The organism is Pseudonocardia hydrocarbonoxydans, assembly GCF_006539565.1.
GTDB classification, from domain to species: domain Bacteria; phylum Actinomycetota; class Actinomycetes; order Mycobacteriales; family Pseudonocardiaceae; genus Pseudonocardia; species Pseudonocardia hydrocarbonoxydans.
Genome location: NZ_BJNG01000025.1, coordinates 1 through 56225 on the forward strand (window position 1 = coordinate 1; position 56225 = coordinate 56225).

The window sequence follows — 56225 nt, forward strand, 5'->3', positions numbered from 1 at the left end:
CCCTAGCCCAGGTCCCTCAGCAGCGCCTCGGCCGGGCCGTACATCGCGCGGACCGTCTTGCCGTCGTGGAACTCGCCGATCGCGGTCATCGTCCAGGCGGCGCCCGCGCGGCGCAGCACGCACATGATCACGCCGGTGTGCGGCTCGGAGTCGGTCAGCTCGAAGCGGACGAGCTCGGCGCGGGTGTCGAGGTCGACGAGGCGGCAGTAGGCCCGGCTGACCTCGGTGAACTTCTGCCCCTGGAAGGAGTTGACGACGAACACGATCGCCTGCGCGTCGTCGGGGAGCTTCGCGAGGTCGACCTGGATGGTCTCGTCGTCGCCGTCCCCGTCGCCGGTGAGGTTGTCGCCGGAGTGCTCCAGCGCCCCCTTGAACGCGCTCTTGGACATGAACCACACCGAGTCGGTCTTCTTGCCGCGGCTGCCGATCACGACGGCGGACGCGTCGAGGTCGATGCTGCGCCCGCCCCGCGCCGGGTCCCAGCCCAGGCCCATCGCGACGCGGCGCAGCGGCGGCGCGCCGGTCTTGACCAGCGACACCGTCTGCCGCTTGGCCAGCGACACCTTCCCCTTGTCCAGGTTGACGACCGAGGGAGCCTGCGGCGTGGGCGGCGCCTGCTCCACCGGGGCGGGCTCGTCGTCGACGGTGATGCCGTAGTCGGTGGCGATCCCGCCCAGTCCGTTCGCATAGCCCTGCCCGACCGCCCGCACCTTCCACTGCGCCCCGCGGCGGTAGATCTCGACGCACAGCAGCGCCGTCTCCGGGCCCAGACCGTCGGGGGTGAAGTCCGCGACCGGCGTCCCGCCGACGGCCACGTCCATCCGCAGCCCGCCCAGCGCCCCGAACGTGGTGGGCCCGCGGCCGTCGAGGCTCGCCGTGACCACGACCTTGTCGATCGCGTCCTCGACCGCGGCCGGGTCGACGTCGACACCGGCGGGGTCGTAGCGCACACCGGGCGCGGTGGGCTGGTTGTAGAACACGAAGTCGGCGTCGCTGCGGACCTTCCCGGTGGCGGCCACCAGCAGCGCGGAGATGTCGACGGGCGCGGCGGCCGTGACGCGCACCGAGACCGGACCGGGCGGGAGGGGCGCGTTCGCGCCCTTCGGCAGGGAGTGCACGATGGCGATCCTGCCAGCACGCGCGACCCCCCGTTCCCGACCCGACCCCGCGAGTCCCCCGTTCCCCGCCCGCGAGTCCCCAGTTCCGCGCCCGCGAGTCCCCCGTTCCGCGGCCCCGCGAGACGGGCGGTGTCGCCGGGCCCCGCCGCCACTGCGCGACCTACGACGAGGACGGGACCGGCGCGGTGCCGCCGGGCTGCGGAGCGGGACGCGTCCCCGCCGCCCAGGCGAGTGCCGCGCACCCCCCGGCCACCGCCACCATCGCGAGCCCACCGGAGGGCCAGTAGATGTGGCCGTGCAGGAAGCTCGCCGCGCCACCGAAGAGGATCGCGGCTCCGGGCAGCGCGGCCCACCCGTCCCGGCGCACCAGCACGAACCCGGTGAGCACCACGGCGACGAGGAACGACCAGGACCCGATCATGCCGAGGTCGTTGCCGAGCGAGCGCAGGTCGTTCGCCTCCTGGCTGCCGCTCTGCGCCCGGTCGACGAGGTACCCGGCGCCGATGCCGGCCAGCACGTCGAGCGCGGTGTAGAACGCGGCGTAGGAGTAGGCGGCGATCCGGGCGAGCCACGCCACCACACCGGTCTCGCCGCGCAGCAGCACCCACAGCGCGACCGCCAGCAGCGGGAACAACGGCAGGGCGACGACGTGCAGCTGCCACCACGCCCCCGCCGTCGACTGGGCCAGCACGCGGGGATGGAACAGCCCGAGCACCGCGAGCACCAGCCCCGGGGCGGCCACGGCGACGGCCCGTCCGACCCGGTGGAGGGAGGTCGTCCGGGCACCCGCGGTCACCGTGTCCGTCACCGCCCCAGCGTCGCAGACCGGTGGCCGTCCCGCCGTCCGGTCGCCCGTCCCGCCCGCGGTGCACACCAGGCCGTCGCCGTGCACACGTCACGGGGTGTGCAGCGCGACCGCCGGGTGTGCACGGTGCGGCAGGCGGCGCTCCCCGCGGTCCGGTGGTCCCGCCGCCCGCCGCGTACCGGATCCGTAGTGTGCGTGCCGTGTCCGAACCGGTCTCCGAGATCTTCGATCCCTCCGCGTGGCGCCCGGTGGAGGGCTTCGACTTCGTCGACGTCACCTACCACCGCGCCGTCGACACCGGTGCCGTGCGCATCGCGTTCGACCGCCCCGAGGTGCGCAACGCGTTCCGCCCCGGCACCGTCGACGAGCTCTACCGCGCGCTCGACCACGCCCGCCAGACCCCCGACGTCGGCTGCGTCCTGCTCACCGGCAACGGTCCCGCCCCGAAGGACGGCGTGTGGGCGTTCTGCTCGGGCGGCGACCAGCGCATCCGCGGCCGTTCCGGGTACCAGTACGCCGACGGCGACACCGCCGACACGGTGCAGGCCGGGCGGGCGGGGCGGCTGCACATCCTGGAGTGCCAGCGGCTGATCCGGTTCATGCCCAAGGTCGTGATCGCCGTCGTCAACGGGTGGGCGGCCGGGGGCGGGCACTCGCTGCACGCCGTGGCCGACCTGACGCTGGCCAGCGCCGAGCACGCCCGCTTCAAGCAGACCGACGCCGACGTGGGCAGCTTCGACGGCGGCTACGGCTCGGCCTACCTGGCCAAGCAGGTGGGGCAGAAGTTCGCCCGGGAGATCTTCTTCCTGGGCCGGGAGTACTCCGCGGCCGACGCGCACCGGATGGGCGCGGTCAACGCCGTCGTCCCGCACGCGGAGCTAGAGGCCACCGCGCTGCAGTGGGCCAGGGAGATCAACGGCAAGTCGCCCACCGCGCAGCGGATGCTCAAGTACGCCTTCAACCTCACCGACGACGGACTGGTCGGGCAACAGCTGTTCGCCGGTGAGGCAACCCGGCTGGCGTACATGACCGACGAGGCCGTGGAGGGCCGGGACGCGTTCCTGCAGAAGCGCGAGCCGGACTGGGCGGCGTACCCCTGGCACTACTGAGCCCCCGCACGCAGGCCGATCGCGGCACCGCGCCGCCCACCCGGATGGCGGCGCCCGCGACGAGCCCCACCAGCACCGACGCCGCCAGCCACACCACCGCCCCGACCGCGACCCAGCCCACCGTCCCCATACCCGGCATATCGGGTCGGGGTGCGGAGCCGTTGCGTCACGACCGAGTGACCGGCCGTGACCCACGGTCGCCGGTCGTGCCCCGGATGGCCCCCGGTCGCGCCGACGGTGTGGACTCACGCCCATGCGGACGATCGCCCTCGACGGCTCCCCCGGCGGCGTCGACGCGCTGGTCGACGCCCTCGCCGCCGCGCTCGACGGCGGGCCCGCCGTCCTGCCGCACACCGGTCCGGCACCGGCGACGCCCGGGCCCCCGCCCGCGACCGCCGTCGTCATCGCGACGTCCGGCTCCACCGGCCGGCCGCGGCACGTCGCGCTGACGGCGGCCGCGCTGCGGGCGTCGGCAGGCGCCACCGCCGCCCGGCTCGGCGGTCCCGCCCGCTGGCTGCTGGCGCTGCCGGCCGAGCACGTCGCCGGGGTGCAGGTGATCGTGCGGGCACTGCTGGCCGGGGCCCCGCCCGCGGTGCAGGACCTGCGCCCGGGCTTCCGCGCCGACGCCTTCGCCGCCGTCACCGACGGTCTGGGCCCCGGCCCGCGGCACACCAGCCTGGTCCCCACCCAGCTGCTGCGCCTGCTCGACGCCGGCGGTCCCGCCCTCGACGCGCTGCGCTCCTACCGCGCGGTGCTCGTCGGCGGCGCGGCCCTGGACGCCGACCTGCGCCGCCGCGCGCTCGACGCGGGCGTCGCCGTCGTCACCACCTACGGCATGAGCGAGACGGCGGGGGGGTGCGTCTACGACGGGGTGCCGCTCGACGGCGTCACGGTCGATCTCGAGGCCGACGGCCGCATCGTGCTCGGCGGGCCGACGCTGGCCACCGGCTACCTCGGCGGGCCCCCGTTCGGCGGGCGGTTCCGCACCGGCGACCTCGGCCGTCTCGTCGGCGGGCGGCTGGAGGTGCTGGGCCGGGCCGACGACGTGATCGTCACCGGCGGGGAGAACGTGGCCCCCGCGGCCGTCGAGCGGGTGCTGGTCGCGCAGCCCGGGGTGCGCGCGGCGTGCGTCGTCGGGATCCCCGACGTGCGGTGGGGGCAGGTCGTCGCGGCCGCCGTCGTGCCGGGGCCGGGCCGCCCCGGCGACGACGGGCTGCGCGACGCCGTGCGCGCGGCGCTCGGCCGGGCCGCGGTGCCGCGCCGGATCGTCGACGTGGCGGAGATCCCGGTGCGGGGGATCGGCAAGCCCGATCGTGCGGCGGTGACCCGACTCGTCACGGTGACGGGCGGCCTGGAGCCCCCGAGCGGGTGACGGATTGCGCCATCACATCAGGTCGCTCACTCTGCGTTGATTGACCACTACTCCCTCATCCGGTCTGCTGCGCCAGCAGGAGCAACACAGGCACCAGCAGTCACAGAAACCACACGGGGAGTTCTCAGTATGCGGATGAGGTTGCGCACCGCGACCCTGCTGGCCGTCGTCGGCGCGGTCGCGCTCGGCACGGCCGCACCGGCCGCCGCCACCGAGACCGGCACGGCGTCCTGGAACCCCGACCTCGTCGCCGGGGAGAGCGCGGGCGTGGTGGTCGCCGACGGCACCGCGCGGCTCGACCGCTCGGGCACCCACCTGCTCCCCGCCGACGACGACGGCGCGCCCGTCCCGACCGGCCTGCTCACGTTGCCCGCACAGACCCTCGACACGCCGACCGACCGCGTCGGCACCGCCGTCGACGGCGACCTGCCCGAGGGCAGCACCGCCACGGTTGACGTCCGGGGGCTCCGCGCCTCGGGCGGATGGACGGAATGGATACCCGCGACGTCCGGCACGGCGACGTTGCCCGAGACGACCTCGCAGGTGCAGACCCGCCTCGTGCTGACCGGCGAGCCGGCCACGGAGCCGGCCGTCCGGGGGGTGACGGTCACCGCCCTTCCAGCGGCGGCGCGCACCGAGGCAGTGGTGGAGTCGGCGGCGCTGAACTACCGCGTGTTCGCCACCCGCGAGGGGCTCGTCGGCGGCACCACCGCGAACGGCCACGTGATCGCCGAGCGCGACCAGTTCGTCGCCCTCCCCTCCCGTCGCGCACTGTCGCCCCGCGGCACCAGCGACTACTCCGTCAAGGTGTGTGCGCCCAACGGACGCTGCGCGTTCGCCCCCGTCTGGGACGTGGGCCCGTGGAACACCCGCGACGACTACTGGAACCCCGCGGATCAGCGCCAGGAGTGGAAGGACCTCCCGCAGGGCCTCCCGCAGGCCCAGGCCGCGTACGCCGACGGCTACAACGGCGGCCGTGACCAGTACGGCCGCACCCCCTCCAACCCCGCAGGCATCGACCTCGGCGACGGCCTGTTCTGGGACGCGCTCGGCCTGACCGACAACTCCTGGGTCACCGTCGACTACCTGTGGACCGGCTCCGTCCGTCTGTCGCTGGTGAGCGCCGAGGAGCCGATCGACGTCCTGTCCGCACCCGACGCCGCCGCCGACGTCGTGGGCGTGGCAGCGGAGAGCGCCGCCGTGCCGGTGGAGTGCGCCCTCACCACGGACGCGGCCACCTGGCTGCGGATCGGGACCGACCAGTACATCGACGCCGACGTCGTGTCCGACGCCGAGGGGGTCGCCGCGTGCGACACCGCCCCCGCCGACGCTGCCGGCCCCACCGACACGGCCGGCCCCACCGACACGGCCGGCCCCACCGACGCCGCCGGCCCCACCAGCGCGACCGATCCCGGCGACGAAGCGACCGGCGACGCAGCGACGGGCGACGCCCCCGCGGCCGGGACCCCCTCGTCCGGTACATCCACGTCCGACGCCCCCACCGGCTCGGAGAGCCGCGCGAGCAACAGCCCCGCAACCACCGACCCGACCGGCTCCCCCGCACCGACCGCGGAACCCACCTCCCCGCAGTGATCGTTCCGAGGTGGGCATCGCGGCGGTTCGAACGACCACCACCCCCACCTCGGAACGATCACCGGAGGTGCCGACCACCCACTCCGAGGACCGGGCCGGATAGCGTTCCGGTGTGGCCACGCTGAACCAGTGGGTGCAGGGCGCCCGCCCGCGCACCCTGCCGACCGCCGTCTCCCCGGTCGTGGTCGGGACGGGCGCCGCGATCGGGGCCGGGACCGTCGCGCCGGGGCGGGCGCTGCTCGCCCTGCTCGTGGCGGTGGCGCTGGTGGTCGGGGTGAACTATGCCAACGACTACTCCGACGGCATCCGCGGCACCGACGACGACCGGGTCGGCCCGCTGCGGCTGGTCGGGTCGAAGCTGGCCGAGGCCTCGGCCGTCCGCTCCGTGGCCTTCGGATGCTTCGTCGTGGCCGGGCTGGCCGGGCTCACGCTGGTCTCGCTCGCGCAGCAGTGGTGGCTGATCGCGGTCGGGGCGCTGTGCATCGCGGGCGCCTGGTTCTACACCGGCGGCTCGCGGCCCTACGGCTACGCCGGCCTCGGCGAGGTGGCCGTCTTCGTGTTCTTCGGGCCCGTCGCGGTGCTCGGCACGGTCGTCACGCAGAGCGGCCCGCCGAGCCCGCTCGCCGTCATCGGGGCCGTGGGGGTCGGGCTGCTGGCCTGCGCGCTGCTCGTCGCCAACAACCTGCGCGACATCCCCACTGACACCGCCTCGGGCAAGCGGACCCTCGCGGTCCTGCTCGGCGACGCCGACACCCGCCGCCTCTACGTCGCGCTGGTCGCGGTCCCGTTCGTGCTCTCCGCGCTGGCCGGGCTGCGCAGCTGGCCGATGCTGCTGGCTCTGCTGGCGCTGCCGCTCGCGGTGCCGCCCGCCCGTCAGGTACTGGGCGGGGCGGACGGCCGCGCGCTCGTCCGCGTGCTGGGGGCGACGGGGCTGCTGCTGCTGGCGTGGTCGGTGCTGACCGGCGTCGGTACCGCGCTCGGCGGCCTGCGCTGACGCCGCTACCGGTCCTCCCCGCGCAGCCGCGAGCGCAGCGCCTCGCGTTCCACCGACCGCCGCCGCGACGACTCGGCGAGCGCCGCGTCGAGGCGGGAGCGCAGGCCGCGGAACAGCACCATCGACAGCGGCAGTGCCACGATCAACGCCACCAGCAGCGCCACGACGACCGGCACCCCCGCCAGCATCAACAGGGCGGCGACGACGGCGAGCAGACCCGAACGCGCGAGCGTGTAGAGCCCCACTGCGGACAACAGGCCCGGGGCGGTCGGAGAGGTCATACCCCAAGCCTACGACCCCTCGGGCCGGCCGGACCGTGAAGCTGACACGACAGTAAGGCCATGACCGCTACCGACCTCGTCATGCGCGACGGCGGCCGGTCCTGGCGACGTGATCGGGTCATCGCGCTCGGTGCGATCGTCGCCCCCACCATACGTCGTGGCCCATTTCGGCAACGCCACCGACTTCACACCGGACTTCAGGACCTGGGCCACCGGGTATCTCTCGGGCGGCCTGATTCGTGCTCGGCCTGATCGTCCTGGCACGTCGATGGAGCGGGAACCGGCCCGCCCCTGGTAGTCGGGGCGTGACGGTCGGTGGCGCGTGCCGTGCCGCCCAGCAGGGTCGCACGGGCCGGGCGGGTTCGCCGGCCGGGCGACTGCCGAGCGGCGGTCAGGCGCCGGTGGCGGTCTGCCAGATCAGGAACACGTTGAGCCCGATGATCAGCGCGGCGGCCAGCCCGGCGACGGTGGTGGTGAGGCGGTGGTTGACCAGCTCCGCCATGACGTCGCGGCGGCGGGTGAGCAGCACCAGCGGGACCAGCGCGAACGGGATGCCGAAGGACAGCACGACCTGGGACAGCACCAGCGCGCGGGTGGGGTCGATCCCGATGCCCAGCACGACCAGCGCGGGGGCGAGGGTGAGTGCCCGGCGCAGCAGCAGCGGGATCTGGCGCCGGATGAAGCCCTGCATGACCACCTGGCCCGCGTAGGTCCCCACCCCGGATGAGGCGAAACCGGACGCGAGCAGGGCGATCGCGAACGCGAACGCGGCCGGCTGGTCGAGGACCCGGGCGAGGCCGGCGTAGGCGCCGTCGAGGGTGTCGGTGTCGGGGATGTCGGTGCCGAAGAACAGGGTGGCCGCGATGACCAGCATGGCAGCGTTGACCAGCCCGGCCAGCCCCATCCCGACGACGACGTCGGTCTGCTGGCGGCGCAGCAGGAACTTGCGGTCTTGCGCGGTGTCGGCGCGGATCCGGGTCTGGGTGAGCGCGGAGTGCAGGTAGACCACGTGCGGCATCACCGTGGCGCCGATGATGCCGGTGGCCAGCAGCAGGCTGTCGGTGCCGTCGAACCGGGGGACGAGCCCGGCGACGGCGTCGGCCGGGACGATCTCGATGCGGACCACGGTGCTCAGGAAGCCGAGCAGGATGACGAAGAAGAGCCCGGCGATGGCCCGCTCGAACGGCCGGAAGCCCCGGCTCTGCAGCGCCAGCAGCGCGAACGCGACGATCCCGGTGATCACTCCGCCGGTGAACAGCGGGATCCCGAACAGCAGATTCAGCGCGATCGCGCCGCCGATCACCTCGGCCAGGTCGGTGGCGATGGCAACGATCTCGGCCTGCACCCACATCCCGCGCGACACCGGGCGGGGGAACCGGTCACGGCACATCTCCGGCAGGTTGCGGCCGGTGGCCAGACCCAGCTTGGCCGAGAGCGACTGGATGAGCATCGCCAGCAGGTTGGCGCCGACGATCACCCACAGCAGCAGATAGCCGAACTGGGCGCCGGCGGAGAAGTTGGTGGCGAAGTTGCCCGGGTCGACGTAGGCGATCGCAGCGACGATCGCCGGTCCGAAGAACAACAACCGGCCCCGCCACGGACCGCGGGCCCGGATCTCGGCGATCGTGAGAGTGGTATCACCGGTTGTCGGGCGCTGGGTGGAGTCGGTAGTTGTCATCGCCTACATGTTAGCCTACGTTCACCTACAAAGGTAGACGAATCTAACTCCTGAGAATGACAGGGCTGCTGGCTGGCCACAGGGACGCACACCGAGATTCACGGTCGACATGGCCGGCCGGCTCGTCCTCGGAGTTCCTCGCAGCGGACACGGCCGCCGGTGACGGCGTGGCTTGAGCCTGGCCGGTCGGCGACGGCTGGGCGAGTGAGACCCCGAGCAACTGGGTGGTCCGCCCGTCGACGGCGGTGCAGTAGACGGTGGCGGCCAGCGCGGTGATCCAGGTGGCGGCCGCGACAGTTCCGGTCGGCCAGCACGATCATCCCGGGCCGGGTCGACCCGAGCAGGTGGTGGGCGTAGCCGAGTTCATGAGTGCGGTCGGTGCCGAACACCGCGTCGATGATCGGGCGGGTGCCACAGGCCACCAGCGCCCGGACCATCGGATAGCCGGTGGTGGCGCAGCGGCTGCTGCCGCCCTTGCTGAACTCGATCGGGTTGGCCGGGGTGTCGGGGCAGCACAGGATCGGGCCGTCCACCGCAGTGACCAGTCGACCCCGCTAGAACACCCCTCGGCGGCCCGCGCGGGCGACACCCACCTGCACGCAACCGGTTCCGCGCCGCCCAGCAGGCGAACAACGCTCGCAGCGGCGCCACTCCCACCCGGGCCCGGGCGGCGGCCAACGCGCTCGCGCTCGGGGTGGCCGGGGCGAGCCCGTCCAGGCCCGTGCACAGCCGGGCCCAGAACTGTGGCCAGCCGATCTTGGTGAACAGACCGCCGGCGAGCAGCAGGTAGACCACTACCTGCGAGGGCGACAACCGTAGCCGCCGCTGCACGCTGCGGGTCTCGGCCAGCGCGGCGTCGCCCATCTCGAAAGGCACGATCCGGGTCGACTCGCCCAGATGCCCAGGAGCGAAGTACCCGCCGGCCACGGTGACGACCCGGGTGATGACAGAATCGGCGCTCAGCGAAGCTCCCGGTAGGTGTCGAGGCAGTCTTGGAGGACCACCTCTCCTACCGGAGCTCCGCTCCCATCTCCGGCAACGACACGCCGCAACAAGATCCTTGACCAGCAGCAGTGACCGCAACTGAACGGCTTTGAGCCTAGAGGCGCAGGCCCGGACGATCGCAGCGACACCCCACCGAGCGCGAGCAACTCCATGGCCATGGCCACGGGTCCGCTCAGATCACCGTTACGTCCACCTTGTGCAGGCCGGTGGCGCCCTGCGGGACCACACCCCGCTCGTCGATGATTTGCCGGCCGCCGTCCTGATCGGTGGCGCGGACGACGAGCTGGGTGACCCCGGCGGTGTTCGGCCGCCAGTCGTGGCTCCACAACGCCCAGGACAGGCGGGTGCCGGGGTAGGTGATGCGGGCGTCGGTCCAGGTGCGGGCGCCGTCGACGCTGATCTCCACCCGGGCCACGCCGCGGTTGCCGCCGTGCGCGGTGCCGGTGAGCACCGTGGTGGAGGTGCGTGGGACCTGCGCGCCGGAGGTGAGCGAGGCGATCCGGGACCGGGTGGGGATCTCGAAGTTCGGGCCCCAGCCCTGGGTCTCGTAGAAGCCCTTGCGCTCCTCGGTCACCAGTTCCACCCGGGTGATCCACTTGAGGCACTTCTCACCGTACATGCCGGGCACGACCAGCCGCGCCGGGAAGCCGTGCCGGCGCGGGAGGTCGACGCCGTTCATCCCGAAAGCGAGCAGGGTGGTGGGGTCGAGCGCTTTGTCGATCGGGAACGTGTCGGTGTAGCCGTCGACGGCGGTGAGCAGCACCTCGACGGTGGCGTCGGACGGGCCCGCGGCCGCGATCAGGTCGGCGAGCGGGATGCCGGTCCACATCGCGTTGCTCTCCAGCCCGTCTCCGACGCCGTTGCTGATGCAGCTCAGCGTCGTCTCCTGGGTGAGCTGGGGCATCGCACGCAGGTCGCCGAGGTTCCAGGTGGTGGGGGTGGCGACGGCGCCGTCGATGCCGAAGTTCCAGCGGGACGGGGTGATCCGCGGGTCGATCACGTTCTTGGTGACGGTGTAGAACGCCTCGTTGGCCGTGATCGGGGTGATGCCCGGGCCGCCGACGCGCAGGCCGTCGTAGGAGAAGGTCGACTCGCGCACCAGCGCCGCGCCGATCCCGCCGGTGGCCGCGGCGAGACCCACCCCGACGACCCCGGCCCCGACTCCGCCGAGCACCGCGCGGCGCCCCGGTGACACGGGCCCCGGTGAGGTGGGTGCGGCCGGCCGCGCGGTGAGTACCCGCAGCACCACCGCCACTGCTGCACCGAACAGCGCGAACCCGACGACCATGGTGGCGATGGTGATCGCCCGGGCCGGGCCGGGCGTCCATCCACCGTAGTTGGTGGACAGGTTCGGCCACAGCACCGCCAGCGCGGCGGCGAGGAACAGCGCGGTGAGGATCACCAGCAGCCGAAGTGGGCGCCGCGACACCACCGCCACCGCGATCGCGATGACGAAGCCGACCGCTAGCTGCCCGGCCGTCCCGCCGAGGATCCCGGCCTGCTTGAGCCCGTTGTAACCGCCGAAGACCCCGAACAGCCCGAAGAACTGGTCGATCGACAGCAGCGGGGCGATCCGGTCGCCGAGCAGCTCGGCGGGCGGGGGGACGCCGAGCCACAGGCGGGCCAGGGCCTGGATCGTGGTGAGGAGCAGTCCGGCGACGAGGCCGGCCAGCAGTCCGCGACCGGGTGCGGCGAGCGATGAACGCATGTGACCGACCGTAGGCGTCCGGCCGGATCCCCCGGTCCGATCCGATTGGACCGTCAGGGACCGGTAAGGGGTACGGTCAGCGGCAGCCGCACCTGCACCCGCTAGCCCAGCCGGTGGTTGCGCACGGGGCTCGCCTCGACGAGCCCCTCCGCGATGGACAGCCCGAGTCTGCCGCGAGACTCGTCGTCGGAAGCTCGCCGGAGGACATCAGCGAGGTCGACGTCGACTACCGGCTCCGCACCGGGGGAAGTCCGAGGTATCCGGCTCGGTGCGCGGCACCCTGAGCGCGGCGCACGCGGCAGCGCTGGTCGCGGATGCCCCACCTCCCGCGACGACATCGGGATCCGCACACCCCTGCGCCGCGGCGATCTGCGGGTGACCATGCCGATTCGCAGCACGGCAGGAGTCACACGTGCAGCTGCTTGGCCCGCGTGGCCGACGGGCTCGACACGGTGCCCGACGAGGGGTCACGCGGTGGCAGCCACCCCCATTCGGCTGTCGTGCGGTCTGCGGTGGGGCTCTGCCTTGTTTGCCTCGACTGCTCGCGATGGTCAGTGGCCCGGGCCCGGGCTGCCCGAGTTGGTCGTGATGCCGTAGCGCTCCTCGATCCGACCGAACTTCCAGATCGCCAACGCGACGAGCCAGGTCATCACGAACAGGGCGACGACGGTGTAGCCGACGTAGTTGAGGTCGAGGGTGCCGATGGCGGCCAGCGGGCCGGTGTCGATGCCGAGCTTCTCCGTGAGCAGCCCGATCAGCAGGATGACGCCGACGACCAGCGCGACGATGACGGAGAGCACGGTGACGGTCAGGTTGTAGAAGACCTTCCGGACGGGTTTGAGGAATGCCCAGCCGTAGGCGCGGGCCATGAAGATGCCGTCGGCGGTGTCGAACAGGCTCATTCCGGCGGCGAAGAGCACGGGCAGGACGAGGATGGCGTACCAGGGCAGGGTGAGCGCGGAGCCGGCGGCGAGCACGAGCAGGGCGACCTGGGTGGCGGTGTCGAAGCCCAGTCCCATGAGCAGCCCGACCGGGTACATGTGCCAGGGCTTGCTGACCCGGCGCATCACCCGGCCGAGCAGCCGGGCCAGGAAGCCGCGGTTGTGCAGCTGGCGCTCCAGCTCGGCCTCGTCGAGTTCGCCGGTGCGCATCCGGCGGAACACCCGGGCGATACCGATCACGGCGAACAGGTTCATCAGCCCGATCAGGATGAGGAACACCCCGGCCACGATGGTGCCGATCAGCCCCAGGGTCTGCTGGAGCTGGGAGTTCTCGTCCTGGACCGGGCCGGCGAGCACGCCGACCCCCACAGCAAGTAGCAGCGACAGCCCGAACACCACGCTGGAGTGGCCCAGGGAGAACCAGAAGCCGGTGCCGAGCGCGGGCTTGCCCTCGCCGACCAGCTTGCGGGTGGTGTTGTCGATCGCGGCGATGTGGTCGGCGTCGAAGGCGTGGCGCACCCCGAGCAGGAACGCGGTCAACCCCAGGCCCACCCCGAACGCCCCGGTGCTGCCCAGCGCCAGGTTCTGCGGGGCGATCACCAGGACCAGCACGCCCCAGCCCACGACGTTGAGCAGCAGGACGAACCCGACCATGCCGAGGATGGACACCTTGTCGGCCCGGCCCCACCGGGCGGCGGCGCGTGTGGTGGCCACCGGGGGCGCGATCGTGTCACTCATGCTCCCAACTATCCGACATCAGATGGCCGTTGCATAGATCGTGCGATAAAGCGGGCGAGGCGATGCCCGCCAACCGCGCTGCTGTACACCCCCAGCAACACCGCGCCCGCGCCCGATCGGGACACGTCATCGTCATCGCGAGGCGGTTCGACAGTGACAACTCAGCTCGTGAACCCGCGGCCGCCCCACGATGTCGAACCGACCGACGACCGCCACACCTCCCGTCGGAAACGCCTTCGCCGACGCTCGACGAGCAGCGTTCGTCTGATTCGTCCTTTAAACACCCTTTACCTCCGGCCAACCGTTCGAGTACCCGGGGTCCCGAGTGTCACGATGTATCAGGACATTCCACCTGGAGGCGCACCATGGCAGCACCGACGAGCAGCGACGAGAGACTCCTCACCCCCGGCGAGGTCGCGAGCCTGTTCCGCGTCGACCCCAAGACCGTCACGCGCTGGGCCTCGGCCGGCCGGATCGGCTCGATCCGCACCCCCGGCGGGCACCGCCGGTTCCGCGAGTCCGAGGTCCGGAGCCTGCTGGCCGACCTCACCAGCGAGGCCACCCTCCCCGTCGCGCACGGCTGAGCACCCACCCACCGGCTTCACTCCCGTCACGCCCCACCTCCGCTAACCTCGACGGTGGAGGTGGTAGCCATGCTGTTCTTCATCGCGTTCGTCGGCGCCGCGATCATCGCTCTGGTGCTCTGGAAGGCGATGAGCACCGTGCGCGGTGACGCTCCGCCCACCGGAGAGCGGGCCGTCCCCGGCCCGGCGCGCCCACGCGTCAGCGGGCCGGACGACGACCCCGATTTCCTGCGCCAGCTCGACGAGCGGGTCCGGCGCCAGGACGACCCGCCGGCCTGAGTCACCCGCTGCTGTGGGCCGACGCGAACGCGTCGGCCACGGCGGCGGCCAGCTCCAGCAACGCCAGCCGCGTCTCCGGCTCCAGCCGGTCCAGATCGACCTCCGCGCCCTCCTGCAGGTGCGCGTCGAAGGGGATCCGCACGACGGCCCGGCAGCGGGCCGCGAAGTGCTCCGCCACCCGGTCCAGATCCACCCCGCCCGACGCCCGGCTCACGTTGTTGACCACCGCCACCGCGTTGCGCACGAGGTCCTGGTGGCCGTGCGCGTCGAGCCAGTCCATCGTGGCCGACGCGCTGCGCGCCCCGTCGATGGAGCTGGACGACACGATGATCAGCTGGTCGGCCACGCCCAGCACGCCGTACATGGCCGAGTGCATCAGTCCGGTGCCGCAGTCGGTGAGGACGATGTTGTAGAAGTGCTCGAGCAGGTTGACGGTGCGACGGTAGTCGTCCTCGCTGAACGCCTCCGACACCGCCGGGTCCTGCTCGCTGGCCAGCACCTCCAGCCGCGACGCCCCCTGCGAGGTGTACGCCCGGACGTCGGTGTAGCGGCGGACGCGCTGGGCGTCGCGCAGCAGGTTGCGCACGGTGGCGCTGGTCTCCAGCGGGATCTTCTGGCTCAGCGTGCCGCGGTCGGGGTTGGCGTCGACGGCCACCACGCGGTCGCCGCGCAGCGACGCGAACGTGGCCCCGAGCGTGGCCGTCATCGTGGTCTTGCCGACACCGCCCTTGAGGCTCAGCACCCCGATCTTGTAGCAGCCCAGCAACGGCTGGTTGACGCGCACGGTGAGCTCGCGGCGGCGGATGTCGAGCGGGCTCTCGCCCGGGTTGATGAGCCGGCCGGACAGGACGTAGACGAGCCGGCGCCAGCCCGACTGCGGCGGCCGCTTGGTGGGGCGCAGCAGCCGCGCCGAGGACAGGTCGGGCTGCTCGGGGTTGCGCGCCTGCTGGGCCTCCTGCGCAGCGACGGCGCCCGGGTCGGTCCAGCGCGGGGCCCCGCGCGGCGGGGTCCGCTGGCCCGCCTCGGACTCGCCGGACGGGCCGGGGCGCATCGGGGGCCGCGGGGGCCGGGGCGGCTCCGGGAGCGGAACCACGGGGCCGGGGCGGTCGTCGACGGGCGGTCCGGCGTGGCGGGCGTCGGCCGTCCACCCGTCACCGGCGCGGGGGGCCACGACCCGCGGGTCGACAGCACGCGGGTCGGCACGGGGATCGACGGCACGCCGGTCGACGGCACGAGGATCAGCGTGCGGGTCGGCGGCGCGCGGGTCGACGGCACGGGAGTCGACCCCACGCGGGTCCGCCGTGCGCGCCTCGGGAACGCGGGCCTCCGGCACCCCACCGTGCGACGCACCCGTACCGCGGGCCGGACCGGTGTCGACGGGCGTCCGCGCGCTCGCCGCCCGGCCCCGCTCGGCCCAGGCCGCGACGTCGTCGTCGAACTCCTCGAGACGGTGGGCCGGGGGGCGCAGGGGCAGCGACGCGTCACCCGCCGGCGCGTCGGGCTCCTCCCCCGGCGGGGGCTCGGGCGGCGAGGGCGGCTGTACCGGCGCCACGTACGGGCGGGTCTTGCGGGGCGTCGTCGACGCACCCCACTGCTCACGGACGTACCGGCCGACGGAGCCGTCGGGGTAGTCCGCGTCGTTCTCGGAATCACGCTCCGTCATCAACGCTTCCCGCCGAGCCCGTCGTTCCGACCGCTGGTCCCCGTCACGGGGGCCGACGGTAGTCGCGTCGCCGCCCGCGGTCGAGGCGCGTACGGGTGGCCTCGCCGCGATCAGCCCAGACCGGCGTAGGAGTGCAGGCCCGCGACCACCATGTTGATGAAGAACAGGTTGAACAGCACGGTGGCGAACCCGGCCACGTTGATCCAGGCCGCACGGGTGGCGCGCCACCCCGCGGTGGCCCGGGCGTGCAGGTAGGCCGCGTAGATCACCCAGGAGACGAACGCGACGGTCTCCTTGGGGTCCCAGCCCCAGAACCGGCCCCACGCCGCCTCGGCCCAGATCGCCCCGGCGATGACGGCGAAGGTGAACAGCGGGAACGCGATGATCGTGACGCGGTAGGCGAGGCGGTCGAGCACGTCGGAGGACGGGAGGCGGTCGGTCAGCCATCCGGCGCCGCGCACCAGGAACAGCACGCTCGCCACGCCGGGCACCAGCAGCAGCCCCGACGAGATCGTGATCGTGGTGACGTGGATCACGAGCCAGTACGACTGCAGCGCGGGCACGACCGGCGCGGCCTGGGCGTAGAGGACGGTGCCGGCGAGGAACAGCAGCACCACGACCGGCAGCAGGACGAACGGGCCGACCGCGCGCGTGACCGGCGAGCGGCGCAGCATCACCAGCCACCCGACGACCGCGGCCAGGCAGATCGCCGAGGTGAACTCGTACATGTTGCCCAGCGGCCAGCGCTGCGCGGCGATCCCGCGCGCGACGATCGAGGCGGTGTGCAGCGCCGCGCCCAGCACCGTGAGCGAGACGGCCATGCGCGCGTAGCGCTCACCGCGCGCCGGCCGCTCGACGGTGTCCGGCCCACCGGCGCCGACCAGCACGGGCTTCGCGGAGCGCGCGACCGCGAACTCCGCGGCGTGCAGCACCATCGCCAGCACGTAGACGCCGACGGCGGCCATGAACAGGAGGTCGCTGTACTGAGCGAGCATCAGGGGTCCTTCACCACGTCGGGCTCCAACAGGTCCGCCCGGAGGCGGTCGAACTCCTCGCCGTACCCGGCGCGGTCGGTGCGGGCGAGCCCACCGAGCTCCACCACGGTACGTCCGGGCTGGTCGGACGGGGTGAGGCGGGCCCAGAAGCGGCGGCGCCGCACCCCGAGCGAGGCCGCGAGACCGGCCAGCATCGTCACCGCGAAGACCAGCACCCAGACCTGCCCGGGATCGTGGCTGATCTGCAGGTTGACCCACCGGCGCACACCGTCGAACCGGATCTCCGTGCCGTCGTCGAGCGTGACCGACTGCCCCGGCACCAAATTCTCCCGCGCCACCCGCACCAGCTCGCCGGACTCGACCTGCGCCGCGTCCACCTCGAAGATCGACTGCCCGCGCCCGTCGTCGAGGCCGAGGTCGCCGCGCAGCACGTCGATCGCGACCTCCGGATCGCGCAGGTCGGGGAACACCGAGGTGACGACGTCGCCGCCGGAGGTGGTGGGCGCGAGCAACCCGGTGACGGCGAGCTGCCCGGTGCGCCGCTGCTCGTCGTCGGTGACGCCGGGCGGCTCGAACTTCGTGGCCCCCTCCGAGAGCAGCGTCGCCTGGTCGACCGGCCGCCACTGGACGTCGCCGGTGCGCACGTCGCCGTTCGGGAAGGTGACGGTGAAGATCGGCGCGTAACCGTTGCCGAGCAGGTAGACGCGCGCCCCGTCCGTGCGCAGCGGGTTGTTCACCGACAGCGGGAAGGAGCGCCACTCGTCGGCCCGGCCGGCGTCGAGGTCGGCACCGGTCTGGTAGCCCAGCGCGGCGTCGTAGCGGTCGGGCTGGCCGGTGGGCAGGTAGGTGGCGGTGAAGTCGTCGACGCGGACGCAGAACGGCGCCAGGTCGGTGCCGTCGACGAGGGTGCCGGCACGGAAGGAGTCATAGCCCAGGATCCCGGTGTTGCAGAACTCGCCGCCGCCGGCGGGGACGATCACCTGCCCCTCGTAGCCGAACAGCTTGCCCGCCGCGAACCCGATCAGCAGCCCCACCAGCGACAGGTGGAAGACCAGGTTGCCGACCTCGCGCGAGTAGCCCTTCTCCGCCGACAGCGTGCGCCCCGCCCCCTCCTCGCGCTCGGCCACCCGCCAGCCGCGCAGGCGACCGCGCACCCGCGCCGCGGCGTCGTCGAGCCCGGCGTCGACGGTGCCCCCGCCGTGGTGCGGCAGCCGGGCCAGGTTGCGCGGGGTGGCGACGGGCCGCGCCCGCAGCGCGCGGGCGTCGTCGAAGGTGCGGGGCAGGACGCAGCCGATCAGCGACGTCATCAGCAGCAGGTAGATCGCCGCGAACCAGGGCGCGGCGAACACGTCGAAGGCGCCGACGCGGTCGAGCAGCGGGGCGAGCGTCGGGTAGTCGGTGAAGTACTGGTCGACCAGGCGCTGGTTGAGCGAGCGCTGCGGCAGCAGCGCGCCGGGCATCGCGGCCAGGGCCAGCAGGAACAGCAGCACCAGTGCGGTGCGCATCGAGGTCAGCGAGCGCCAGGCGTTGCGCAGGGCCGTCCAGCCCGGCGGCGGGGTGCGCGCGGGGGTGGCGCGGACCGGGGTGTCGGTGACCATCTAGAGCACCGGGGTGAATCCGGCGATCGAGACCTGCAGCTGCGCCAGCATGCCGCCCCAGAGCCCGCTGACGAGCAGGACGCCGACCCCGACCATCAGCACGCCGCCGCCGATCTGGATGGCGCGGGTGTGGCGGCGCAGCCAGCCCAGCGCGGTGACCGCCCGGGAGGCGCCGAGGGCGATGACGACGAACGGCAGCCCGAGCCCGGCGCAGTAGGCCAGCGTGAGGACCACCCCGCGCAGCGATCCGCCCCCGGTGCCCGCCGCGACGGCGACGACCCCGGCCAGCGTCGGGCCGATGCACGGCACCCAGCCCAGCCCGAACACCGCGCCCAGCAGCGGGGCCCCCCACAGCCCGGCGCGCGGCACCCAGTGCACGCGGCGCTCGTTCTGCAGCACCGGGATCAGCCCGACGAACGCGAGCCCCATCGCGATCATGACGACCCCGCCGACGCGCTGCAGCACCGCCTCGTTGGCCACCAGCGTGTCGGCCAGCCACACGACGCCGGTGAGGATGGCGCCGAACACCACGGTGAACCCGGCGACGAACAGCCCCGCCGCCCCGGCCACCCGCCACCTCCCGCTGCGCCGCTCCCGCGCCTGTGCCGGGCTCGCCGGCGGGGCGTCGGCCCCGACCAGACCGGCCAGGTAGGCGAGGTAGCCGGGGACCAGCGGCACGACGCACGGGGACGCGAAACTCACCGCTCCCGCCAGTACGGCCACGAGGGCCGCGACCAGCAGCGGGCCGGAGACCGCGAGGGTGGTCGAGGGGTCCATCGGGCTCCAGGGTAGGCCCGCCCGCCCCGCCTGCGCGCGCCGGGTTCTACAACGTGTAGTGCGCGGACTCCCCCGCACGCTCGATCCCCCGCGCCCGGTCGACCCCGCGCACCCCCGATCCCCCGCGCCCGGTCGACCCCGCGCACCCTCGATCCCCACGCGCACCGTCTACCTCCCGCGCACACGCTCGACGGTGCGCGCAGGCCCGAAGGATGCGCGCGGGCCCCCACGCGCACCCTCGATCCCCACGCGCACCCTCCATCCCCACGCGCACGGTCTGCCCCCACGCGCACAGTCGACGGTGCGCGCAGGCCCGAAGGATGCGCGCGGGCCCCGGGGCGCGCGGGGCCGACCGGTGCGCGCGGGTGCCGGGGCCGGCCGCGTCAGGCCGGCTCGGCCACCAGCCGCTCGACGACGGGGATCAGCTCGGGGACCCGGATCTGCGTCAGGTACACCGCGGCCACCCGGTGCTGCTTGTCGAGCACCAGCGTCGACGGCGTGGTGTTGCGCGGGTAGCCCGAGAGCTGCGCGAGCGTGCGGGCCGGGCTGTCGTAGATCGAGTCGAAGGTCAGGCCGCGGTCGCGGACGAAGTCGGCGGCGGCGTCGCGGGAGTCGCGGACGTCGAGCCCGAGCACCGACACCCCCTCGACGGTGTCCTGCACGAACTGCAGGTCGGGCATCTCCTCGCGGCACGGCCCGCACCACGAGCCCCACACGTTGAGCACCACGACCTGGCCCTGGTAGTCCTCGAGACCGATCTCGGTGCCCGGGTTCAGCAGGCTCTCCCCCGAGATCCCGGTGACGCGCCCGCGCTCGGCTGGCGGGTCGTAGAGGATCGTGGTCTGCCCGCCGGGCGCGACGAAGGTGAACTCGCCGTCGCTCGCCACGGCGTCCTGGCTGCTGGAGCAACCGGCCAGGGCCAGCAGCGCGACGAGCGCGAGCGCGAGCCGCCTCATGCGCCGGTCTGCCGCGGGTCGCTCGACCCGGCGGGTTCGCTGTAGCGCAGCTGGACGAGCGCGGCGTCGTCGAACACCAGGGTGGTGAGCGAGGCGAGTCCGCACTGCCGCTTGCGGGGGTCGTGCCACAGGCGCTGCCCGGTGACGAACCGCCGCAACGTCCAGATCGGCAGCTGGTGCGACACGCACAGCACCTCGCGGCCCGGCGCCAGCTCGCGCGCGCGGTGCACGGCGCCGAGCATCCGGTGCGCGATCTGCAGGTACGGCTCGCCCCACGACGGCGTGAACGGGTCGCGCAGCTTCGGCCAGTGCCACGGGCTGCGCAGCGCCCCGTCGCCGACGGCGACCTTGAGCCCTTCGAACCGGTTGTCCGCCTCGATCAGCCCGTCGTCGGTGCCGACGTCGAGGCCGTGCGCGGCCGCGATCGGCGCCGCGGTCTCCTGCGCGCGCTGCAGCGGCGAGGCGACGACGGCGCCCAGGTCGGCGTCACCGAGCGCCTTCGCGACGAGCCCCGCCTGGTGGCGGCCGTTCTCGGAGAGGTGGAAGCCGGGGATGCGGCCGTAGAGGATGCCCTCGGGGTTGTGCACCTCGCCGTGGCGCAACACGTGCACGGTGGTCCTCACGGCGTCGCCCCGGCGGCCGCCCGCGCCGCTGTGGGCAGGGCGGCCTCGATCGTCTCCCAGCACCGGTCGTCGAGCGCCGCGGAGACGAACCACGCCTCGTAGGCGCTCGGCGGCGGGTACACCCCGCGTTCGAGCAGCGCGTGGAAGAACGCCGGGAAGCGCCAGGTGGCCGCGGCCTGCGCGCCCGCGTAGTCACGCACCTCGTCCTCGGTGAAGAACACCGACAGCATCGAGCCCGCGTACTGGACGCGGTGCGGCACCCCGGCCGCCGACAGCGCGTCGCCGAGCAGGGTGCCCAGGCGCGTCGCGTTGGCGTCGAGCGCGGCGTAGACGGCGTCGTCGGCCGCGCGCAGCGTCGCGAGACCGGCGGCGACGGCGACGGGGTTCCCGGACAGCGTGCCCGCCTGGTAGACCGGCCCGGCAGGCGCGAGGTGCGCCATGTGGGCCGCCGGGCCGCCGAACGCCGCCGCGGGCAGCCCGCCGGACATGACCTTGCCGAAGGTGTAGAGGTCACCCGCCACCCCGTCGACGCCGAACCAGCCCGACGGCGACACGCGGAACCCCGTCATCACCTCGTCGACGACGAGCAGCGCGCCGTGGGCGTGGCAGACCTCGCGCAGCCCGGCGTTGAAGCCGGGCACCGGCGCGATCGCGCCCATGTTGCCCGCGGCCGCCTCGGTGATGACGCAGGCGATCTCGGCGCCGCGCTCGGCGAAGACCGCGCGCACGGCGTCGAGGTCGTTGTAGGGCAGCACGACCGTGTCGGCCGCCTGCGCGCCGGTGACGCCGGGGCTGGTCGGCAGCCCGAGCGTGGCGACGCCGGACCCGGCCTGGGCCAGCAGCGCGTCGACGTGGCCGTGGTAGCAGCCCGCGAACTTGACGACCACCTTCCGGCCGGTGATGCCGCGGGCCAGCCGGATCGCGCTCATCGTGGCCTCGGTGCCGGAGTTGACCAGCCGCACCTGCTCCACCGGCGCGACCCGCGCGATGATCGCTTCGGCCAGCTCGATCTCGGCGGGGGTCGGGGCGCCGAAGGACAGCCCCTGCCCGGCGGCGCTGCGCACGGCGTCGACGACGGCCGGGTGCGCGTGCCCGAGGATCATCGGCCCCCAGGAGCAGATGAGGTCGACGTAGGTGGAGCCGTCGGCGTCGGTGAGCCACGGGCCCTGCGCCGAGGTCATGAACCGCGGTGTACCGCCCACCGAGGTGAACGCGCGGACCGGGGAGTTGACCCCACCCGGGATCACGGTGCAGGCGCGGGCGAACAGTTCCTGGGACGACGACGTGCGTGAGGCCACGACCGCCAGTCTCACATCCGCCCGGACGGGGCGCGCCTCAGGCCCGGGGGCGGGAGAAGTACGCGTTCGACGGAGCGAGGAACAGGATGACCGCCCCGCCGACGGCGAGCGCCACCGGCGCCAGCAGGATCACCGCGCTCGCCGGGTCGGCCGCACCGCCGGAGACGGCGCCGAACACCAGGAACACCGAGAAGCCGCCGGTCATGACGGCGAGCAGGATGCGCGCCCAGTTGCGGCCGGTGAAGGCCAGCACGGCGAACAGGATGTAGATCAGCGCGAGCGCGGCGAAGATCCCGCCGAACACCCGCAGGAACGACAGCAGCGACTCGGGTGTGAGCCCGGCCTGGGCCAGCTCCGGCGCGTCGAGCAGTTCCGGCGGGATGACCGAGGTGTCGAGCGGCACCACCAGGAACAGCACGCCGAACGCGAGGAAGGGCAGCGCCGAGAGGATCGACAGGACCAGCCCGACGACCATGATGCCGGGCCGCGACACCGGCGCCGGCCGGTCGCCCATTCCGGCCGGGTAGCCGCCGTAGGGCGACTGGCCGTACGGCGACGCCTGGGCGTAGGGGTTGTACGGGTAGGGCGATCCGCCCTGCGGGGACTGGCCGGGATAGGGCTGGCCGGGACCGGGCTGGCCGGGACCGGGCTGACCGGGATGCGGCTGGCCGGGGTAGGGCGTCTGCTGGGTCGGCCCGTCACCGGCCGGGTACGGGTACTGCACGCCGCCGTACCCGGTGCCGTAGGTCGGCTGGCCCTGTTGGCCGGGGTACGGCTGACCCTTCTCGGGGTCCGGCGGAGTGCTCACCGGGCCACCGTAGATCCCGGCCCGGGCGCTGTCCACGCGGCTCCCCGGACCGGGACCATGATCGTCAGCGGCGGTGGTGGATGTCCTCGGACATGCGCACGACGGCGTAGTAGAACTCCAGCGACACCCGCAGCAGCGCGATGGCGAACAGCGCGAAGATCGCCCCGAAGATGAGGATGCCGATCCCGGCCGCCGCACCCAGCGCGCTGAACCCGATGACGACGTAGCCGAGCCAGCCGAGCACGATCAGCACGGTGCCGATGATGTAGAGGATCCGGATCAGGCCGGGCGTCGCGAAGCTGTCGAAGGTGAAGTCGAACAGCGCCGAGAAGAAGCTCTTCTGCGCGGGCGCGCCGGACGGGCCGCCGGGGGGCGGCCCCCAGCCGGCGGGCTGCTGCTGGCCGTAGCCACCGGGAGGCGGCGGGTAGGGCGGCTGCTGCCCACCCTGCCAACCCTGGTTTCCGGGCTGGCCGCCTGCGGGGTCGTAGCTCATCGTTCTCCTCGGTGCGCTCGCTCGGCGCTTCGCAGAAGCCCCGTGATCAATTGGCGGCGGCAGCGTACACCCGATAACCGCCGGTGAGGGGGCGTCGACGCTCAGCCGCGACCGAGTCGCAACGCCGCCTCCGTGGCCCAGTAGGTGAGAACCAGATCGGCCCCGGCCCGGCGGATCGAGGTGAGCGTCTCGGCGATCGTGCGCTCGCGGTCGAGCCAGCCGTTCGCCGCCGCCGCCTCGACCATCGCGTACTCCCCCGACACCTGGTAGGCCGCCACCGGCACGTCGGCCACCTCGGCGACCGCGCGCAGCACGTCGAGATAGGACATCGCGGGCTTGACCATCACCAGGTCGGCGCCCTCCTCGAGGTCCAGCGCGAGCTCGCGCAGCGACTCCCGCACGTTGGCCGGATCCTGCTGGTAGGCCTTGCGGTCGCCCTTGAGCTGGGAGTCGACGGCCTCGCGGAACGGCCCGAAGAAGGCGGAGGCGTACTTCGCGGTGTAGGCGAGGATGCCGGTGTCGGTGTGCCCCGCCGCGTCGAGCGCGTCGCGGATGACGCCGACCTGGCCGTCCATCATGCCGCTGGGCCCGAGCAGGTGGGCCCCCGCGTCGGCCTGGGCCACGGCCATCTCGGCGTAGACGGCGAGGGTGGCATCGTTGTCCACGCCCCCCTGCGCGTCGAGCAGCCCGCAGTGGCCGTGGTCGGTGAACTCGTCGAGGCAGGTGTCGGCCATCAGCACCGACGCGTCGCCGATCTCGGCGCGGACGTCGCGCAGCGCGGCGTTGAGCACGCCGTCCGGGTCGACGCCCGCGGAGCCGGTGGCGTCGCGCACCGCGGGGACGCCGAACAGCATCAGCCCCCCGACGCCCGCCTCGACGGCCTCCACGCACGCCTTGCGCAGCGAGTCGCGGGTGTGCTGGACGACCCCCGGCATCGACGCGATCGGCGCCGGCTCCGTGATGCCCTCCCGCACGAACAGCGGGAGCACCAGGTGCCGGGGCCGCAGGTCGGTCTCGGCGACGAGCCGCCGCAGGGCCGGGGTGGAACGCAGCCGGCGCGGCCGGTGGGAGGGGAAGGCCATGGGGCCACCCTACGACCGCCCCGCCCCGGACTCGGGGGCGGGAAACGGGGGACTCGCGGGGGTGGGCGCGAGTCCCCCGTTTCCCGTCCGCGAGTCCCCGGATCTCCGCACCGCCGCGGGCCGGTGGCCACCCCGGGGTCGCTCCGTGGGCACGAACACGACCGCCCTCCCACCGACGAGGTGGGAGGGCGGCTCCGTGACGGGCACGGTCAGCGGCGGCGGGCCTTGGCCTTGCGCGGGGGCGGGAGGGCCCCCTCGGCCCGGAGCCGGGCGGCGTGTGCGGCGAGGGCGTCGACCAGGGCGGGGACGCGGGCCTCCTCCGGCTGCACGTCGACGCGCAGGCCGAACTCGCGCGCCGTCTCCGCGGTCTGCGGGCCGATGCACGCGACGATCGTGCGGGCGTGCGGCTTGCCCGCGATCCCGACGAGGTTGCGCACGGTGGACGAGCTGGTGAAGCACACCGCGTCGAACCCGCCGGTCTTGATCGCCTCGCGGATCGGCGCGGGCGGCGGGGCGGCCCGGACGGTGCGGTAGGCGGTGACGTCGTCGATCTCCCAGCCGCGCTCCTGCAGGCCGGCGGAGAGGGTCTCGGTGGCGATGTCAGCACGCGGGAGCAGCACGCGGTCGACCGGGTCGAGCACGTCGTCGTAGGGCGGGAAGATCCCCAGCAGGCCCTCGGAGCTGGACTCCTGCGACTCCTCGATGTCGGGCACCAGCTCGGGCACGATGCCGAACCCGCGCACCTTCTCCGCGGTGGCCGTGCCGACGCAGGCGATCTTGACGCCGGAGAACGCGCGGGCGTCGAGGCCGAACTCGGCGAACTTCTCCCACACGGCCTTGACGGCGTTGGTCGAGGTGAACACGACCCACTGGTAGCGCCCGTCGACCAGGCCCTTGACGGCGCGCTCCATCTGGGTGGGCGAGCGCGGGGGCTCGACGGCGATCGTCGGCACCTCCTCGGCGCTGGCCCCGTGGACGGCGAGCCGGTCGCTCATGGCGCCCGCCTGGTCCTTCGTCCGCGGGACGAGCACGCGCCACCCGTACAGGGCACGCGACTCCCACCAGGACAGCTCCGCGCGCATGCCGACCTCGTCGCCGATCGTGACGACCAGCGGTCCCTCCAGCTCGGCGGCGTCGGCCGCGAGCGTGGCCAGGGTGGCCTGCACGGTCTTCTGCGTGGTCTGCGAGCCACCCGAGGTGACCGCGACGGGCGTCTGCGCCGCGCGGCCGTGCTCGGTGAGGCGGCTGGCGATCTCGGCCAGGTGCGTGGGGCCCGCGTGCAGCACCAGTACCCCGGGCGCCACCGCGAGCGCGGCCCAGTCGACGCCCGCACGGACGTCGGCCTCGATGTGCGCCGACCCGAGCGGGACGCCCGCGTAGGCGGGGACCGCGGTGCCCGACGGCACGCCGGGTACGACGTCGAACGCCACCTCGGCGCCGGACACCGCGAGGGCCTCGGCCACCACGGCGTCGACGGTCAGCGGGTCGCCGCTGACCAGTCGCGTCACGGTGCGCCCGGCGCGGGCCTCGGCGACCAGGTCACGCGCGACGTCGGCGGGCTGACCCACCGCCGGCCGTACCTCGGCGCCCTCCGCGGCGAGCGCGAGGATGGCCTCGGGCACGTCGGGGTCGGTGACGATCAGCGGCGCGGACGCGATGGCGTCGCGCGCACGCACGGTGAGCAGACCGGGATCGCCGGGGCCACTGCCCACGAAGGCTACCCGTCCGGTGGAAGGTGCTCGGTTCATCTGTTCTCTGAACTCCTGTTGGCGGTTCCCAGGGACAGCGAGCTGCCCCCCAGGTCGAGCAGCTCGGCGGCGAGTGCCGCTCCGAGCTTCTCGGCGACGTCCATGTCTCCGGTGATCGAGGCGCGGATCAGCGCCCCGTCATCGGTGCCCACCACGGCGCGTAGTGAGATGCGGTCGAGAATGTGGCCGTCGTCGTCGAGGTCGGAGACGACGTCGGCGAGCGCCCCGACGGGCGCCTGGCAGCCGGCCTCCAGGGTGGCCAGCACCGCCCGCTCCGCGACGACGGCGGCCCGGGTGAGCGGGTCGTCGAGCGCGGAGGCGAGCGCGTCGGACAGGGCGGCGTCGTCGGCGAGACACTCGATCGCCAACGCCCCCTGCGCCGGTGCGGAGAGCATCTGCACCGGGTCGAGCAGCTCGGTGGCGTCGCCGATCCGGCCGAGCCTGCGCAGCCCGGCCGCGGCCACGACGACCGCGTCCAGCTCGCCGGAGCGCACCTTCCCGACGCGGGTGTCGACGTTGCCGCGGATCGCCACGACCTCCCACTCCGGCCCCAGCGCCAGCAGCTGCGACGCCCGGCGCGGCGACCCCGTCCCGATGCGCGAGCCGGCGGGCAGCTGGCCCAGCACCAGGCCGTCACGGGCCACCAGTGCGTCGCGGGGGTCCTCCCGCGGCGGCACGGCGGCGACGACGAGCCGGGGGTCCGGCGCCGTCGGCAGGTCCTTGTAGGAGTGCACGGCCACGTCGATCCGGCCGTCCACCAGCGCCTCGCGCAGCGACGAGACGAACACCCCGACGCCCAGCTCGACGACGGGCGCGAGCGAGCGGTCGCCCGGCGAGCTGATCTCGACGAGCTCGCACTCGTGGCCCGCGTCGCGCAGGCGCTGCGCGACGTGCCCGGACTGGGCGACGGCGAGCGCGCTGGGCCGGGTACCGACACGGATCATCGGAGGTCCTCCGAACGGCGTTCCAGGGCGGCGAGCACGTCGCCGCCGCGGGCGATCGCCACGGCCGCGGGGGCCTGCGGGTCGAGCTCGAACAGCTCGCGCAGCGCCTCGGCGTAGCTGGTGCCGTCGGGCCCCTCGGCGAGGCGCTTGATCTGCACGGTCGGGGTGTGCAGGAGCTTGTCGACGACGCGGCGGACGCTGCGGCCGAACTCCTCGCGCACCCGGTCGTCGAGGTCGGGGAGCTTGGCGTCCAGGCGCAGCAGCTCGGCGTCGATGACGTCGGAGGCGCGGCGGCGCAGCGCGGTGACGGTCGGGGTGACGGCCGCGGAGCGCTGCGCGGCCAGGTAGGCCTGCGCCTCGTCGGCGACCAGCTGCTGGGCCTGCGCGACGGCGGTGCCGCGCTCGCCGGTGGACAGCCGCGCCTGCAGCGCGATCAGGTCGACGACGGTGACGCCCGGCAGCGCGGCGACGCCCGCGTCGACGTCGCGGGGCAGCCCGAGGTCGCACACCGCCAGCGGGCGCCCGCCGCGGGTGGCGACGGCCGAGGCCACGACCGAGCGCTCGACGACGGTGCCGATCGCCCCGGTGCAGGCCACCATCACGTCGGCACCGGCCAGCTCGGCGGCGAGGGCGTCGAGCGTGCCCGCCCGCGACGGCGTGCCGAACCCGGCGGTGGTGGCGGCGAGGTGCTCGGCGCGCTCGGCCGACCGGTTGAGCACGACGATCTCGGCCGCGCCCGCCCGGCGCAGGTGGGCCGCGGCGAGCGAACCCATCGCCCCCGCCCCGACGAGGACGGCGCGGGTGCCGGCGAGATCACCGCCCAGCGCGCGGGCGGCGTCGACGAGCGCCTCGGAGACGACCGAGGCGCCCGCGGTGTCGATGCCGGTGCTGGCGTGCACGCGCTTGCCCACCCGCAGGGCCTGCTGCGCGAGCTCGTGCAGGGCGCGCCCGACGGTGCCGGACCCGTCGGCGGTGGCGTAGGCGCTGCGCAGCTGGCCGAGGATCTGGGCCTCGCCGACGACCATCGAGTCGAGACCGGCCGAGACGGCGAACAGGTGCTGCACCGCGGAGCCCGCGTAGTGCACGTAGACGTGCTCGGTGAGCTCGGCCAGCGGCATCCCGGAGTGCCGCGACAGCACGGCGGAGACGTCGGCGAGGCCGCCGTGGAAGGCGTCGACGACGGCGTAGACCTCGATCCGGTTGCACGTCGAGAGCATCATGACCTCGGAGACGTGCTCGGCGCGCACCATCTCGTCGAGGAGCTTGGCGACGTCCGGGCCGGACACCGCGGCGCGCTCCAGCACCTCGACGGGTGCGCTGCGATGCGACAGCCCGACCACCAGCACGCTCATGCCCGTCCCTCCGACGCCGACGCCCCGTCCACAAGAGGGAACGTGCGCACGGCTGATCCGTGCCCGTTGCGGCCGTGACCGTTGCCACCGGCGACGGCCTGCGGGTGCTCCGCGACGTGCCGGCGGGCGACGTGGAACGCCAGCACCTGCAGCTCGACGGCCAGGTCGACCTTGCGCACCTCGACCTCGTCGGGCACCTGGAGCACCACGGGCGCGAAGTTGAGGATGCAGCGCACGCCGGACTCGACGAGCAGGTCGCAGACGCCCTGCGCGGCCGGCCCGGGCGTCGCGATCATCCCGATGGTGACCCCGCGCGCCGCGCAGACCGACGGGATCGCGTCGACGTGCTCGACCAGGATGCCGTTGATGTGGATGCCGACCAGGTCGGGGTCGACGTCGAACAGCGCGGTGACGGGGAACCCGCGCCCGCCGAAGCCGGTGTAGCCGGCCAGCGCGTGGCCGAGGTTGCCCACCCCCACCAGCGCGACGGCCTGGCGGTGGTTGAGGCCCAGCACGCGCTCGAGCTGGTGCAGCAGCGAGGAGACCTCGTAGCCGACGCCGCGGATGCCGTAGGAGCCGATGTAGGACAGGTCCTTGCGCAGCTTCGCCGGGTTGACGCCGGTGACGCCGGCCAGCTCCTCGCTGGACACGGTCTCCGCGCCCTGCTCGGCGAGCTCCCCGAGCACGCGCAGGTACAGCGCGAGCCGGGCGACGCTGGCCTCCGGTATGGTCCGCGACCTGACCGCCCCGTCGTCGGGGTCGGCCTGCGGCGGCACGGTCACGGGCGGTAACTCCTCGGGCGGGTCGGTGGCGGGCCGTCGACGACCCACGGGCCTGGCCCGGGAGATGCGACACCCGGCCGGTCGAAGGGGTCTTGACGGCGACTGGAAGACACGGTAGCCGCTTGTGAAGACCCGCACAAAGTTGCGATCTTGAACTTGACCGTGCTCACGCCGGGCCGCTCCGGCCCCGACCGGCCGTCGCTCCCCACGCCCCGTTCGTCGCCGGCGGTCCGTCCCACAACGCCGCAGGGGCGGCCCCGGGAGACCCGGGACCGCCCCTGCGGACGTCGTGCTGGCGTGTGGAGATCAGGCCGCCGGCATGAGGATGGTGTCGATCACGAACACGGTGGCGTTCGCGGTCGGGACGTTGCCACAGAGGTTCGTGGCGGCGGTGCCGTTGCCACCGTCGAAGGTGGGGGCGTCGGCGGTGCCACCGATGGTGACGGTGCCACCCGACAGGACGTCGACGGTGCCGGCCTCGACCAGGCCCGCGGCGTCGTAACGGGTCGAGGAGACGTGGCCCTGGAGGATCGGGGCCAGCTGGTCGGGGTTGGCGACCAGGGTCTCGACGGTGCCCGCGGGGAGCGCCTCGAACGCGCCGTTGAACGGGGCGAACACGGTGAGCGCCGGGGCGGCGTTCAGGGTATCGGCCAGGCCGTCGACGGCACCGACGGCGGTGACCAGCGTGGACAGCAGCGGGTTGTTCGACGCGGCGGTGGCCACCGGGTCGTCGATCATGCCCTGGGCGGAGCCTTCGCCCTCGGTGGGGACCTGGTCGCAGGCCGGGCCGAAGATGTCCTCGATGGTGGTGACGCCGTCGGACGACATCTGCATCTCACTGGACGCCGCGGCGGACGGGGCCGACGAGGCGGGGGCCTCGGCGGAGGGGGTCTCGGAGCTGCTGCACGCGCCCAGCGCCACGGTCAGGGCAGCCATGGCGCCGACGGCGGCCAGTCGCTGGATCTTTCGCACGGTGTGTCCTCCTCGAGCTCGACCCGGTCTGTCCGGGTCGCTACATAGAAACCTTCGACATCGAGCCGAAGGTGGTTCACTCACTGGACGTAACGTTTCGGCTACGACAACCGTGGCCCCACGAACACGAGCTCGGCTCCGACGAATCGGCCGAACGGCCTAAGATTCGCCCTCCCAATGGACTACGCAACGGTGAAGATAGTGGCAGGCCACCCGGATGCTCCATCCGGGATCGGATCGGCCCGCATCTCGGTCTGGGTAACGCCGTTACGGTCGGTAGCGCGCGTCTGGACGGTGTGGCTGCCCGGAGCCAGCTCGAAGTCGGTGCGCCACATCCGCCAGGTGCGGGTGTTGACCTCCTCGGCCAGCTCCGCGTCCTGCCACTCGCCGCCGTCCATCCGCACCTCGACGCGGCTGATCCCGGTGGGCTGCGACCAGGCGATCCCGGCCACGGTGAGCCGGCCGGCCGGCTGCGTCGACAGGCCCTTGGGGAAGTCGATCCGCGACTGGGTCTTGATCGGCGCGAACTGCCCCCACCCGCGCTGCAGCCAGTAGCCCTGGTCGGCGGCGAAGGTGGTGAGCTCGATGTCGGTGACCCACTTGGTCGCCGACAGGAAGCCGTAGAGCCCGGGGACGATCAGCCGCACCGGGAAGCCGTGCTCGGCGGGCAGCGCCTCGCCGTTCATCCCGACCGCGACCAGCGCACCGCGTCCCGGTTCCATGATCACGTCGGTGGGCGAGCCCGCCGTCCAGCCGTCGAGGCTGGTGGAGAGCACCTGGTCGGCGCCGGGCTGCACGCCCGCCTCGAGCAGCAGGTCGCGCAGCTCCACCCCGACGAAGTCGGCGGTGGAGATGTAGGGGCCGCCGACGACGTTCGACACGCACGTCATCGTGATCGTCCGCTCGACCAGCGGGCGGGCCATGAGGTCGTCGAAGTTCAGCGAGAGCGGCCGGTCGACCATCCCGCCGATGCGCAGCGACCACGTCTGCTCCGACTGCAGCGGCAGCGAGAGCGCGGTGTCGACGCGGTAGAACTCGGCGTTGGAGGTGAGGAACGGCGGCGTCCCGCTCTCGACGAACGCCGCGCCCGCGGGCACCGGCGGCGCGGTCTCGGCCAGCGACGCGGCCGCCAGGCGGGCCGTGACCCGCGCCCGGGACTGGTCGATGCTCGGCGCCAGCAGGACCCCTCCCCCGCCGGCGACCACCGCCCCCGCCCCGACCGCGGCGGTGCCGATCAGCACGCTGCGCCGCGACACCTCCGGACCGCCCGACCGCGCGAGGGCCGACCGGCTCGCGAGCCGGTGCAGCCAGGCGAACGACCCGACCCCGGCGACGATCGACGCCAGCGGCGCGAGCACCGAGAGCGGCCCGAACGTCGGCGAGGCCACCACGACCGCCAGCCCGACCAGACCCAGCACGACCACGACGGCCAGTCCGGGGCGCGCGCCGCGCCGCGACAGCAGGCCGGCCACCGCCGCGACGGCCGCGATGACGACCGCCATGCCGCCCAGCAGGATCGGCTTGTCGGCGGTGCCGAAGGTGGTCTTGGCGAACTCGGTGAGCCACTGCGGCGAGAACCGGATGACGGTGTCGCCCACCGCCAGGAACGGCGACGAGCCCGGGGCGACCAGCGCCACCAGGTGCCCGACGCCCAGCGCCGCCGCGACGGCGAGCACCCCGATCAGCGCGGCGAGCCCGCGCGGGATCTCGGCGGGACGGGCGTGGTCGGTGGCGTGCTCGGGCGGGGCCGCGGTGGTGCTCACGGCGGAAGGTTCGGCCCCTGACGCCCGGCGGTTCACCGCGGGCGCGCGCCGTCACCGGTCAGGGGGCGAGGTCGCGCCGCAGCCGCGGTTCGTCGACGCGCCAGAACCCGTGCTCCCGGTCGTCGACGACGATCACCGGCACCCGGTCGCCGTACTCGGCCCGCAGCTCCGGGTCGGAGTCGACGTCGACCGCGCCCCAGCCGACGCCCAGCTCACCGCAGATGCGCTCGACGTCGGCCTCGGCCGCGACGCACGACGGGCACCCGGCGCGCGTGTAGACCGTCACCCGGCCCACGACGACGCCCCACTCACGACGACACCCCGCTCACGAGGCGGCCAGCTGCCGCCGCGCGACCTTGCCGGTCGGCGTGCGCGGCAGCTCGTCGACGAACGCGATCACCGACGGCGCCTTGAACCGGGCCAGGCGCAGCGTGCAGTGCGCCCGCACCTCCTCCTCGGTGAGCGTGGATCCCGCGGCGCGCACCAGCACCGCCTTCACGGCCTCCCCGGTGCGGTCGTCGGCGACCCCGACGACGGCCGCCTCGGCCACGCCGTCGATCTCGGCGAGCACCCGCTCGACCTCGCGCGGGTAGACGTTGAAGCCGTTGACGATGACCAGGTCCGACGAGCGGTCGACCAGGTGCAGGTCGCCGTCGGCGTCGAGGAACCCGACGTCGGCGGTGCGGAACCAGCCGTCCGCGTCGGGGCCGCCCGCGCCGTCGGGCCAGTAGCCGGAGAACAGGTTGGGCCCGCGCACGGCCACCAGCCCGGTGTCGTGGCTGGGCTCGGAGACCGCGTCGAGCTCCTCGTCGTCGTCGGGGTCCTCGGTGTCGATCGGGCGCCCCTCGGCGTCGACGAGGCGCAGCTCGATCCCGGGCAGTGCTCGCCCGACCGACCCCGGCTTCGCGACGCCGCCGACGCCGTTGGTCGTCAGCACCGGTCCGCCCTCCGTGAGGCCGTAGCCCTCGAAGATCCACAGTCCGGTGGCGTCCCGGAAGTCGGCCAACCAGCGCGCCGGCAGCGGCGCGCCGCCGGAGGTGCACATGCGGACGTTGGCGGTGGCCGCGCGCAGGTCGGCCGGCGGGAGGTCGAGCAGCGACCGGAACATCGACGGCACCCCGGCCACCCCGCTGACCCGGTGCGCCACCAGCACCTCGGCGGTGTGCTCCGGGTCGAACCGCCCGGTCAGCACGGCGGTGGCCCCGGCCCAGCACACCTGCAGGAAGCCCGCGGCCAGCCCGAACACGTGGAACATCGGCAGCGACAGCAGCACGCGGTCGACCGGGGTGACCGGCGCCGGACGCAGCTCCGCGGCCTGGGCGCGGTTGGCCAGCAGCGCCCGGTGGGACAGCCGGACACCGCGCGGCGTGCCCGTCGTGCCCGAGGTGTAGACGAGCAGGGCGATGTCCTCGCCGCCGACACCGTGCGTGACCGTCTCCCCGTCGGAGACCCGGCCGGAGAGCTCCGGCGGCCCGATCAGGGCGGCCCCCACGGCGGCCGCGCAGCCCGCCGCGTCGAGGTCGTCGGGGGGTGCGACCACGATCGACGGCGTGCAGTCGGCGAACACGATCCCCAGCTCGCGCGGCACCGCCACCGGCCCGATCGGGACGGCCACGGCGTCGGCGCGCACCGCGCCTAGCACGGCCACGCAGAACGGGGCGCCGTTGGCCAGGCGCACCACGACGCGGTCGCCGGGCCGCACCCCGGCCGCGCGCAGCCGCGCGGCCTCCGCAGCACTCGCCGCGTCGATATCGGCCCAGGTCAGCGTGGTGCCACCGGTGACGTCGACGATCGCGGGGTGATCGGGAGTGCGGGCGGCGGCGCGCGTCACGAGCTCGGCGAGGTGCCGGGGGGCGCCGGTCCCGTGCGGGCTGGTCGGGCTGTCCACGGTGCTCCTGGGTGCGGTCGGTGGGACGACGCGGGCGCGCGTGCCGGAGGGGTGCCGGGCCCGCCCCCCGAGTCTGGCACGGGGGGCCTGTCGGTCGGATGTGTGCCGCGCGACGCCGGAGGCGCGCGACGGGCGGCCGACACACCCCGCGATCGTGACGTTGACCGCGCGTAACCGTCCGCTCACCGGAACAGGACCACGGCAAGTGGATGCTGCGTGCTTCACCACATCGGTTCGCCCGTATGCTTCGGCCCACCTTCAGACGTCTCAACGCGTCAGCTCCCCCATAGACGCGGCGACTCACCCAAGGGAGTGGCATGCAGCCTGTAGCCAGCGCACCGCGAGCCGACCCCTGGCGTGCCGACCGACGTACCCGACCTCCCGGTCGGGAGGCATGACCCGCCCGATGCGACCGTCCCGGCTGCTCCGTACCGACACCGCCCGCGGACCCGCGGGTGGAGAGGTCGACATGTCACCGATTGCACCACCGGCCGCCCCCGAGGCCGCCATGCCGCTGCCCCGGCAGCGCCCCCGCGAGACCGCACCGCCCGAGCCGCCCGCCCCCGGGCCGGCCGCGGCCGTCGACGGGCCCGATCCGGTCGACGAACCGGACACCGCAGGCGCCTGGTCGCTGGTCCGTGCCGCCCAGGAGGGCGACATGGACGCGTTCAGTCAGCTCTACGACCGCTACTACGACGTCGTGTTCCGCTACGTCCTGTTCCGCATGAACGACCGGACGCTGGCCGAGGACATCACGCAGGAGGCCTTCGTCCGGGCGCTGCGGCGCATCGGCTCGGTCACCTATCAGGGCCGCGACATCGCCGCGTGGTTCGTCACCATCGCGCGCAACCTGATCTTCGACCACGTGAAGTCGAGCCGGTACCGGCTGGAGTCCACGACGGCCGACATCATCGACCTCTCGCCGAGCACGCACGGTCCCGAGCAGCAGGTGCTCGACGGCGCCACCAACGACGAGCTCATCCGCTGCGTGCGCAAACTGAACCCCGACCAGCAGGAATGCATCACCCTGCGGTTCCTGCAGGGGCTCTCGGTCGCCGAGACGGCGCGCATCATGGATCGCAACGAGGGCGCCGTCAAGGCCCTGCAGCACCGCGCGGTCCGCCGGCTCGCCCAGCTGCTGCCGGAGGGCCTGCGATGACTCGGCGCCTTATCGTCCCACCAGCCGTAGGCGTTACGGGTGCGGCGAACGAACAACTCGATGCGGTGAACGGTCTCACAGCCGTAACCCCTCGCCCGGAGCCTCGTTGTACCGGCGACAGTCGAGAAAGCGCAGCAGGCCCGGGCGCCGCGACACAGAGCGCAGGGATGCAGTGAGGACGGCCAACATGCCCGCCGGACAGGGCAAGGACGCAGAGCAGCTGGACGCGGCGATCGAGCAGGGGACACCCCCCGGCTCCGTCGCCGATCCCGAGCTCGCGCGTGATCTGGAGATCGTGGCGATGCTGCGGACGCGCCGTGCGGAGTTCGATCCGCACCCCGCGGCCCGCTCCGACGCCAAGCAGCGGCTGATGGCCGCGCTGCTGGCGGCACAGGCCGAGGACCGCGCCGCCGCGGCGCCCCGCGCGCCGCACCCCGCCGAGCTCACCGCGCCCCTGCCGTCCCTCGCCGGACCCCCCGTACCGGTCGGCGCCGCCGACGAGACCGCCGTCATCGGCCGGGTCACCGACGAGGTCCTCGACGGGGAGGCCGGCCCCGCGGTCGAGTCCCCCGCCGCCGAGTCCCCCGCCGCGGAGTCCCCCGCCGTCGAGGCGCCGGTGGTCCGGTCCGCCCGGCCCGGCCGGCACAGCCTGCCGACGCGCCCCGGTTCGCGCGCCCGCTCCCGGGCCGCCGCGCGCCCGCCGTCCCGTGGCCTGCGGCGCCGGTTCGCCGTCGTCGGGGCGGCCGCGATGGTCGCCATGGTCGCGATCGCGACGGTGGGGGACTTCGCCAGCCGCAACGCGCTGCCCGGCGACGCGCTGTACGGCGTCAAGCGCGTGGCCGAGAACACCGGCCTCGCCTTCACCTTCGACGACACCGAGCGCGCCCAGCGCCACCTCGCGATCGCCACCACGCGCCTCGACGAGGTCGAGCAGCTCGTCCAGCTGGGCGCCGGCGCCACGAGCGTCGACCCCACGCTGGTGGAGAGCACGATGCGCGACTTCGACACCTCCACCGGTGAGGGCTCGCGGATGCTGCTGGGCGCCGACGAGGCCGCCGCGGCACCCGCGCTGGGCGACCTGCGCACCTGGGCCGCCGAGCAGGCCGCACGCCTGTCGGTGCTGCGCTCCTCGCTGCCGGAGCCTGCCGTGGCCGAGGCCGACAGCTCCCTCGCCCTGCTCGACCGCCTGGTCGGGCGCACCGAGGCGCTGGAGGCGCGCAGCTCCTGCTCCGAGGTCGCCTCCGCGTCCTCCGACGACCTGGGCCGGCTCCCGGCCGACGGCACGTGCTCCCCGCGGGCGCAGGTCGCCGACGACCCGTCGACCGCCGTCGACGAGAGCGTGACCCCGACGACGAGCCCGGGCGGGTCCTCGTCGAGCACCACCCCGGGCACGACCACCCCCCAGACCCCGACCCCCGACGGCGGCCTGCTGCCCGAGCTGGGCCCCGACGGCCTCCCGCTGCCCGGCCAGGAGGGTCTGTCCACCAGCGGCGGGGAGGGCGAGGGGGACGTCTCGATCCCGCTGCCGCTGGTGCCGCCGATCCTGCTGCCGCCGTTGCTCCCGGGCATGCCGGGCGTGTCGATCGGCTGATGTCGCCGCTCCTGCTCGGGCCCGGGCCGCCGCGAAGGATCCTTCGCGGCGGCCCTGCTCGTTAGGGTGGTGCTCCCGACCGTCGTCGAAACCGGAGGAGCGCAGGTGACCGGCGCAGCAGACGCCCCGATCGGGATCGACGCATCCACGGCGCTCGATCCGGCCGTCCGGGCCGGGGAGGCCTCGGCCGCCGCCGCGGTCGCCGCGGGCGACGGCGGCCCCGCCGACGTCCCGCTGACCGACCTCACGGCGGCGGCGTTCTTCGACGTCGACAACACGATGATGGTCGGCGCCTCGATCTTCCACTTCGCCCGCGGCCTGGCCGCGCGCAAGTTCTTCACCAGCTCCGACCTGGCCGGGTTCGCCTGGCAGCAGGTGAAGTTCCGGGTCGGCGGCCGGGAGAGCACCTACTCGACGACCACCGGGCGCGACACGGCGCTGTCGTTCGTCGCCGGGCGGGGGGTCGAGGAGATCACCGAGCTCGGCGAGGAGATCTACGACGAGCTGATGGCCGACCGGATCTGGGCCGGCACCCGGGCGCTGGCGCAGATGCATCTCGACGCCGGCCAGCGCGTCTGGCTGGTCACCGCCACCCCGGTGGAGCTGGCGCTGATCATCGCGCGGCGGCTCGGGCTCACCGGGGCGCTCGGCACGGTCGCGGAGAGCGTCGACGGGGTCTACACCGGCCGGCTGGTCGGGGAGATCCTGCACGGGCCCGCCAAGGGGCACGCCGTGCGCGCACTGGCCGCCGGCGAGGGTCTGGACCTGCGCCGCTGCACGGCCTACTCCGACTCGGTCAACGACGTGCCGATGCTCTCGGCCGTCGGCACCGCGGTGGCGGTGAACCCCGACTCCGCGCTGCGCGACATCGCGCGGGCCCGCGGCTGGCAGATCCGCGACTTCCGCACCGGCCGCAAGGCCGCCCGCATCGGCGTGCCGTCGATGCTGGGGGCGGCCGCCGTCGCCGCGGCCGGGATGGCCGTGCGCAGGCGCTGAGCGCCGGTCAGCCCAGGAAGGCGTTGCGGCGCTGGGACAGCAGCCGGTAGAGCGTGTGCTGGATGGTCTCGCGGACCTGGTCGGTGAGGTTGAAGACCAGCATCGGGTCGTCGGCCTCGGTGACGCCCAGCCCCTCGGTGCAGATCGGCTCGCCGAACTCGATGTACCACTTCGACGGGAGCGGGACGAGCCCGAGCGGCCCGAGGTGCGGGAACGTCGGCGTGACCGGGAAGTACGGCGCGCCGAACAGGCGGGCGAGCGGTGCGATGTCGCCGATCTTGGGGTAGATCTCCTCGGCCCCGACGATGGAGCACGGGATGATCGGCACGCCGGTGCGCAGCGCGGCCGAGACGAAGCCGCCGCGGCCGAAGCGCTGCAGCTTGTAGCGGTCGCGGAAGGGCTTGCCGATGCCCTTGAAGCCCTCCGGCCACACCCCGACCAGCTCGCCCGCCGACATCAGGCGCTCGGCGTCGGGCGAGCAGGCCAGCGTGGAGCCCTGCTTGCGGGCCAGCGAGCCCAGGACGGGCAGCTTGAACATCAGGTCGGCGCCCAGCATCCGCAGGTGCCGCTGCGCGGGGTGGTCGTCGTGCAGGGCGACGGCCGTCATCAGCGAGTCGAGCGGGAAGGTGCCCGAGTGGTTGGCGACGATGAGCGCGCCGCCGGTGTCGGGCACGTGGTGCATGCCGATGGTCTCGACGCGGAACCAGCGCTCGTAGAGCGGGCGCAGCGCGGGCAGCAGCACGTTGTCGGTGAGCTCGGCGTCGAAACCGAAGTCGTCGACGGTGTAGTCGCCCGTCAGGCGCCTGCGCAGGAACGCCAGCGCCTCGGCGAGGGGCTCCTCCCAGTCGGCGACGGCCTCCGCCTCGGGGGCGGGGGCGGGGGCGGGGGCGGGGGCGACGGGCTCGGGAGCCACCGGCTCCGGTCCGGCCGCCGCGCCGCCGAGCCGCCAGCGGGTGCGCGCCCCCGTCCGGTCGGCGTGCAGCGGGATGACGTGGGCGTCGGACACGGAGGCTCCCCTCGCGTCGGCGTGCGTCACCGCAGGCTCCGGGCGGCGGCCAGCACGCCACGCTCCACCGACTCGATCTGCTCGGCGGAGATCACCGGCCGCAGGGCGCGGCCGCGCACGTAGTCGTCGAAGGCCTGGGTGGTGGTCCAGCGCGGGGTGAAGCCGAACTGGCGGCGCAGCCGCCCGGTGTCGACGACCCGGCCGAAGTTGAGGAAGCGCATCTGTTCCGGGGAGAAGTCGACGAGCCGCGCGCTGCGGAACAGCCGGCTCACCGGCCCGACGGCGCCGCTGGGCACCGGCAGCGGGACGCGCCCGGCCCGGCGGATGGCCTGGGACAGCAGCAGCACGCCGTCGGCGGCCACGTTGTAGACGCCCGGGATGTCGTGGCTCGTGGCGCGCTCCAGCACCGCCAGCGCGTCCTCCTCGTGCAGCAGCTGCACGCGGGCGTCGTAGCCCAGGACGGTGGGGATCACGGGCAGCGCGAAGTAGCGCGTGAGCACGGTGTCGATGCGCGGGCCGATGAAGTTCGAGAACCGCAGCACGGTGACCGAGACGTCGGGGCGGCGGCGGCCGAACCCGCGCAGGTACCCCTCGATCTCGACGGCGTCCTTGGCGTAGCCGCCCGACGGGAGGTCCTTGGGGGTGGTGGTCTCGTCGAACAGCGCCGGGTCGCGCGGGCTCGACCCGTACACCGACGTCGTCGACTTGAGCACCATGCGCCGCACCGTCGGCGCCTTCTGGCACGCCGCGAGCAGCTGCATCGTGCCGATGACATTCATCTCCTTCATCGTGGCGCGCCCCCCGGAGGATCCCGGGTTGGCCGAGAGCGACGCGTGCACGACGGTGTCGACCGAGGCGTGCTCGATGACCTTGGAGATGAGCGGGTTGCGGATGTCGGCGCGCACGAACTCGGCGCGGCCCATCCGGCGCAGCAGGTCGCGCGGCGGCGGCACGGTGTCGACGCCGAGCACCCGGTCGATGTCGGGGTTGGCCGCGAGCCGGGCGGCGAGGTGCCCGCCCAGGAACCGGCTGACCCCCGTGACGAGCACGACGGAAGGAGCCACGGAATCTCCTCCGGAGAACGAGCGATGCGGTGAGTGGCCGATGCTAGACCCTGCGCACCCACCCCGGGCCGGGTCGTGGTCACCGACACCCTGCACCGCGGGGGCCGCCGGCGGTCACCCGCCGGCGTGCCTCACTTGCCGAGCTTGCGACGCTGCACGCGGGTCTTGCGGAGAAGCTTGCGGTGCTTCTTCTTCGACATCCGCTTGCGGCGCTTCTTGATGACTGAACCCATGCTGGGTGCCTTCCTGGTCTACGGGTGGAGCGGACGGGCCCGGCGGCGGGTGGATCTGGGCAGCGCGGGAGGACGACCGGTGGTCCACCTTACCGGGGCACCCCGGCCGGCACTCAGCCCGCGTCGAAGTAGGCGTTGCGGAGGTAGTCCTCGACCGCGGGCCGGGGCACGCGGAAGGAGCGGCCGACCCGGGCCGCCGGCAGCTCGCCGGAGTGCACGAGGCGGTACACCGTCATCTTGGAGACCCGCATGGTCGCCGCGACCTCGGCCACGGTCAGGAACTGCACCTGGGCGAACCCGTGCTGCTCGGACGCCATCGCGCTCACCGCTTTCGACTGGTCACCAGTCCACGGCACTGGTGTTCCCGGAGAGCTTAGCGGTGCCGCTGTGACGACTTCGACACGCATCGCCACACGAGCGTGTCCTTCAGCCTCGCGTCAGGGTGATAAGGGGTCGTCCGATCGGGTCACCGTCCTGCCGCCGAGCGACCCAGCTCGACCGATCGGTCGCGCGCCGCCTCGATCGCGTCGATCAACGCGGCCCGCACGCCGTGCTTCTCCAGCTCCCGGATCGCGGCGATCGTGGTGCCCGCCGGGGAGGTGACGGCCTCGCGCAGGATCACCGGGTGGTCGTCGGACTCGCGCAGCATCCGGGCCGCCCCGAACGCCGACTGGACGATCAGCTCGGCGGCCGTCGCGCGGGGCAGGCCGAGCAGGATCCCGGCGTCGATCATGGCCTCGACCAAGTAGAAGAAGTACGCCGGGCCGGAGCCGGACAGGGCAGTCACCGCGTCCTGCTGCGACTCCGGGACCCGCACGACCCGCCCCACCGACCCGAGGATCTTCTCGACGGCGGCGACCTGGTCGTCGCTGCTGTGGGCGCCGCCGGAGACCGCGCTCATCGCCTCACCGACCAGCATCGGGGTGTTCGGCATGACCCGGACGGCCGCCGTGCCGTCGGGCAGCGCGCCCTCGATGACGGCCAGCGGGATGCCCGCGCACAGCGACACCACCAGCGTGCCCGGCCGGATCACCGCGCGCAGGTCGGCCAGCACGGGCACGATGTCCTGCGGCTTGACGGCGACGACGACGATCTCGGCGTGCGCGGCGGCCCCGGCGACGTCGACCGCGGCCACGCCCAGGCGTGCGGTCAGCTCCGCGGCCCGCTCGGGGTGCCGCTCGGTGAACACCAGCTCGCCCGGCGCCCGCCCGGCGGCCAGCAGCCCCGCCAGCAGCGCCTCACCGATCTTCCCCGCCCCGAGCACCGCGATCCGTGTCATGGGTCCAGACGGTAGCCCGCTACCCCAGCGGGGCCAGGGCCAGCTGGCGGGCCTGGCAGACCAGCCGGCCCGCGGCGTCGACGACGGTGGCGTCCTCGTCGAACCAGGTGCCGGCGACGACGCGCGAGCGCGACTCCACCCGCAGCCACCCCGGGGCCGGCTTCGCGCGGAGCAGGGCCGTCAGCTGGACGGTGGGGGCCCAGCCGAAGCGGCCGCCGACGTTGAACACGGTGGGCGGCAGGATGTCGCCGGCCAGCAGGGCGAACAGGACGTCGGTGGGCTCGTCGCGCGGGCGGGTCCAGCCGCGGACCACCGGCGGGCCCTGCTCGCGGCGCATGAACGTCATCGACGACTCGTCGAAGCGCAGGTCGCACGACGTCGACAGGCCGAAGACGCTCTGCCCGGCGCCGGGGTCGAACGCGTCGGCGGGCGGCTCCGGGGCCAGGTCCGGCAGGTCGGCGTGCTGCGGCTCGTCGTCGGGCAGGACCCCCGCGGTGACGGTGGCCGCGAGCATCGCCTTCCCGCCCTGGCTCATCCGCACGGCCACCACCGACACCGTGCGGCCGAGCTTGAGCACCTCCGTCGTCATCTCGACGGGGCCGGGGTCGGGCGCGCGCAGGAAGTCGGCGGCGACGGCCAGCGGGTCGGGGGCCGCGCCGGGGGCGTCGGCGTCGAGGCGGGCCAGCCCGGCGCGGGTGAGCAGCACCAGCAGCAGCCCGCCGTGCGCCTTGGGCCCCACCGTCCAGTGCGGGCCCAGCTCGGCGGCGAAGCGGCCGCCGCCGAGGTCGTCGATGGCGATGGCGCGGCGGAAGGGCGCCGTCTCCGTCCCGGTCGTCATGGGAGAAGCTCTATCACGCGCCCGCGCCCGACCCGGTGTGATCAGGGCAACGCGGGGTCCGGAGCGGCCTGCAGGTGCAGCCGGGCGAACAGCAGCGACTCGGCGAGCAGCGACGTGCGCTCGTAGCGGGTGCGGCAGCGCCGGGTGCTGATCTCCAGCACCACGACACCGCTGAAGCCGGACGCCGCCAGCCGCTCGCAGACCTCCGCGCACGGCTGGGCGCCGCGCCCGGGCACCAGGTGCTCGTCGCGGGGGGAGCCGCTGCCGTCGGCGAGGTGCAGGTGCCGCAGGCCCTCGCCCATGCGGTCGAGCATGGCGAGGGCGTCGGAACCGGCGGCGGCGGTGTGGGAGAGGTCGAGCGTGTAGTGCGCGTGGCCGACCTCGGTGGGGTCGTAGCCGGGGCTGTAGGGCACCGCGCGCACGGGGCCGCGCTGCACCGGGAACATGTTCTCGACGGCCAGCGCGACGGCCCCCTCTCCCGACGTACCGGCCTCGCCCGCCCTGGCCACCTCGTCGGCGAAGGCCGCGGCGTAGCGGCGCTGCCAGCGGAACGGCGGGTGCAGCACCACAGTCCCGGCACCGAGCTTCCTGGCCGCATCGACGGAACGTCGGATGCGGACGATCGGGTCGGCCCCCCACACCCGTTGGGTGACCGCGAGACAGGGAGCATGCACGGCCAGTACCGGCACCCCGTACCGCCGGGCGAGGCGGTCGACGGCGGCGACGTCCTGGCTCACCGGGTCCGACCACACCATCAGCTCGACGCCGTCGTAGCCCAGCTCGGCGGCCACCTCGAAGCCCGCGGCGACCGGCTCGGGGTAGACCGACGCCGTCGACAGGGCGACGGGGGGCGAGGGGCTCATCTGCCCATGAGTACCAGGATCGCCGGCGACACGGTGAGCAGGAGCCCGACGAGGACCGCGAAGATCGTGGTGCGGCGGTCGTCGTTGTGCAGCAGCGCCCGCACGATGACGACGAGCCCCACCGTGACCAGCACCGCGGAGGCGAGCGCGACGACCGGCAGGTTGCGCCACAGGAAACGGAACAGCACCCACAGCACGGCCCCGCCGAGCGCCCCGGCGACCCACTGGACCACCACCGCCGCCCAGGTCGGGGCGGCGGCCCCCTTCGCCGCGGCACCGCGCCCGAGGCGGCGCTCGCGCGGGGGCGGGCCGTCGGGGTGCTTGCGCAGGTCGACCGGTGCGCCGAGCCCGGCGGGCTCCTCGCCCGCGCCGACGGGCCCCGCGGGCAGCGGCGGGGCGTCGTCGACCTCGGCGCCGTCGCGCACGGCGTCCTGGGTGCGGGCCCGGTGCCAGGCCTCCGCGCCGACGGGGGCGGCGCCGACCATCGTCGACGGGCCGGCGTCGGGGTCGTCGGCCGGTGCGGACTGCTGCTGCGGGATCGGCCGCGTGAAGAGGTCCTCCTCCACCGGCGCGTCGTCGCGGTAGCGCGGCATGACGTCGGTGGGGCGGTCGCGCTCGGGCCCGGCGTCGGGCTGCGCGCGGTCGGGCTGCACGCGGTCGGGCCGCGCAGCGGGGGGTCGGGGCGCCGCGGCGCGGCCGGCCGGCGGCTCGGCAGGGCGGACGGGCGGCAGGGCCCTGACCGCGGGGGGCCGGGCCGGGGCGGGGGCGGCCGGGGCCGGGCCGAAGACCGGCTGCGGGGGCGCGCTCCGGCCGTTCGCCGGACGGCCGTTCGGGACCTGGCCGTCGCCGGCCGGGGCGGTGAACAGGTCGGGTTCGGGCGCGGCGGGGCCCGGGCCGTCGGCGGGACGGCCGGTCGGCGGGACGGCGGCGGGTGCGGGCCCCTGCCGGGGGACGACCCCGGGCGCGACCGGGTCGCGGGGCTCCGCGCGGTCGGTGACCGGCGGCCCCGGCTCCCGCGTGGCGAGCGGTGGCCGACCGGGCGGGGCACCCTCGTCCGGGTCGTCGCTCTCCCGGCGGCGGCGACGCCGTCCGCTGGCACCGCCGTTGCCGTGCTCGGCGAGCAGCTCGGCGACGGTGCGCTGACGGGGGTGGTCGGTCTCGGAACTCATCCAGTACACCGTGCCTCGTACGACGTCAAGCGTCCAAGTCCGTCCGGCGCGTCCTGCGCCGAGCGGTCGGTCTGTGCCGAGGGCGGGCGGGTCGAGGCCTCCAACGTGTCGAGCCTGCGGAGGATGACGCCCTCCCGCAGCGCCCACGGACAGATCTCCAGCTGCGTGATGTGCATCGCCCGCATCGCCGCCTCCGCGACCAGCGCACCGGCGACGAGCTGGTGCGCGCGGCTCGGGCTGACGCCCTCCAGCTCGGCGAGGTCGCCCGCCGACATCCGGGTGATGAACGCGGCGAGCTGGCGCAGCCCGACGTCGGTGAGCAGGCGCCGCGCCCGCGGCCCCGCGCTCGACGGCGCCGCCCCGGTGAGCCGGGCCAGCGAGCGGAACGTCTTCGACGTGCCGACGGCGAGGTCGGGCGCGCCGGCCCGCTTCATCCGCCGCGCGACGGGGGCCAGCTCGGTGTCGAGGTGGGCGCGCAGGGCGTCGATCTCGCGGCGCGAGGGCGGGTCGGACCGGAACCACTCGCGGGTGAGCCGACCGGCCCCCAGCGGCAGCGACGCGGCGACGGCCGGGTGCTCGTCGCGCCCGGCCGCGAGCTCCAGCGAACCGCCCCCGATGTCGAGCACCAGCAACCGGCCCGCCGACCATCCGTACCAGCGGCGGACGGCGAGGAAGGTGTAGCGCGCCTCGTCGTCGCCGGGCAGGACGTGCAGGCCCACGCCGGTCTCGTCGCGGACGCGGGCGAGGACGGCCGCGGAGTTGGTGGCGTCGCGCAGGGCGGAGGTGGCGAAGGCGAGCAGGTCGGAACAGCCCGCCTTCTGCGCCGCGGCCCCGGCCTTGGCGACGGCGCGGACCAGCGCGTCGGCCCCGGCCGGGGTCAGCGCGCCGGCGGCGTCGAGGTTCTCGGCGAGGCGCAGCTCGTCCTTCTCCGACGTCATCGGCGTGGGGTGCCCACCCCGATGGGCGTCCACCACGAGCAGATGGACGGTGTTGGAGCCGACGTCGAGCACACCCAGGCGCACCGGCCCAGGCTACTGCCCGGTCGTGATGCGGCCGTGACGCGGCCGTGATCGAACCCGTCTCACCCCTCGAACTTGTAGCCACGCCTCCCCCGCCCTGACCAGCCAGAACGCCGTACGAACGGCGGTGACCTGGGAGAACGAGCGGTGAGCACGGGTGGCGAGGTGTGACGAGGGGTCCCCCGGTTGGGGACTTCTGCGGGACCGGCGGGACTCACGTGGGACTGCTCGCGCCCATCAGAACGGCCCGGACCGGTGCTCGAACACCGGTGGCCCGGGCCTTGATCGCCACCAGGAGGCGACCCATGAACGAGGATCTCACCAGCCACGCGGCCGGGCGGCCGCACCTCGACTTCGACGCGACGCCCGCGTCGGGGAGCACTTCGTGACCGCGGCGGACCGCGTGCCGCCGCAGCACCGCGTGCCGGTGCACCGCAGAGCCAAGGTGCACCGGCTGCCGGCGATCGTCGACAACCTGCCGGGCGCGGTGTACCGCACGCAGCCCACGCGCTACCTCATCGAGCACCTGGACTGGATGCGCCGGGCCGGGCGCGCGGACTCGACGATCAAGGCGCGCACGATGGCGCTGCACTTCCTCGCGCTGTGGCTGCACGGTGACCCGTTCGACGCGACGAGCCAGCAGCTCGACGCGTGGCAGTCGACGCTGAAGCCGTTGATCAAGATGCGCCATCAGACCTCGCTGATCCGGCCCTACTACCGCTTCGTGCAGGACCGCGGCTACCGCCTCGACAACCCGGCCGCGCTGCTGCCGCTCCCGCCTGCGCCGCGCCGGCTCCCTCGGCCGATCTCGGAGGAGCGGCTGATGGCCGCGGTCGCCGCGGCGCGGCCGCGGGTGCTGCGGTGGCTGCTGCTCGCTGGCTGGTCGGGTCTGCGGGCGGCCGAGATCGCCGGCCTGACCGTCGAGTCGTTCGCGGCGGACGGCACTGGCCAGGTGTGGGCCCGAGTGATGGGCAAGGGCTCGAAGGAGCGCGAGGTCCCGGTGCCCGCGTGGTGCTGGGAGCTGATCGAGCCGGCCCTGCCCGCGTCGGGGCCGTGCTGGGCGCGCGAGAAGGGCACCGGCCCGGTGACGGCGCAGCACGTGAGCCAGCTGTGCAACGACTACCTGCGCTCGCAGGGGATGTCGGACACCTTCCACGCGCTGCGCCACCGCGCGGCGACGGAGACCCTGCACGCCACCGGTGGCGACCTGCGCGCGGTGCAGGACCTGCTAGGGCACTCGAACCTGGGGACGCTGCACGTCTACACCCGGGTGCGGCCGGGGACGCTTGCCGGCGCGGTGGCCGCGCTGGGCCGGCCCACGGACGAGCTGCGGTGAGCGCGGCCGTGGCGTGGTGGTGCATGGCGGCGGGCAGCGCCGGCGTGGTGCTCGGGCTGCTCGCGGGCCGGTGGCGGTGGGCCGGGCGAGCCCGGCACCGTGGCGGGCTGCAGCTGCGTCCGCCCCGGCGGCGCCGGCGACGAGGCGCGCGCTGAGTAGCCGTCGAGGATTCAGCGGTGCGCCGGGCCGCGTTCTGGCATGATCCGGCTGGTAGCGCAGCGGTTCGAGTGATCTCGCCGGGTGCGCAGGGCCCCGCGCTCGTGTGATCACGCCGGGGGTTGATCATCCCCTTCATGCCGCCCGGCTGGTCCTCCCTGGCTCGGAGCCAGCCGGGCGGCCCCTGACACACCGTGAGGACCCCTTCCCGATGAACCCGTTCCTGCACGCCGCTCTGACGCGCTACAACTCCGCGCGCGACGACACGACCGAGATCCAGAACCGCGCCAAGACCGAGGAGCGCGACCTCACCAAGGAGGAGGTCGCGACGATCGAGGGGCACGTCGCCGCGATGAACCAGATGGGCCCGCTGATCGAGCAGTTCGCCCACGAGGAGAAGCGGACGCGCGCCGTCGCCGACGCGGCCGCGGCGATCGACGCCGGCAACCGCGGCGAGCTCGTCGACGAGCTGGTGCCCGCGCTGGTCCCGGGCCGCACCCAGCTCAGCGAGATGCTGCGCTCGATCGACGAGCAGCGCACGCACCGGTGGTCCGTCCAGCCCGAGCGCAGGGGCGTCAGCCTGGCCGGCGGCGACGCCGAGCACCGGGCGCTGGTGACGACCTCGACGACCGGTGCGCCGGTCGCGGCCGGCGGCGGCACGCCGCTGCGCGAGCCGCGCCGGATCGCGACCGCGGCCGGCCTGCCGGTGCAGCGGGTCAGCGGCGTCGAGGGCGTGACGTGGCCGGTGTTCGGGTCGGCCGACGCCGCGGACATCGTCGCCGAGGGCGCGACGAAGCCCGAGTACGACAACATCACCAGCGCCACCGCGACGCCGCAGATGATCGCGATGTGGACCGACTTCACCCGGCAGGTCGGGATGACCCTGCCGAACTTCGAGCGCCGGCTGCAGGCCAAGCTCAGCGCCCGCGTGGCCCGCCGTGAGGACGTCCTGATGGTCGCCCGGGTGCTGGCCACCACCGGGATCCAGACCTACGCCGCCGGCGCGGACCAGCCGTTCGCGGACTCGCTGCTCCAGGCCGCAGCGCTGGTGCTGGCCTCCGACGTCGCGGCCGCGCCGAACCTGGCCGTCGTGCACCCCACTGACGTCGTGGCGATCTTCGGCGGCTCGGCCACCGGGACGGCCGGGGAGACCCCGCAGAGCGAGCTGCGCCTAGACCTGCACGGCATGACGGTCTACCCGTCCACCGCGGTCACGGCCGGCACGGCGATCGTCGGGGCGTGGCCGGCGGCCGCGGAGCTGATCGTCGGCCTGCCGCCCACCGTGTTCGTCGACGCCGTGTCCGGGCTGAAGACGAACAAGATCACGGTCCTGCTGGAGGAGGCCGTCACGCTGGGCGTGACCGAGCCCGAGGGGTTCGTCAGCGTGGACTTCGTCCCGGCGTAGCCCCGGCCCCTCACGCGGCCCCCTGTCGTCCGGCAGGGGGCCGCGCTGCGTCCTGGCCAGCTAGGCACGCCGGCGGCGGCCAGCGGCGCGCTGACGGGCCCGGCGGGCATCGAGGTGCGCGGCGTCGTAGGCGCGGCTGCTCGCGGCGTCGCAGAGCTTGCAGGCGCTCTTGTGGCCCGAGGCCTTCGACCGGTCGACGGCGAACGCCTCGCGCGGCTTGGTCGTCGAGCAGGTGGGGCACGTGGGCACGGTCGGCTCCGATCGGTTGTTGATCTTACTCTGAGCGCCGTTGTCACCCAGAGCGATGGTCACGGCGGGTAGTTGAACGCTCGGAGTACTCCGAGTCCCCGACGCCGGGGGTCGCCGACACCCTCGGCGATCGCGGCGGGCCGCCAGCGGCCAGCAGGGCCGGCCCGGTGCTGGCCGCGCTCAGCGGCCGCAGGACGGCCGTCCCCGGTGCTCCGGAGAGCGCCCGGGGCCGCTCAGCGGCGCGCTGAACGCCAGCAGCGCGGCCGCCGGACGCCGGCCGGGTCGCCGTCCCCGGCTGGGCCGGGGGCTCGGAGGGAGAGATCCATACGGGCCTAGCTGTCCGGCCCTGCCGGGCCCCAGCAAAAACCGGGGTCGGTCACGCATCGTGACCGCCGAGCCGGCGGCGCTGCTGCTCGGCGAGCAGCTCGGCCGCGGGCCGGTACTTCAGCGGTGAGTCCGCCGGCGGCTGCTCGTCGACGTCGACGAGCGCCTGGTCCTCGACGAGCGGCTGCGCCGTCTCGGTCTCGGTCACGCGCCCGTACCGCCCTCGGTCAGCCACTCGGTGGGCACGTGGTCGGGCGCCGGCTGCGCCTGGGCCAGCAGGTCACGGGCGGTGGCGCGCGGGTCGACGGGCCGCCCGTGCGCATCCACGAGGTCCCGGACGCGGACCCGGCACAGCTCGACAACGCCGAGGCTGGTGGACAGCCACACGATCGCGAACGTGGACCGGGTGTCCTTGCGGCCGCTCCTGGTCAGCTCGACGCGCAGCTCGATGCTCAGGCGCTCCTCGATCGTCTCGTACCACTGGGCGAGCTGCTCGCGCACCGCCCGGCCGTGCTCGTCGTCGACGACGCCGGCGAGGATGCGCCGGGTCTGGGCGAGCAGGGCGTCCTCGATGTGCTCGGTCAGCGTGCGGCCGGCCGTTGGTGCGGTCATGACAGGTTCCTTCCGGGTGGGTCGTCGGTGGGTCGTGCTACGAGCGCCTTTAGCTCGTCCTTCGTGGGCGGCCTGGGCGGCCGTTCAGCCAGCCAGGGACGGCAGTGTGGGCACGGGCGCGGCTGCGACGCGTTGCGGTCGAGCCAGCCCCGCCGGCAGGTATGCCCGTGCTCGTCGCCGGCGTCGTCCTCGATCGGCTCGCCGGTCCGGTCACGACGCACGGGCCACCGCGCTTGGGTGACAGCGCGGGCACGGGTCTCCGGAGCCGGACGTGACGCCGGGCGGGTAGGTGACGCGTGCGGTCGGTGCGTCCAGCGGGCCCGCGTTGCACTGACCGCACGGAGGCGGCAGGTGCGCGCGAGCCGGGCTCGCCATCTTCTCCGCCTTCAGCAGGCGCTCGATGACGTCCTTCCGCGTGCCCTTGCGCACGAGCGACGCCATGAGCGCCTCGACGCTGTTCGGCGGCCTTGGGCCCGTCTCGATGCTCAGCAGGGCCGCTCGCACCCGATCGGCCGACCACACGTCCGGGAGGTCGATCAGCTCGACGACGTCGTCCACGATCGCCTCGCGGCCGCGCCACGGCTCGCGCGCGCCGGCGCGCGCGGCTGGAGGTGGTGATGAAGGAGGAGGTACTGAGGAGGTGGGCTCCCGGTTTCCGGTGGCCTCGGGCACCGGAAACCGGTGGGTCGCCTCCTCCGTTTCCGGTGGTACCCCCTGAATCCGGTACCTACCGATTTCCGGTGGTATCCCGGTGAAGCCTGCAGCTGTGCCGACGTCGGCCGGCACGGTCAGGACGTACTCCCGCGCTCGGTCGCGATACGACACGGCTTCTCCGACCCGCAGGAACAGTCGTGCGTCCTCCAGCTTGCGCAGGTGGCCCCGAACGGCCTCCTCGTTGCCGAAGCCGGCGTGCTCCTTGATCTTCTTCTGGCCCGGGAAGATCGCCGAGCCGTCTGGATCGCCGTAGGCCGCCACGAAGAACCCGAAGAGGAACGTCCCGGCCGGCACCAGGCGTCGGCCCAGCAGCGCCCGACGCCACTCGAACAGGCCGAGGCGCATCAGGTCGGCGGGCAGCTCGTACATGGCAGATCAGGCCGCCGAGCCGTCGCCGGCGGCGCGCTGCGCAGCCTGGCGCTGCTCATCGAGCCAGGCGTCGAGGGCACTCAGGTCGTATGCGACCTTCCGGCCGAGCCTGAAGAACGCAGGGCCCTGCCTGCGGTACCGCCAGTGCTTCAAGGTCTCGACGGGGACGCCGAGGTACTCGGCGACCTCTGCGGATCCCAGGATCTTGCGCTCCACGCGTCCTCCTCGTGCTGATGCGGTCTCGGTGAGCCAGTTCAGCGGAACCGACTCACGGCGCGGAACGTACTCCGCCGTGAGTCACCCTCGCAACACCGACTCACCCGTGGTTAGGTAGGCGGGTGCCGAAGAGGACCTGGATTACCCCGGAGGGCGAGCACATCTCGTCCGCGATGCCGTCGACCGGGTACCTGCCGGACGCGGGCACCATCGAGCTGACCGACTGGGACGGCTACTTCGTCCAGCTCTCGGTCGAACTGGTCAACGGCCGCTACCGGTGCAACGAGCTGCGCGTGCGCGAGGGCGAGGCGGGCAAGGAGATCACCGGCGAGGCGATCCGCAACCTGTCCCTCTCGCGCATGATCCGCGAGGGCGTTCTGCACGTGCGCCGGTTCGTCAGGCCGCCCGAGGCGCCGACGGACGTCGACGAGGACCTGCGCAAGCTCCAGTGGGTGGCGGAGGTCTACCGGTTCGCCTACGCGGTGGGCGACCCACCCAAGCAGGCAGTGGCGGAGGGACTGCAGGTGTCGCCTGCGACGGCGGGCCGCTGGATCGCGAGGTCGCGCAAGGCTGGTCTGCTAGGGCCGGCTGAGGGCCCCGGACGAGCGGGAGGCTGAGGGTGGGAAGCGTAGCCAAGCGCCCGAACGGCCGGTGGCGCGCTCGGTACCGGGCACCGGACGGCGCGTGGCGGGCGAAGCACTTCACGCGCAAGGTCGACGCGGAGCGGTTCGTCGCGACGATCGAGACGGCAAAGCTGCGGGGCGCCTACATCGACCCGGACGACCGGACGACCGTCGCGGAGTACGCGCGCCGGTGGGCGGCGGCGCGGCCGTACCGGGCCACCACGGCGCGGCGGGTGGAGGCGCAGATCCGGTGCCACCTGGAGGGCAAGGCGCTGGGCGGGCGCCGGCTCGCGGCCGTCCTGCCCTCGGATGTGCAGGCCTGGTCGGCCGAGCTCGCGCAGACGATGGCGCCGGCGACGGTGCAGCTGCAGGTGAACCTGCTGAAGGCGGTCTACGCCAGCGCCGTGCTCGATCGGCTCGTCGCGTCCTCGCCCGTCGTGCGGATCGCTCTGCCGCGCGCTGAGCGCGACCGCGTCGTGCCCCTGACGATCGACCAGGTGCAGGCGTTGGCCAGGGAGGTGCCGGAGCGGTGCTCGGCGATGGTCGTCGTGCAGGCCGCGCTAGGCCTGCGCGTCGGGGAGCTGCTCGCCCTGCGCGACCAGGACGTGAACTTCCTCGGTCGCAGCGTCCGCATCGAGCACCAGCTCGAGCGCGGCACGCGGCGGCGGGTGCCGCCGAAGACACCGCGATCGCGACGAGCCGTGCCGCTCCCCCAGGTCGCCGCTGAGGCGCTGTCGGAGCACATGCGGAACTGGCCGGCGCTCGACGACGGCACGCTGTTCTACGGCGCCAGCGGGCGGCCCTACGACCACGCCTACTACGGGACCAAGGTGTTCACCGCGGCCGCGCGACGTCTCGCCGGCGCGAAGGGCTCGACGTTCCCGCCGGAGGTCACGACCCACGACCTCCGCCACCACTACGCCAGCGTGCTGCTCGCCGGCGGTGAGAGCGTCGTCGCCGTCGCCGAGCGCCTGGGCCACGACAACGCGGGCATGGTCCTGCGGGTGTACGGGCACCTGATGCCCGACTCCGAGGACCACACGCGCCGCGTCATCGACGCCGCCTGGGCACCCCTCGACGGCGCTGCTCGTGTGTCCACGGGTGGCAGCGGCAGGGACGGATCAGGGACACCCGCGGGGGTGCGGCCATGACCTAGACCCCTGACCTGCGTGAATGCCGCCAGATCCGCCCCGATCAGGCCTCGAACTTGTATCCCAGGCCACGCACCGTCACCAGGTGCTTCGGCGCGCCGGGGTCGGTCTCGACCTTGCTGCGCAGGCGCTTGACGTGCACGTCGAGGGTCTTGGTGTCGCCCACGTAGTCGGCGCCCCAGACGCGGTCGATGAGCTGGCCGCGGGTGAGCACCCGGCCGACGTTGCGCAGCAGGTACTCCAGCAGGTCGAACTCCTTGAGCGGCAGCGCCACGTCGGTGCCCCCGACGGAGACGACGTGCCGCTCCACGTCCATCCGCACCGGCCCGGCCTCGAGCACGGCGCCGCTGCCCCAGCCGCCCGCCCCGTCGAGCTCGGGGCCGCCCTCCCCGCCGCGGCGCAGGACGGCGCGCACGCGCGCGATCAGCTCGCGGGCGGAGTAGGGCTTGGTGACGTAGTCGTCGGCCCCCAGCTCCAGGCCCACGACCTTGTCGATCTCGCTGTCCCGCGCCGTCACCATGATCACCGGGACGGCGGAGCGGGTGCGCAGCGCCTTGCAGACGTCGGTGCCGCTCATCCCGGGGAGCATGAGGTCGAGCAGCACGATGTCGGCGCCGTTGCGGTCGAACTCCTCCAGCGCGTCCTGGCCGGTGGCGGCCACGGCCGTCGTGAAGCCCTCCTTGCGCAGCAGGAACGCGAGCGGGTCGGCGAAGGACTCCTCGTCCTCGACGATCAGCACCCTGGTCATCCGGTCCTCCTCGGTTCGCCCTGGAGCGCGATGCCCTCGGCACCGTCGATGTCGTCGTCGTCGATCTCGTCGAGCTCGGCGACGTGCGCGGGCAGCCGCATCGTGAACGTCGACCCGGTGCCCGGGCTGCTCCACAGCCGCACCTCGCCGCCGTGGTTGGCCAGCACGTGCTTGACGATCGCGAGCCCCAGCCCGGTGCCGCCGGTGGCCCGCGAGCGGGCCGGGTCGACGCGGAAGAACCGCTCGAAGACCCGCGTCTGGTGCTCGGGGGCGATGCCGATGCCGCGGTCGGTCACCGAGATCTCCACCCAGTCGCCGACGCGGCGCCGCGACACCGACACCGACGCCTCCGACGGCGAGTAGGCGATGGCGTTCTCGACGAGGTTGGACAGCGCGGTGACCAGCAGCGTGCGGTCGCCCGCGACCTCGAGACCGGTGGGCCGGTCGACGGTGATGTCGATGCGGGCCCCCTCGGCGGAGAGGCGGCTGCGGGCCATCGCCTCGCGCACCACGTCGTCGACGTCGACGATGCCCAGCTCCGGCAGTCGTTCGGCCCCGGTGAGCCGCGACAGCGCGATCAGTTCGGTGACCAGCGCGCCCAGCCGGTTGGCCTCGTTGAGGATCTTGGTACTGAACCGCCGGACCTCGACGGCGTCGTCGGCCGCGTCCAGCACCGCCTCGGCGAGCAGCCCGACCGCGCCGACGGGGGTCTTGAGCTCGTGGCTGACGTTGGCGACGAAGTCGCGGCGCGTGGCCTCCAGGCGCACGGCGTCGGAGGTGTCGGAGGCCTCGGCGACGGTGTAGCCGCCGCCGAGCGGCCGCACCTCGGCGACGACGGCCGCGGGCCGGCGGCCGCGCTGCCCGTCGAGCGGCGAGAGGTCGACGGTGCCGGGCTGCCCCGAGCTCTGCGCCCGCTGGCACGCCGCCCAGGCGCGGGCGTCGGGCAGGTCGCCGCGCACCAGCCCCAGCTCGACGGCGCGGTCGTTGTGCAGCACGACGTCACCGGCCCGCGTGAGGACGGCCAGCCCGGTCTCCGACGACCGGAACACCCGCTGCAGCAGGTCGGCCATCGGTGGACCGGGCGGCGGCGGGGCCGGGACGGGAGCGGGCTCGGCCCGCCGACGCCCGATCCGCAGCCCGACGGCGACGCCGAGCACGAGGGCGGCGGCCGCGGTCAGCACGCACAGCAGCGCGGTCACGGGCGGCATCGTAGGCAGCCCGACGGCCGTGATGGCCAGTCCGAACGGGCGGAGGTGACCGCGGTGACGTCCCGGAGCGTCACATTTCGACCCCCGTTCACGCCGCGTTCACCGGTCGGCGCGTCCACCCCCATTGCCGGAAGGCCACCTTCACGCAACCAGATGGCGTGCAGGTGGCCTTCCGGCGATTCGGGAGCGGCGTCAGCGGCCCTGCGCCGCCACCGCGGCCGCGGCGTCGGCGGCCGCCTGCGGGTCGAGGTAGGTGCCGCCGGGCACCGTGGGGCGCATGTCGTCGTCGAGGTCGTAGCGCAGCGGCATGCCGGTGGGGATGTTGAGCCCGGCGATGTCGGCGTCGGAGATGCCGTCGAGGTGCTTGACGAGCGCGCGCAGCGAGTTGCCGTGCGCGGCGAGCAGCACCACCTTCCCGGCCGCGACGTCGGGGACCACCTCGGACTCCCAGTACGGCAGGAAGCGCGTCACGACGTCCTTGAGGCACTCGGTGCGCGGGACGGGGACACCGGCGTAGCGCGGGTCGCCGGTCTGGTCGAACTCGGAGCCGGGCTCGATCTCCGGCGGCGGGGTGTCGTAGGAGCGGCGCCAGAGCATGAACTGCTCCTCGCCGAACTCGGCGAGGGTCTGCTTCTTGTCCTTGCCCTGCAGCGCGCCGTAGTGGCGCTCGTTGAGCCGCCAGTCGCGCTTGACCGGGATCCAGTGCCGGTCGCAGGCGTCGAGCGAGAGGTGCGCGGTGGAGATCGCGCGGCGCAGCAGCGAGGTGTGGACGACGTCGGGCAGCAGCCCGGCCTCGCGCAGCAGCTCGCCGCCGCGGCGGGCCTCCTGCTCACCGGTCTCGGTCAGCGGCACGTCCACCCAGCCGGTGAAGAGGTTCTCGGCGTTCCACACGCTCTGCCCGTGACGGAGCAGCACCAGGGTTCCCATGGGCGCTCACTCTGCCAGCCGGGCCGCCTGCGCCGGGGACCGGTCGGGGCAGGCCTGCGGGGCGTCGAGCCCGCCCAGGATCGCGGCGCCGATCTCGCGGAGCTGGGCCACCTGCTCGGCGGTGAGCCGGTCGAACACGTGCGCGCGGACCGTGGCGACGTGCCCGGGCGCCGCGGCGGCGAGGACGTCGAACCCGGCATCGGTGAGCCGGGCCAGGGTGCTGCGCCGGTCGTCGGGGCAGGGCACGCGGCGGACCCAGCCGTTGCGCTCCAGCCGGGCCACGGCGTGCGAGAGCCGGCTCTGCGAGCTCTGCGTCATCAGCGCCAGGTCGCTCATCCGCAGCGTGCGGCCGGGTACGTCGGAGAGCATCGCGAGGATCAGGTAGTAGGCGTGCGGCAGCCCGGCGTCGCGCTGGAGCTGGCGGTCCAGGGCCGCGTCCAGGAGCGTGGAGGCCGCCCGGAACGTCAGCCAGGCGTCCAGCTGTTCGGCGGTCAGCCACCCGTCGTCGGTCACGGCGCCATCCTAGCCGTTGAACATTCATGTGTTAATGTATGAGCGTTCAACCAAAGGAGACCCGATGCCCGTCCAGCGCCTCAACCACGCCGTCCTCTACGTCCGCGACCTCGACACCAGCGTCGCCTTCTACCAGGAGGCACTCGGCTTCCGGACCGTCGCAGGCGTGCCCGGCCGCGCCGCGTTCCTGCAGGCCGAGGCCTCCACCAACGACCACGACCTCGGCCTGTTCGCGATCGGCGCGCAGGCGGGCGACTCGGCCGCGGGCCGCGGCACCGTGGGCCTCTACCACCTGGCGTGGGAGGTCGACACGCTCGGCGAGCTGCGCCGCATCGCGGGCGTGCTGAGCGAGCGCGGGTCCCTGGTCGGCGCGTCGGACCACGGCAGCACCAAGGCTCTCTACGCCCGCGACCCCGACGGGATCGAGTTCGAGGTCAGCTGGCTCGTGCCGGCCGACCTGCTCGGCCCCGACACCGGCATGCGCACCGCGGCCCTGGACGTCGAGGCCGA

General features: G+C 74.1%; 58 protein-coding genes and 1 pseudogene (1 of these 59 running past the window's edge). 15 read left to right on the forward strand and 44 right to left on the reverse strand.

Annotated elements, in window-relative coordinates:
• Window positions 1-2: 2 nt before the first annotated feature.
• On the reverse strand, window positions 3-1118 hold the full coding sequence (locus tag PHY01_RS15145; protein ID WP_218030175.1) for a TerD family protein: 1116 nt from the start codon (window positions 1116-1118) through the stop codon (window positions 3-5).
• A gap of 160 nt (window positions 1119-1278) precedes the next feature.
• Window positions 1279-1926: a hypothetical protein gene (locus PHY01_RS15150; RefSeq protein WP_141279310.1), complete on the reverse strand. Its 648-nt coding sequence runs from the start codon at window positions 1924-1926 to the stop codon at window positions 1279-1281.
• Window positions 1927-2123: 197 nt separating this feature from the next.
• Between PHY01_RS15150 and PHY01_RS15155 the strand changes: the two genes are divergently transcribed.
• From PHY01_RS15155 to PHY01_RS15170, 4 genes are all read left to right on the forward strand, one after another.
• Entirely contained in the window at window positions 2124-3032 is a 909-nt protein-coding gene (locus tag PHY01_RS15155; RefSeq protein ID WP_141279311.1) for a 1,4-dihydroxy-2-naphthoyl-CoA synthase, read from the forward strand.
• A gap of 253 nt (window positions 3033-3285) precedes the next feature.
• Window positions 3286-4404, forward strand: a complete 1119-nt coding sequence (gene menE, locus PHY01_RS15160; RefSeq protein ID WP_141279312.1) for an o-succinylbenzoate--CoA ligase — start codon at window positions 3286-3288, stop codon at window positions 4402-4404.
• 135 nt (window positions 4405-4539) lie between these two features.
• Window positions 4540-5997, forward strand: a complete 1458-nt coding sequence (locus tag PHY01_RS15165) for a DUF8814 domain-containing protein (protein WP_141279313.1) — start codon at window positions 4540-4542, stop codon at window positions 5995-5997.
• A gap of 112 nt (window positions 5998-6109) precedes the next feature.
• Window positions 6110-6991: a 1,4-dihydroxy-2-naphthoate polyprenyltransferase gene (locus PHY01_RS15170; RefSeq protein WP_141279314.1), complete on the forward strand. Its 882-nt coding sequence runs from the start codon at window positions 6110-6112 to the stop codon at window positions 6989-6991.
• A 5-nt stretch (window positions 6992-6996) separates the two neighbouring features.
• Here PHY01_RS15170 and PHY01_RS15175 read toward each other — a convergent pair whose 3' ends face one another.
• The 6 genes and pseudogenes from PHY01_RS15175 to nicT all read right to left on the reverse strand — a co-directional run bounded on the left by PHY01_RS15175 (window position 6997) and on the right by nicT (window position 13342).
• Complete coding sequence (locus PHY01_RS15175) at window positions 6997-7272, reverse strand: DUF4229 domain-containing protein (RefSeq protein WP_141279315.1); 276 nt, start codon at window positions 7270-7272, stop codon at window positions 6997-6999.
• Between the two features lie 391 nt (window positions 7273-7663).
• Window positions 7664-8950, reverse strand: a complete 1287-nt coding sequence (locus PHY01_RS15180; RefSeq protein ID WP_141279316.1) for an Nramp family divalent metal transporter — start codon at window positions 8948-8950, stop codon at window positions 7664-7666.
• Window positions 8951-9048: 98 nt separating this feature from the next.
• Window positions 9049-9483, reverse strand: coding sequence for a hypothetical protein (locus tag PHY01_RS27650; RefSeq protein ID WP_246085937.1), 435 nt, complete (start codon window positions 9481-9483; stop codon window positions 9049-9051).
• Between the two features lie 151 nt (window positions 9484-9634).
• Window positions 9635-9814: pseudogene (locus tag PHY01_RS27655) on the reverse strand (transposase domain-containing protein); the annotation flags it as partial.
• A gap of 313 nt (window positions 9815-10127) precedes the next feature.
• Window positions 10128-11663 carry a molybdopterin-dependent oxidoreductase gene (locus tag PHY01_RS15190; protein WP_141279317.1) on the reverse strand — a complete coding sequence of 512 codons (1536 nt, stop codon included), beginning with the start codon at window positions 11661-11663 and terminating at the stop codon, window positions 10128-10130.
• A gap of 551 nt (window positions 11664-12214) precedes the next feature.
• Window positions 12215-13342 carry a Nickel transporter NicT gene (nicT, locus tag PHY01_RS15195; RefSeq protein WP_141279318.1) on the reverse strand — a complete coding sequence of 376 codons (1128 nt, stop codon included), beginning with the start codon at window positions 13340-13342 and terminating at the stop codon, window positions 12215-12217.
• Window positions 13343-13707: 365 nt separating this feature from the next.
• On the opposite strand from nicT, the gene PHY01_RS15200 reads away from it, so the two are divergent.
• Together PHY01_RS15200 and PHY01_RS15205 are read left to right on the forward strand one after the other, a co-directional pair.
• Window positions 13708-13926, forward strand: a complete 219-nt coding sequence (locus tag PHY01_RS15200) for a BldC family transcriptional regulator (RefSeq protein WP_141279319.1) — start codon at window positions 13708-13710, stop codon at window positions 13924-13926.
• A gap of 69 nt (window positions 13927-13995) precedes the next feature.
• The gene (locus PHY01_RS15205; RefSeq protein ID WP_141279320.1) at window positions 13996-14205 is read left to right on the forward strand and encodes a hypothetical protein; all 210 of its coding nucleotides are present in this window, start codon (window positions 13996-13998) and stop codon (window positions 14203-14205) included.
• 1 nt (window position 14206) lies between these two features.
• Here PHY01_RS15205 and PHY01_RS27660 read toward each other — a convergent pair whose 3' ends face one another.
• From PHY01_RS27660 to PHY01_RS15295, 18 genes are all read right to left on the reverse strand, one after another.
• Window positions 14207-15868: a MinD/ParA family ATP-binding protein gene (locus PHY01_RS27660; protein ID WP_170183824.1), complete on the reverse strand. Its 1662-nt coding sequence runs from the start codon at window positions 15866-15868 to the stop codon at window positions 14207-14209.
• A gap of 110 nt (window positions 15869-15978) precedes the next feature.
• The gene (gene ccsB, locus PHY01_RS15215; RefSeq protein WP_141279321.1) at window positions 15979-16863 is read right to left on the reverse strand and encodes a c-type cytochrome biogenesis protein CcsB; all 885 of its coding nucleotides are present in this window, start codon (window positions 16861-16863) and stop codon (window positions 15979-15981) included.
• Window positions 16863-18461, reverse strand: a complete 1599-nt coding sequence (gene resB / locus PHY01_RS15220; RefSeq protein ID WP_141279322.1) for a cytochrome c biogenesis protein ResB — start codon at window positions 18459-18461, stop codon at window positions 16863-16865. Before resB ends, ccsB begins: the two co-directional genes overlap by 1 nt.
• The gene (locus tag PHY01_RS15225) at window positions 18462-19238 is read right to left on the reverse strand and encodes a cytochrome c biogenesis CcdA family protein (RefSeq protein WP_141279323.1); all 777 of its coding nucleotides are present in this window, start codon (window positions 19236-19238) and stop codon (window positions 18462-18464) included.
• Between the two features lie 383 nt (window positions 19239-19621).
• On the reverse strand, window positions 19622-20194 hold the full coding sequence (locus PHY01_RS15230) for a TlpA family protein disulfide reductase (protein ID WP_141279324.1): 573 nt from the start codon (window positions 20192-20194) through the stop codon (window positions 19622-19624).
• Complete coding sequence (locus PHY01_RS15235) at window positions 20191-20817, reverse strand: histidine phosphatase family protein (protein WP_141279325.1); 627 nt, start codon at window positions 20815-20817, stop codon at window positions 20191-20193. Before PHY01_RS15235 ends, PHY01_RS15230 begins: the two co-directional genes overlap by 4 nt.
• Complete coding sequence (gene hemL / locus PHY01_RS15240) at window positions 20814-22115, reverse strand: glutamate-1-semialdehyde 2,1-aminomutase (protein ID WP_141279326.1); 1302 nt, start codon at window positions 22113-22115, stop codon at window positions 20814-20816. The genes PHY01_RS15235 and hemL overlap by 4 nt, the downstream gene beginning before the upstream one ends.
• 37 nt (window positions 22116-22152) lie before the next feature.
• Window positions 22153-22923: a GumC domain-containing protein gene (locus PHY01_RS15245; protein WP_141279327.1), complete on the reverse strand. Its 771-nt coding sequence runs from the start codon at window positions 22921-22923 to the stop codon at window positions 22153-22155.
• A gap of 64 nt (window positions 22924-22987) precedes the next feature.
• Window positions 22988-23416, reverse strand: a complete 429-nt coding sequence (locus tag PHY01_RS15250) for a DUF4282 domain-containing protein (RefSeq protein WP_141279328.1) — start codon at window positions 23414-23416, stop codon at window positions 22988-22990.
• Between the two features lie 101 nt (window positions 23417-23517).
• The gene (gene hemB / locus PHY01_RS15255) at window positions 23518-24498 is read right to left on the reverse strand and encodes a porphobilinogen synthase (RefSeq protein ID WP_141279329.1); all 981 of its coding nucleotides are present in this window, start codon (window positions 24496-24498) and stop codon (window positions 23518-23520) included.
• Between the two features lie 209 nt (window positions 24499-24707).
• Window positions 24708-26246, reverse strand: a complete 1539-nt coding sequence (locus tag PHY01_RS15260; protein WP_141279330.1) for a bifunctional uroporphyrinogen-III C-methyltransferase/uroporphyrinogen-III synthase — start codon at window positions 26244-26246, stop codon at window positions 24708-24710.
• Window positions 26243-27190 carry a hydroxymethylbilane synthase gene (gene hemC / locus PHY01_RS15265; protein ID WP_141279331.1) on the reverse strand — a complete coding sequence of 316 codons (948 nt, stop codon included), beginning with the start codon at window positions 27188-27190 and terminating at the stop codon, window positions 26243-26245. Before hemC ends, PHY01_RS15260 begins: the two co-directional genes overlap by 4 nt.
• Window positions 27187-28542 carry a glutamyl-tRNA reductase gene (locus tag PHY01_RS15270; RefSeq protein ID WP_141279332.1) on the reverse strand — a complete coding sequence of 452 codons (1356 nt, stop codon included), beginning with the start codon at window positions 28540-28542 and terminating at the stop codon, window positions 27187-27189. Before PHY01_RS15270 ends, hemC begins: the two co-directional genes overlap by 4 nt.
• The gene (locus tag PHY01_RS15275; protein ID WP_170183825.1) at window positions 28539-29324 is read right to left on the reverse strand and encodes a redox-sensing transcriptional repressor Rex; all 786 of its coding nucleotides are present in this window, start codon (window positions 29322-29324) and stop codon (window positions 28539-28541) included. Before PHY01_RS15275 ends, PHY01_RS15270 begins: the two co-directional genes overlap by 4 nt.
• A gap of 306 nt (window positions 29325-29630) precedes the next feature.
• The gene (locus tag PHY01_RS15280; RefSeq protein WP_141279334.1) at window positions 29631-30296 is read right to left on the reverse strand and encodes a fasciclin domain-containing protein; all 666 of its coding nucleotides are present in this window, start codon (window positions 30294-30296) and stop codon (window positions 29631-29633) included.
• Between the two features lie 182 nt (window positions 30297-30478).
• On the reverse strand, window positions 30479-32059 hold the full coding sequence (locus tag PHY01_RS15285) for a molybdopterin-dependent oxidoreductase (protein WP_370467355.1): 1581 nt from the start codon (window positions 32057-32059) through the stop codon (window positions 30479-30481).
• A gap of 58 nt (window positions 32060-32117) precedes the next feature.
• Window positions 32118-32354: a glutaredoxin family protein gene (locus PHY01_RS15290; protein ID WP_141279335.1), complete on the reverse strand. Its 237-nt coding sequence runs from the start codon at window positions 32352-32354 to the stop codon at window positions 32118-32120.
• Window positions 32355-32384: 30 nt separating this feature from the next.
• The gene (locus PHY01_RS15295) at window positions 32385-33947 is read right to left on the reverse strand and encodes an AMP-binding protein (RefSeq protein ID WP_141279336.1); all 1563 of its coding nucleotides are present in this window, start codon (window positions 33945-33947) and stop codon (window positions 32385-32387) included.
• A 508-nt stretch (window positions 33948-34455) separates the two neighbouring features.
• On the opposite strand from PHY01_RS15295, the gene PHY01_RS15300 reads away from it, so the two are divergent.
• From PHY01_RS15300 to PHY01_RS15310, 3 genes are all read left to right on the forward strand, one after another.
• Complete coding sequence (locus tag PHY01_RS15300; RefSeq protein ID WP_141279476.1) at window positions 34456-35106, forward strand: RNA polymerase sigma factor; 651 nt, start codon at window positions 34456-34458, stop codon at window positions 35104-35106.
• 187 nt (window positions 35107-35293) lie between these two features.
• The gene (locus PHY01_RS15305) at window positions 35294-36697 is read left to right on the forward strand and encodes a DUF5667 domain-containing protein (protein WP_141279337.1); all 1404 of its coding nucleotides are present in this window, start codon (window positions 35294-35296) and stop codon (window positions 36695-36697) included.
• A 105-nt stretch (window positions 36698-36802) separates the two neighbouring features.
• A complete protein-coding gene (locus tag PHY01_RS15310; protein WP_141279338.1) occupies window positions 36803-37693 on the forward strand; it encodes an HAD family hydrolase in 891 nt (296 codons plus the stop codon).
• A gap of 7 nt (window positions 37694-37700) precedes the next feature.
• Here the strand turns inward: PHY01_RS15310 and PHY01_RS15315 are convergent, their stop codons facing one another.
• The 9 genes from PHY01_RS15315 to PHY01_RS15355 all read right to left on the reverse strand — a co-directional run bounded on the left by PHY01_RS15315 (window position 37701) and on the right by PHY01_RS15355 (window position 45167).
• Complete coding sequence (locus PHY01_RS15315) at window positions 37701-38699, reverse strand: lysophospholipid acyltransferase family protein (protein WP_174824123.1); 999 nt, start codon at window positions 38697-38699, stop codon at window positions 37701-37703.
• A gap of 26 nt (window positions 38700-38725) precedes the next feature.
• Entirely contained in the window at window positions 38726-39763 is a 1038-nt protein-coding gene (locus tag PHY01_RS15320; protein ID WP_141279339.1) for an NAD-dependent epimerase/dehydratase family protein, read from the reverse strand.
• Between the two features lie 131 nt (window positions 39764-39894).
• Window positions 39895-39996 carry a 30S ribosomal protein bS22 gene (locus PHY01_RS15325; protein WP_010241351.1) on the reverse strand — a complete coding sequence of 34 codons (102 nt, stop codon included), beginning with the start codon at window positions 39994-39996 and terminating at the stop codon, window positions 39895-39897.
• A 113-nt stretch (window positions 39997-40109) separates the two neighbouring features.
• On the reverse strand, window positions 40110-40313 hold the full coding sequence (locus PHY01_RS15330; protein WP_141279340.1) for a helix-turn-helix domain-containing protein: 204 nt from the start codon (window positions 40311-40313) through the stop codon (window positions 40110-40112).
• Between the two features lie 149 nt (window positions 40314-40462).
• Window positions 40463-41275 carry a pyrroline-5-carboxylate reductase gene (gene proC, locus PHY01_RS15335; protein ID WP_141279341.1) on the reverse strand — a complete coding sequence of 271 codons (813 nt, stop codon included), beginning with the start codon at window positions 41273-41275 and terminating at the stop codon, window positions 40463-40465.
• 19 nt (window positions 41276-41294) lie between these two features.
• The gene (locus PHY01_RS15340) at window positions 41295-42113 is read right to left on the reverse strand and encodes a thioesterase family protein (protein WP_141279342.1); all 819 of its coding nucleotides are present in this window, start codon (window positions 42111-42113) and stop codon (window positions 41295-41297) included.
• Between the two features lie 41 nt (window positions 42114-42154).
• A complete protein-coding gene (locus PHY01_RS15345) occupies window positions 42155-42976 on the reverse strand; it encodes a sugar phosphate isomerase/epimerase family protein (protein WP_141279343.1) in 822 nt (273 codons plus the stop codon).
• Complete coding sequence (locus PHY01_RS15350; protein ID WP_141279344.1) at window positions 42973-44145, reverse strand: Rv0497 family membrane protein; 1173 nt, start codon at window positions 44143-44145, stop codon at window positions 42973-42975. Before PHY01_RS15350 ends, PHY01_RS15345 begins: the two co-directional genes overlap by 4 nt.
• Window positions 44142-45167 carry a Ppx/GppA family phosphatase gene (locus tag PHY01_RS15355; RefSeq protein WP_141279345.1) on the reverse strand — a complete coding sequence of 342 codons (1026 nt, stop codon included), beginning with the start codon at window positions 45165-45167 and terminating at the stop codon, window positions 44142-44144. The genes PHY01_RS15350 and PHY01_RS15355 overlap by 4 nt, the downstream gene beginning before the upstream one ends.
• A 382-nt stretch (window positions 45168-45549) precedes the next feature.
• Between PHY01_RS15355 and PHY01_RS15360 the strand changes: the two genes are divergently transcribed.
• The 3 genes from PHY01_RS15360 (at window position 45550) to PHY01_RS15365 (ending at window position 48061) form a co-directional block, all read left to right on the forward strand.
• Entirely contained in the window at window positions 45550-46500 is a 951-nt protein-coding gene (locus PHY01_RS15360) for a tyrosine-type recombinase/integrase (RefSeq protein ID WP_141279346.1), read from the forward strand.
• Window positions 46497-46655 carry a hypothetical protein gene (locus PHY01_RS26510; RefSeq protein ID WP_170183827.1) on the forward strand — a complete coding sequence of 53 codons (159 nt, stop codon included), beginning with the start codon at window positions 46497-46499 and terminating at the stop codon, window positions 46653-46655. The genes PHY01_RS15360 and PHY01_RS26510 overlap by 4 nt, the downstream gene beginning before the upstream one ends.
• A gap of 212 nt (window positions 46656-46867) precedes the next feature.
• Window positions 46868-48061 (forward strand): phage major capsid family protein, encoded by a 1194-nt coding sequence (locus tag PHY01_RS15365; protein ID WP_141279347.1) that lies wholly within the window; start codon window positions 46868-46870, stop codon window positions 48059-48061.
• Window positions 48062-48121: 60 nt separating this feature from the next.
• On the opposite strand, the gene PHY01_RS15370 is transcribed toward PHY01_RS15365, so the two are convergent.
• The 5 genes from PHY01_RS15370 to PHY01_RS15385 all read right to left on the reverse strand — a co-directional run bounded on the left by PHY01_RS15370 (window position 48122) and on the right by PHY01_RS15385 (window position 50545).
• Complete coding sequence (locus PHY01_RS15370; protein WP_141279348.1) at window positions 48122-48310, reverse strand: hypothetical protein; 189 nt, start codon at window positions 48308-48310, stop codon at window positions 48122-48124.
• A gap of 376 nt (window positions 48311-48686) precedes the next feature.
• Window positions 48687-48842 (reverse strand): hypothetical protein, encoded by a 156-nt coding sequence (locus tag PHY01_RS26515; protein WP_170183828.1) that lies wholly within the window; start codon window positions 48840-48842, stop codon window positions 48687-48689.
• On the reverse strand, window positions 48839-49246 hold the full coding sequence (locus tag PHY01_RS15375) for a hypothetical protein (RefSeq protein ID WP_141279349.1): 408 nt from the start codon (window positions 49244-49246) through the stop codon (window positions 48839-48841). Before PHY01_RS15375 ends, PHY01_RS26515 begins: the two co-directional genes overlap by 4 nt.
• A gap of 210 nt (window positions 49247-49456) precedes the next feature.
• A complete protein-coding gene (locus PHY01_RS15380; protein WP_141279350.1) occupies window positions 49457-50329 on the reverse strand; it encodes a hypothetical protein in 873 nt (290 codons plus the stop codon).
• A 6-nt stretch (window positions 50330-50335) separates the two neighbouring features.
• Complete coding sequence (locus PHY01_RS15385; RefSeq protein WP_141279351.1) at window positions 50336-50545, reverse strand: helix-turn-helix transcriptional regulator; 210 nt, start codon at window positions 50543-50545, stop codon at window positions 50336-50338.
• 122 nt (window positions 50546-50667) lie between these two features.
• On the opposite strand from PHY01_RS15385, the gene PHY01_RS15390 reads away from it, so the two are divergent.
• Together PHY01_RS15390 and PHY01_RS15395 are read left to right on the forward strand one after the other, a co-directional pair.
• Complete coding sequence (locus tag PHY01_RS15390) at window positions 50668-51162, forward strand: hypothetical protein (protein ID WP_141279352.1); 495 nt, start codon at window positions 50668-50670, stop codon at window positions 51160-51162.
• Window positions 51163-51164: 2 nt separating this feature from the next.
• Window positions 51165-52319 (forward strand): tyrosine-type recombinase/integrase, encoded by a 1155-nt coding sequence (locus PHY01_RS15395; protein WP_141279353.1) that lies wholly within the window; start codon window positions 51165-51167, stop codon window positions 52317-52319.
• 43 nt (window positions 52320-52362) lie between these two features.
• Here the strand turns inward: PHY01_RS15395 and PHY01_RS15400 are convergent, their stop codons facing one another.
• From PHY01_RS15400 to PHY01_RS15415, 4 genes are all read right to left on the reverse strand, one after another.
• Entirely contained in the window at window positions 52363-53067 is a 705-nt protein-coding gene (locus tag PHY01_RS15400) for a response regulator (RefSeq protein ID WP_141279354.1), read from the reverse strand.
• Complete coding sequence (locus tag PHY01_RS15405; RefSeq protein WP_370467354.1) at window positions 53064-54266, reverse strand: sensor histidine kinase; 1203 nt, start codon at window positions 54264-54266, stop codon at window positions 53064-53066. The genes PHY01_RS15400 and PHY01_RS15405 overlap by 4 nt, the downstream gene beginning before the upstream one ends.
• Window positions 54267-54467: 201 nt before the next feature.
• The gene (locus tag PHY01_RS15410; RefSeq protein WP_141279356.1) at window positions 54468-55202 is read right to left on the reverse strand and encodes a phosphoglyceromutase; all 735 of its coding nucleotides are present in this window, start codon (window positions 55200-55202) and stop codon (window positions 54468-54470) included.
• A gap of 6 nt (window positions 55203-55208) precedes the next feature.
• Window positions 55209-55715, reverse strand: a complete 507-nt coding sequence (locus PHY01_RS15415; RefSeq protein ID WP_141279357.1) for a MarR family winged helix-turn-helix transcriptional regulator — start codon at window positions 55713-55715, stop codon at window positions 55209-55211.
• A gap of 64 nt (window positions 55716-55779) precedes the next feature.
• On the opposite strand from PHY01_RS15415, the gene PHY01_RS15420 reads away from it, so the two are divergent.
• Window positions 55780-56225: the 5' portion of a VOC family protein gene (locus tag PHY01_RS15420; RefSeq protein ID WP_141279358.1), read on the forward strand. The gene runs 61 nt beyond the window's last position; 446 of the gene's 507 nt are visible here — the first part of the coding sequence; its start codon is at window positions 55780-55782; its stop codon lies beyond the right edge, outside the window.

Excerpts from the sequence above, each read along its gene's own strand:
- menE (WP_141279312.1), top strand. The coding sequence starts at position 3,286 with ATGCGGACGATCGCCCTCGACGGCTCCCCCGGCGGCGTCGACGCGCTG.
- PHY01_RS15165 (WP_141279313.1), top strand. The coding sequence starts at position 4,540 with ATGAGGTTGCGCACCGCGACCCTGCTGGCCGTCGTCGGCGCGGTCGCG.
- PHY01_RS15175 (WP_141279315.1), bottom strand. The coding sequence starts at position 7,272 with ATGACCTCTCCGACCGCCCCGGGCCTGTTGTCCGCAGTGGGGCTCTAC.
- PHY01_RS15180 (WP_141279316.1), bottom strand. The coding sequence starts at position 8,950 with ATGACAACTACCGACTCCACCCAGCGCCCGACAACCGGTGATACCACT.
- PHY01_RS15190 (WP_141279317.1), bottom strand. The coding sequence starts at position 11,663 with ATGCGTTCATCGCTCGCCGCACCCGGTCGCGGACTGCTGGCCGGCCTC.
- nicT (WP_141279318.1), bottom strand. The coding sequence starts at position 13,342 with ATGAGTGACACGATCGCGCCCCCGGTGGCCACCACACGCGCCGCCGCC.
- PHY01_RS15200 (WP_141279319.1), top strand. The coding sequence starts at position 13,708 with ATGGCAGCACCGACGAGCAGCGACGAGAGACTCCTCACCCCCGGCGAG.
- PHY01_RS15205 (WP_141279320.1), top strand. The coding sequence starts at position 13,996 with ATGCTGTTCTTCATCGCGTTCGTCGGCGCCGCGATCATCGCTCTGGTG.
- PHY01_RS27660 (WP_170183824.1), bottom strand. The coding sequence starts at position 15,868 with ATGACGGAGCGTGATTCCGAGAACGACGCGGACTACCCCGACGGCTCC.
- ccsB (WP_141279321.1), bottom strand. The coding sequence starts at position 16,863 with ATGCTCGCTCAGTACAGCGACCTCCTGTTCATGGCCGCCGTCGGCGTC.
- resB (WP_141279322.1), bottom strand. The coding sequence starts at position 18,461 with ATGGTCACCGACACCCCGGTCCGCGCCACCCCCGCGCGCACCCCGCCG.
- PHY01_RS15225 (WP_141279323.1), bottom strand. The coding sequence starts at position 19,238 with ATGGACCCCTCGACCACCCTCGCGGTCTCCGGCCCGCTGCTGGTCGCG.
- PHY01_RS15230 (WP_141279324.1), bottom strand. The coding sequence starts at position 20,194 with ATGAGGCGGCTCGCGCTCGCGCTCGTCGCGCTGCTGGCCCTGGCCGGT.
- PHY01_RS15250 (WP_141279328.1), bottom strand. The coding sequence starts at position 23,416 with ATGAGCTACGACCCCGCAGGCGGCCAGCCCGGAAACCAGGGTTGGCAG.
- hemB (WP_141279329.1), bottom strand. The coding sequence starts at position 24,498 with ATGGCCTTCCCCTCCCACCGGCCGCGCCGGCTGCGTTCCACCCCGGCC.
- PHY01_RS15260 (WP_141279330.1), bottom strand. The coding sequence starts at position 26,246 with ATGAACCGAGCACCTTCCACCGGACGGGTAGCCTTCGTGGGCAGTGGC.
- hemC (WP_141279331.1), bottom strand. The coding sequence starts at position 27,190 with ATGATCCGTGTCGGTACCCGGCCCAGCGCGCTCGCCGTCGCCCAGTCC.
- PHY01_RS15270 (WP_141279332.1), bottom strand. The coding sequence starts at position 28,542 with ATGAGCGTGCTGGTGGTCGGGCTGTCGCATCGCAGCGCACCCGTCGAG.
- PHY01_RS15300 (WP_141279476.1), top strand. The coding sequence starts at position 34,456 with ATGCCGCTGCCCCGGCAGCGCCCCCGCGAGACCGCACCGCCCGAGCCG.
- PHY01_RS15305 (WP_141279337.1), top strand. The coding sequence starts at position 35,294 with ATGCCCGCCGGACAGGGCAAGGACGCAGAGCAGCTGGACGCGGCGATC.
- PHY01_RS15325 (WP_010241351.1), bottom strand. The coding sequence starts at position 39,996 with ATGGGTTCAGTCATCAAGAAGCGCCGCAAGCGGATGTCGAAGAAGAAG.
- PHY01_RS15330 (WP_141279340.1), bottom strand. The coding sequence starts at position 40,313 with ATGGCGTCCGAGCAGCACGGGTTCGCCCAGGTGCAGTTCCTGACCGTG.
- proC (WP_141279341.1), bottom strand. The coding sequence starts at position 41,275 with ATGACACGGATCGCGGTGCTCGGGGCGGGGAAGATCGGTGAGGCGCTG.
- PHY01_RS15340 (WP_141279342.1), bottom strand. The coding sequence starts at position 42,113 with ATGACGACCGGGACGGAGACGGCGCCCTTCCGCCGCGCCATCGCCATC.
- PHY01_RS15345 (WP_141279343.1), bottom strand. The coding sequence starts at position 42,976 with ATGAGCCCCTCGCCCCCCGTCGCCCTGTCGACGGCGTCGGTCTACCCC.
- PHY01_RS15350 (WP_141279344.1), bottom strand. The coding sequence starts at position 44,145 with ATGAGTTCCGAGACCGACCACCCCCGTCAGCGCACCGTCGCCGAGCTG.
- PHY01_RS15365 (WP_141279347.1), top strand. The coding sequence starts at position 46,868 with ATGAACCCGTTCCTGCACGCCGCTCTGACGCGCTACAACTCCGCGCGC.
- PHY01_RS15375 (WP_141279349.1), bottom strand. The coding sequence starts at position 49,246 with ATGACCGCACCAACGGCCGGCCGCACGCTGACCGAGCACATCGAGGAC.
- PHY01_RS15380 (WP_141279350.1), bottom strand. The coding sequence starts at position 50,329 with ATGTACGAGCTGCCCGCCGACCTGATGCGCCTCGGCCTGTTCGAGTGG.
- PHY01_RS15400 (WP_141279354.1), bottom strand. The coding sequence starts at position 53,067 with ATGACCAGGGTGCTGATCGTCGAGGACGAGGAGTCCTTCGCCGACCCG.
- PHY01_RS15410 (WP_141279356.1), bottom strand. The coding sequence starts at position 55,202 with ATGGGAACCCTGGTGCTGCTCCGTCACGGGCAGAGCGTGTGGAACGCC.